The organism is Thermotoga profunda AZM34c06 (assembly GCF_000828675.1).
Taxonomy (GTDB): domain Bacteria; phylum Thermotogota; class Thermotogae; order Thermotogales; family DSM-5069; genus Pseudothermotoga_B; species Pseudothermotoga_B profunda.
This window is the reverse complement of the sequence record NZ_AP014510.1, coordinates 922,744-980,414: the sequence shown is the minus strand read 5'-3', so window position 1 is coordinate 980,414 and position 57,671 is coordinate 922,744. Positions and strand designations below refer to the sequence as shown.

The 57,671-nt window shown below is 39.0% G+C and carries 65 protein-coding genes and 2 tRNA genes (2 of these 67 only partly in view); 22 read left to right on the top strand and 45 right to left on the bottom strand.

The window, feature by feature from the left end; all coding sequences use genetic code 11:
* On the bottom strand, positions 1–685 hold the 5' portion of the coding sequence (gene buk, locus TSP02S_RS04740; protein WP_041082289.1) for a butyrate kinase. The gene continues 383 nt to the left of window position 1, outside the view; only the first 685 of its 1,068 coding nucleotides appear in the window; it begins with the start codon at positions 683–685; its stop codon lies beyond the left edge, outside the window.
* A gap of 4 nt (positions 686–689) precedes the next feature.
* Positions 690–1,925, bottom strand: a complete 1,236-nt coding sequence (locus TSP02S_RS04735; protein ID WP_041082288.1) for an aminotransferase-like domain-containing protein — start codon at positions 1,923–1,925, stop codon at positions 690–692.
* A gap of 202 nt (positions 1,926–2,127) precedes the next feature.
* Here TSP02S_RS04735 and TSP02S_RS04730 point away from each other — a divergent pair, with 202 nt between their 5' ends.
* The gene (locus TSP02S_RS04730; RefSeq protein ID WP_041082286.1) at positions 2,128–3,273 is read left to right on the top strand and encodes a pyridoxal-phosphate-dependent aminotransferase family protein; all 1,146 of its coding nucleotides are present in this window, start codon (positions 2,128–2,130) and stop codon (positions 3,271–3,273) included.
* Positions 3,270–4,181 carry a D-2-hydroxyacid dehydrogenase gene (locus TSP02S_RS04725; RefSeq protein ID WP_041082285.1) on the top strand — a complete coding sequence of 304 codons (912 nt, stop codon included), beginning with the start codon at positions 3,270–3,272 and terminating at the stop codon, positions 4,179–4,181. The genes TSP02S_RS04730 and TSP02S_RS04725 overlap by 4 nt, the downstream gene beginning before the upstream one ends.
* 21 nt (positions 4,182–4,202) lie before the next feature.
* Here the strand turns inward: TSP02S_RS04725 and TSP02S_RS04720 are convergent, their stop codons facing one another.
* The 14 genes from TSP02S_RS04720 to hrcA all read right to left on the bottom strand — a co-directional run bounded on the left by TSP02S_RS04720 (position 4,203) and on the right by hrcA (position 16,278).
* The gene (locus TSP02S_RS04720; protein WP_041082283.1) at positions 4,203–4,883 is read right to left on the bottom strand and encodes a hypothetical protein; all 681 of its coding nucleotides are present in this window, start codon (positions 4,881–4,883) and stop codon (positions 4,203–4,205) included.
* Positions 4,867–5,463, bottom strand: a complete 597-nt coding sequence (gene pdxT, locus TSP02S_RS04715) for a pyridoxal 5'-phosphate synthase glutaminase subunit PdxT (protein ID WP_144380726.1) — start codon at positions 5,461–5,463, stop codon at positions 4,867–4,869. Before pdxT ends, TSP02S_RS04720 begins: the two co-directional genes overlap by 17 nt.
* Positions 5,457–6,332 carry a pyridoxal 5'-phosphate synthase lyase subunit PdxS gene (gene pdxS, locus TSP02S_RS04710; RefSeq protein WP_041082281.1) on the bottom strand — a complete coding sequence of 292 codons (876 nt, stop codon included), beginning with the start codon at positions 6,330–6,332 and terminating at the stop codon, positions 5,457–5,459. The genes pdxT and pdxS overlap by 7 nt, the downstream gene beginning before the upstream one ends.
* Before the next feature lie 6 nt (positions 6,333–6,338).
* Positions 6,339–7,640, bottom strand: a complete 1,302-nt coding sequence (locus TSP02S_RS04705) for a nicotinate phosphoribosyltransferase (protein WP_041082279.1) — start codon at positions 7,638–7,640, stop codon at positions 6,339–6,341.
* On the bottom strand, positions 7,641–8,165 hold the full coding sequence (locus TSP02S_RS04700; protein WP_041082277.1) for a cysteine hydrolase family protein: 525 nt from the start codon (positions 8,163–8,165) through the stop codon (positions 7,641–7,643). It lies immediately after the preceding gene.
* A gap of 25 nt (positions 8,166–8,190) precedes the next feature.
* Entirely contained in the window at positions 8,191–9,165 is a 975-nt protein-coding gene (locus TSP02S_RS04695; protein ID WP_041082275.1) for a thiamine pyrophosphate-dependent enzyme, read from the bottom strand.
* Positions 9,166–9,178: 13 nt separating this feature from the next.
* A complete protein-coding gene (gene porA / locus TSP02S_RS04690; RefSeq protein WP_041082274.1) occupies positions 9,179–10,354 on the bottom strand; it encodes a pyruvate synthase subunit PorA in 1,176 nt (391 codons plus the stop codon).
* A 2-nt stretch (positions 10,355–10,356) separates the two neighbouring features.
* Positions 10,357–10,659, bottom strand: a complete 303-nt coding sequence (porD, locus tag TSP02S_RS04685) for a pyruvate synthase subunit PorD (RefSeq protein ID WP_041082273.1) — start codon at positions 10,657–10,659, stop codon at positions 10,357–10,359.
* Positions 10,652–11,224, bottom strand: a complete 573-nt coding sequence (locus tag TSP02S_RS04680; protein WP_041082270.1) for a 2-oxoacid:acceptor oxidoreductase family protein — start codon at positions 11,222–11,224, stop codon at positions 10,652–10,654. Before TSP02S_RS04680 ends, porD begins: the two co-directional genes overlap by 8 nt.
* 13 nt (positions 11,225–11,237) lie before the next feature.
* Positions 11,238–12,830: a glycoside hydrolase family 57 protein gene (locus TSP02S_RS04675; protein WP_041082268.1), complete on the bottom strand. Its 1,593-nt coding sequence runs from the start codon at positions 12,828–12,830 to the stop codon at positions 11,238–11,240.
* Entirely contained in the window at positions 12,827–13,501 is a 675-nt protein-coding gene (locus TSP02S_RS04670; protein ID WP_041082266.1) for a DUF4912 domain-containing protein, read from the bottom strand. The genes TSP02S_RS04675 and TSP02S_RS04670 overlap by 4 nt, the downstream gene beginning before the upstream one ends.
* Before the next feature lie 149 nt (positions 13,502–13,650).
* The gene (dnaJ, locus tag TSP02S_RS04665; protein ID WP_041082264.1) at positions 13,651–14,757 is read right to left on the bottom strand and encodes a molecular chaperone DnaJ; all 1,107 of its coding nucleotides are present in this window, start codon (positions 14,755–14,757) and stop codon (positions 13,651–13,653) included.
* Entirely contained in the window at positions 14,741–15,256 is a 516-nt protein-coding gene (locus TSP02S_RS04660; protein WP_041082263.1) for a nucleotide exchange factor GrpE, read from the bottom strand. Before TSP02S_RS04660 ends, dnaJ begins: the two co-directional genes overlap by 17 nt.
* Positions 15,253–16,278 carry a heat-inducible transcriptional repressor HrcA gene (gene hrcA, locus TSP02S_RS04655; RefSeq protein ID WP_041082261.1) on the bottom strand — a complete coding sequence of 342 codons (1,026 nt, stop codon included), beginning with the start codon at positions 16,276–16,278 and terminating at the stop codon, positions 15,253–15,255. Before hrcA ends, TSP02S_RS04660 begins: the two co-directional genes overlap by 4 nt.
* A gap of 106 nt (positions 16,279–16,384) precedes the next feature.
* On the opposite strand from hrcA, the gene TSP02S_RS04650 reads away from it, so the two are divergent.
* From TSP02S_RS04650 to TSP02S_RS04635, 4 genes are read left to right on the top strand one after another with little or no spacing between them, the layout of a single operon-like run.
* The gene (locus TSP02S_RS04650; protein WP_041082259.1) at positions 16,385–17,866 is read left to right on the top strand and encodes a UDP-N-acetylmuramoyl-L-alanyl-D-glutamate--2,6-diaminopimelate ligase; all 1,482 of its coding nucleotides are present in this window, start codon (positions 16,385–16,387) and stop codon (positions 17,864–17,866) included.
* Positions 17,859–19,121 (top strand): UDP-N-acetylmuramoyl-tripeptide--D-alanyl-D-alanine ligase, encoded by a 1,263-nt coding sequence (locus TSP02S_RS04645; protein WP_052465318.1) that lies wholly within the window; start codon positions 17,859–17,861, stop codon positions 19,119–19,121. The genes TSP02S_RS04650 and TSP02S_RS04645 overlap by 8 nt, the downstream gene beginning before the upstream one ends.
* Positions 19,118–20,020 carry a phospho-N-acetylmuramoyl-pentapeptide-transferase gene (gene mraY / locus TSP02S_RS04640; RefSeq protein ID WP_041082255.1) on the top strand — a complete coding sequence of 301 codons (903 nt, stop codon included), beginning with the start codon at positions 19,118–19,120 and terminating at the stop codon, positions 20,018–20,020. Before TSP02S_RS04645 ends, mraY begins: the two co-directional genes overlap by 4 nt.
* Positions 20,021–20,025: 5 nt before the next feature.
* On the top strand, positions 20,026–21,042 hold the full coding sequence (locus tag TSP02S_RS04635) for a hypothetical protein (protein WP_041082253.1): 1,017 nt from the start codon (positions 20,026–20,028) through the stop codon (positions 21,040–21,042).
* 41 nt (positions 21,043–21,083) lie between these two features.
* Here the strand turns inward: TSP02S_RS04635 and acpP are convergent, their stop codons facing one another.
* Together acpP and TSP02S_RS04625 are read right to left on the bottom strand one after the other, a co-directional pair.
* Complete coding sequence (gene acpP / locus TSP02S_RS04630; RefSeq protein WP_041082251.1) at positions 21,084–21,323, bottom strand: acyl carrier protein; 240 nt, start codon at positions 21,321–21,323, stop codon at positions 21,084–21,086.
* Between the two features lie 170 nt (positions 21,324–21,493).
* Entirely contained in the window at positions 21,494–22,291 is a 798-nt protein-coding gene (locus TSP02S_RS04625) for a DUF72 domain-containing protein (protein ID WP_232503776.1), read from the bottom strand.
* Positions 22,292–22,327: 36 nt separating this feature from the next.
* On the opposite strand from TSP02S_RS04625, the gene TSP02S_RS04620 reads away from it, so the two are divergent.
* The 9 genes from TSP02S_RS04620 to TSP02S_RS04580 all read left to right on the top strand — a co-directional run bounded on the left by TSP02S_RS04620 (position 22,328) and on the right by TSP02S_RS04580 (position 31,707).
* Positions 22,328–23,188 (top strand): deoxyribonuclease IV, encoded by an 861-nt coding sequence (locus tag TSP02S_RS04620; protein ID WP_041082247.1) that lies wholly within the window; start codon positions 22,328–22,330, stop codon positions 23,186–23,188.
* Positions 23,175–24,845, top strand: coding sequence for an Rqc2 family fibronectin-binding protein (locus TSP02S_RS04615; RefSeq protein WP_041082246.1), 1,671 nt, complete (start codon positions 23,175–23,177; stop codon positions 24,843–24,845). Before TSP02S_RS04620 ends, TSP02S_RS04615 begins: the two co-directional genes overlap by 14 nt.
* Positions 24,846–24,987: 142 nt before the next feature.
* Positions 24,988–25,755, top strand: a complete 768-nt coding sequence (locus tag TSP02S_RS04610; protein WP_041082244.1) for an ABC transporter permease — start codon at positions 24,988–24,990, stop codon at positions 25,753–25,755.
* A gap of 10 nt (positions 25,756–25,765) precedes the next feature.
* Positions 25,766–26,698: an ABC transporter ATP-binding protein gene (locus tag TSP02S_RS04605; protein WP_041082243.1), complete on the top strand. Its 933-nt coding sequence runs from the start codon at positions 25,766–25,768 to the stop codon at positions 26,696–26,698.
* 50 nt (positions 26,699–26,748) lie between these two features.
* On the top strand, positions 26,749–27,306 hold the full coding sequence (gene frr / locus TSP02S_RS04600; protein WP_041082241.1) for a ribosome recycling factor: 558 nt from the start codon (positions 26,749–26,751) through the stop codon (positions 27,304–27,306).
* A 23-nt stretch (positions 27,307–27,329) separates the two neighbouring features.
* Positions 27,330–27,980: a polyprenyl diphosphate synthase gene (uppS, locus tag TSP02S_RS04595; RefSeq protein ID WP_041084093.1), complete on the top strand. Its 651-nt coding sequence runs from the start codon at positions 27,330–27,332 to the stop codon at positions 27,978–27,980.
* On the top strand, positions 27,980–28,795 hold the full coding sequence (locus tag TSP02S_RS04590; RefSeq protein ID WP_041082239.1) for a phosphatidate cytidylyltransferase: 816 nt from the start codon (positions 27,980–27,982) through the stop codon (positions 28,793–28,795). Before uppS ends, TSP02S_RS04590 begins: the two co-directional genes overlap by 1 nt.
* A 12-nt stretch (positions 28,796–28,807) precedes the next feature.
* Positions 28,808–31,387, top strand: coding sequence for an alanine--tRNA ligase (gene alaS, locus TSP02S_RS04585; protein WP_041082237.1), 2,580 nt, complete (start codon positions 28,808–28,810; stop codon positions 31,385–31,387).
* A 77-nt stretch (positions 31,388–31,464) separates the two neighbouring features.
* Positions 31,465–31,707 (top strand): hypothetical protein, encoded by a 243-nt coding sequence (locus TSP02S_RS04580; protein ID WP_052465317.1) that lies wholly within the window; start codon positions 31,465–31,467, stop codon positions 31,705–31,707.
* A 118-nt stretch (positions 31,708–31,825) separates the two neighbouring features.
* Here the strand turns inward: TSP02S_RS04580 and TSP02S_RS04575 are convergent, their stop codons facing one another.
* The 9 genes from TSP02S_RS04575 to TSP02S_RS04535 form a co-directional block, all read right to left on the bottom strand.
* A complete protein-coding gene (locus TSP02S_RS04575) occupies positions 31,826–32,575 on the bottom strand; it encodes a YdcF family protein (RefSeq protein WP_041082235.1) in 750 nt (249 codons plus the stop codon).
* Positions 32,550–33,749, bottom strand: coding sequence for a M20 metallopeptidase family protein (locus tag TSP02S_RS04570; RefSeq protein WP_041082232.1), 1,200 nt, complete (start codon positions 33,747–33,749; stop codon positions 32,550–32,552). Before TSP02S_RS04570 ends, TSP02S_RS04575 begins: the two co-directional genes overlap by 26 nt.
* 11 nt (positions 33,750–33,760) lie before the next feature.
* A complete protein-coding gene (locus TSP02S_RS04565; protein ID WP_232503775.1) occupies positions 33,761–33,949 on the bottom strand; it encodes a ubiquitin family protein in 189 nt (62 codons plus the stop codon).
* Positions 33,946–34,530, bottom strand: coding sequence for a phosphate propanoyltransferase (locus TSP02S_RS04560; protein WP_041082229.1), 585 nt, complete (start codon positions 34,528–34,530; stop codon positions 33,946–33,948). The genes TSP02S_RS04565 and TSP02S_RS04560 overlap by 4 nt, the downstream gene beginning before the upstream one ends.
* Complete coding sequence (gene yqeH, locus TSP02S_RS04555; protein ID WP_041082227.1) at positions 34,523–35,629, bottom strand: ribosome biogenesis GTPase YqeH; 1,107 nt, start codon at positions 35,627–35,629, stop codon at positions 34,523–34,525. Before yqeH ends, TSP02S_RS04560 begins: the two co-directional genes overlap by 8 nt.
* Positions 35,626–36,123, bottom strand: coding sequence for a YqeG family HAD IIIA-type phosphatase (locus TSP02S_RS04550; RefSeq protein WP_041082225.1), 498 nt, complete (start codon positions 36,121–36,123; stop codon positions 35,626–35,628). The genes yqeH and TSP02S_RS04550 overlap by 4 nt, the downstream gene beginning before the upstream one ends.
* Positions 36,110–36,337, bottom strand: coding sequence for a DUF4911 domain-containing protein (locus TSP02S_RS04545; RefSeq protein ID WP_041082224.1), 228 nt, complete (start codon positions 36,335–36,337; stop codon positions 36,110–36,112). Before TSP02S_RS04545 ends, TSP02S_RS04550 begins: the two co-directional genes overlap by 14 nt.
* Positions 36,338–36,363: 26 nt before the next feature.
* Positions 36,364–36,978 (bottom strand): glycerol-3-phosphate acyltransferase, encoded by a 615-nt coding sequence (locus tag TSP02S_RS04540; RefSeq protein ID WP_041082222.1) that lies wholly within the window; start codon positions 36,976–36,978, stop codon positions 36,364–36,366.
* A 190-nt stretch (positions 36,979–37,168) separates the two neighbouring features.
* On the bottom strand, positions 37,169–38,038 hold the full coding sequence (locus TSP02S_RS04535; protein WP_052465316.1) for a glycosyltransferase: 870 nt from the start codon (positions 38,036–38,038) through the stop codon (positions 37,169–37,171).
* A gap of 125 nt (positions 38,039–38,163) precedes the next feature.
* Here TSP02S_RS04535 and rplI point away from each other — a divergent pair, with 125 nt between their 5' ends.
* From rplI to trxB, 7 genes are read left to right on the top strand one after another with little or no spacing between them, the layout of a single operon-like run.
* Complete coding sequence (rplI, locus tag TSP02S_RS04530; RefSeq protein WP_041082220.1) at positions 38,164–38,619, top strand: 50S ribosomal protein L9; 456 nt, start codon at positions 38,164–38,166, stop codon at positions 38,617–38,619.
* Positions 38,620–38,624: 5 nt separating this feature from the next.
* Positions 38,625–39,464, top strand: a complete 840-nt coding sequence (locus tag TSP02S_RS04525) for an MBL fold metallo-hydrolase (protein ID WP_041084091.1) — start codon at positions 38,625–38,627, stop codon at positions 39,462–39,464.
* 14 nt (positions 39,465–39,478) lie between these two features.
* Positions 39,479–39,916 carry an NfeD family protein gene (locus tag TSP02S_RS04520; protein ID WP_041082218.1) on the top strand — a complete coding sequence of 146 codons (438 nt, stop codon included), beginning with the start codon at positions 39,479–39,481 and terminating at the stop codon, positions 39,914–39,916.
* Between the two features lie 2 nt (positions 39,917–39,918).
* Positions 39,919–40,842 carry an SPFH domain-containing protein gene (locus TSP02S_RS04515; RefSeq protein ID WP_041082217.1) on the top strand — a complete coding sequence of 308 codons (924 nt, stop codon included), beginning with the start codon at positions 39,919–39,921 and terminating at the stop codon, positions 40,840–40,842.
* On the top strand, positions 40,839–41,351 hold the full coding sequence (locus TSP02S_RS04510) for a hypothetical protein (RefSeq protein WP_041082216.1): 513 nt from the start codon (positions 40,839–40,841) through the stop codon (positions 41,349–41,351). The genes TSP02S_RS04515 and TSP02S_RS04510 overlap by 4 nt, the downstream gene beginning before the upstream one ends.
* 52 nt (positions 41,352–41,403) lie before the next feature.
* A complete protein-coding gene (pdo, locus tag TSP02S_RS04505; RefSeq protein WP_041082215.1) occupies positions 41,404–42,063 on the top strand; it encodes a protein disulfide oxidoreductase in 660 nt (219 codons plus the stop codon).
* A gap of 6 nt (positions 42,064–42,069) precedes the next feature.
* Entirely contained in the window at positions 42,070–43,017 is a 948-nt protein-coding gene (gene trxB, locus TSP02S_RS04500; RefSeq protein WP_041082214.1) for a thioredoxin-disulfide reductase, read from the top strand.
* A gap of 36 nt (positions 43,018–43,053) precedes the next feature.
* On the opposite strand, the gene TSP02S_RS04495 is transcribed toward trxB, so the two are convergent.
* The 18 genes from TSP02S_RS04495 to TSP02S_RS04410 all read right to left on the bottom strand — a co-directional run.
* A complete protein-coding gene (locus tag TSP02S_RS04495; RefSeq protein WP_171816320.1) occupies positions 43,054–43,710 on the bottom strand; it encodes a class II glutamine amidotransferase in 657 nt (218 codons plus the stop codon).
* A gap of 22 nt (positions 43,711–43,732) precedes the next feature.
* Complete coding sequence (locus TSP02S_RS04490) at positions 43,733–44,029, bottom strand: heterodisulfide reductase subunit A-like protein (RefSeq protein WP_232503774.1); 297 nt, start codon at positions 44,027–44,029, stop codon at positions 43,733–43,735.
* A gap of 52 nt (positions 44,030–44,081) precedes the next feature.
* The gene (locus TSP02S_RS04485; protein ID WP_041082210.1) at positions 44,082–44,294 is read right to left on the bottom strand and encodes an ATP-binding protein; all 213 of its coding nucleotides are present in this window, start codon (positions 44,292–44,294) and stop codon (positions 44,082–44,084) included.
* A gap of 25 nt (positions 44,295–44,319) precedes the next feature.
* Positions 44,320–44,610, bottom strand: a complete 291-nt coding sequence (locus TSP02S_RS04480; RefSeq protein WP_232503773.1) for an ArsR/SmtB family transcription factor — start codon at positions 44,608–44,610, stop codon at positions 44,320–44,322.
* A 182-nt stretch (positions 44,611–44,792) separates the two neighbouring features.
* A tRNA-Pro gene (locus TSP02S_RS04475) sits at positions 44,793–44,870 on the bottom strand.
* 89 nt (positions 44,871–44,959) lie between these two features.
* Positions 44,960–45,790 (bottom strand): DegV family protein, encoded by an 831-nt coding sequence (locus tag TSP02S_RS04470; protein WP_041082207.1) that lies wholly within the window; start codon positions 45,788–45,790, stop codon positions 44,960–44,962.
* A 21-nt stretch (positions 45,791–45,811) separates the two neighbouring features.
* Entirely contained in the window at positions 45,812–46,681 is an 870-nt protein-coding gene (locus TSP02S_RS04465; RefSeq protein WP_041082206.1) for an acetamidase/formamidase family protein, read from the bottom strand.
* The gene (locus TSP02S_RS04460) at positions 46,678–47,985 is read right to left on the bottom strand and encodes a replication-associated recombination protein A (RefSeq protein ID WP_041084090.1); all 1,308 of its coding nucleotides are present in this window, start codon (positions 47,983–47,985) and stop codon (positions 46,678–46,680) included. Before TSP02S_RS04460 ends, TSP02S_RS04465 begins: the two co-directional genes overlap by 4 nt.
* 41 nt (positions 47,986–48,026) lie before the next feature.
* A complete protein-coding gene (locus tag TSP02S_RS04455) occupies positions 48,027–48,947 on the bottom strand; it encodes an NAD-dependent epimerase/dehydratase family protein (protein ID WP_041082205.1) in 921 nt (306 codons plus the stop codon).
* Between the two features lie 2 nt (positions 48,948–48,949).
* On the bottom strand, positions 48,950–49,474 hold the full coding sequence (locus TSP02S_RS04450) for a metal-dependent transcriptional regulator (RefSeq protein ID WP_041082204.1): 525 nt from the start codon (positions 49,472–49,474) through the stop codon (positions 48,950–48,952).
* A gap of 4 nt (positions 49,475–49,478) precedes the next feature.
* A complete protein-coding gene (locus tag TSP02S_RS04445) occupies positions 49,479–50,066 on the bottom strand; it encodes a uracil-DNA glycosylase (RefSeq protein WP_041082202.1) in 588 nt (195 codons plus the stop codon).
* A 291-nt stretch (positions 50,067–50,357) separates the two neighbouring features.
* Complete coding sequence (locus TSP02S_RS04440; protein ID WP_041082201.1) at positions 50,358–51,641, bottom strand: phenylacetate--CoA ligase family protein; 1,284 nt, start codon at positions 51,639–51,641, stop codon at positions 50,358–50,360.
* 54 nt (positions 51,642–51,695) lie between these two features.
* Complete coding sequence (locus tag TSP02S_RS04435; RefSeq protein WP_041082199.1) at positions 51,696–52,499, bottom strand: DHH family phosphoesterase; 804 nt, start codon at positions 52,497–52,499, stop codon at positions 51,696–51,698.
* 10 nt (positions 52,500–52,509) lie between these two features.
* A complete protein-coding gene (gene mutS / locus TSP02S_RS04430; RefSeq protein ID WP_041082197.1) occupies positions 52,510–54,945 on the bottom strand; it encodes a DNA mismatch repair protein MutS in 2,436 nt (811 codons plus the stop codon).
* A gap of 6 nt (positions 54,946–54,951) precedes the next feature.
* On the bottom strand, positions 54,952–55,551 hold the full coding sequence (gene clpP, locus TSP02S_RS04425) for an ATP-dependent Clp endopeptidase proteolytic subunit ClpP (RefSeq protein WP_041082196.1): 600 nt from the start codon (positions 55,549–55,551) through the stop codon (positions 54,952–54,954).
* Positions 55,538–56,827 (bottom strand): trigger factor, encoded by a 1,290-nt coding sequence (gene tig / locus TSP02S_RS04420; RefSeq protein ID WP_041082194.1) that lies wholly within the window; start codon positions 56,825–56,827, stop codon positions 55,538–55,540. Before tig ends, clpP begins: the two co-directional genes overlap by 14 nt.
* 120 nt (positions 56,828–56,947) lie before the next feature.
* Positions 56,948–57,021 (bottom strand) — tRNA-Gln (locus tag TSP02S_RS04415).
* Positions 57,022–57,063: 42 nt separating this feature from the next.
* Positions 57,064–57,671 carry the 3' end of a penicillin-binding protein gene (locus TSP02S_RS04410; protein ID WP_041082192.1) on the bottom strand. The gene runs 1,165 nt beyond the window's last position, so 608 of the gene's 1,773 nt are visible here — the last part of the coding sequence; its start codon lies beyond the right edge, outside the window; the stop codon is at positions 57,064–57,066.

Here is a 57,671-nt window from a genome sequence, read left to right as displayed (position 1 = left end):
TTCCTGAAAAACACATCCTTACCACATCGCCTACTGGTAATTCACCAGTTCTCTCTGGACTGAAAGGTCCTTCATCATTGGCATTGTTTACATCGATGATTCTGCCCTTTCTTATAGCTGCAATGGAAATTCCACCACCAAGATGTGCTACAACCAAGTTCAATTCTTCGTAAGTCTTGTTGAATTCAAAAGCTACTTTTCTGCAAACAGCCTTTATGTTCAGAGTGTGTAGCAGACTTTTTCTTTGTATTTCAGGTATGCCAGAAAACCTTGCTTCTGGGATCATTTCATCAACAGAAACTGGATCTGTTATGTAAACAGGTATCTCACCATCGGCAAGTTCGTATGCGATCACTGCCGCAAGGTTTGAAACATGTTTGACAGGTGACAGGTATCTCAAATAGTGGACCATTTTTTCGTTCACAAGGTAAGTACCACTTTCAATCGGTGGTAGTATGCCACCACGCGCTGCGATAGCTGAGAAATCAGATTTTTTAAAACCATGTTTTTCAAGACAGTCGATTATATTTTTTCGCCTGAATTCAAGTTGATCCATGAGATCTGGATGTTTGTCAAGGTCTTGGACCTTGTGTTCAACTTTTTCAAGAAAAACACACTTCTCATCCTCATACACTGCTATTTTTGTTGAAGTCGATCCAGGGTTTATGACCAAGATTCTGTACATAAAATCACAACTCCCCGGAAATTCTATATTTTTCAAATGCATCTCTCAGTCTTTTTATACCCTCGTATATATCCTCTACTGGGGGTAAACAAAACGACATTCTCATAGAGGAGGAAGGTTGATCGTATGGTCTGAATGCTTCACCTGGTATATAGAAAACCTTATTTTGCTCTGCGAATCTAAACATTTTCATCGTATCGTATTTCTCTGGTAATGTAAACCAAACAAAGAGTCCTCCTTCCGGATCAGTCCATTTTGCTCCCTCAAGATCGCCAAAATTTTCCTCAAGGGCTTTCACCATTGCGTTCTTTTTCTTCTCATACAATGCAATAGCGGGTTTTATTTGCTCGAGTACATCATATTTTTCAAGATATCTCGCTGCAAGTCTCATAGTTAGTGAGGGACTGCACAAATCACTACCTTGTTTTGCAAGCACCATCTTCCTGATGATAGACTTATCAGCCACGACCATACCAATTCTCAAACCCGGACAGAGAATTTTGCTGAAAGTATTCAAAAGAATTACTCTTTCAATTCCGCCAATTTTCATTATTGAAGGAACAAATTCACCTTTGAATCTCAGTACACCGTATGGATCATCTTCAACGATCAACAGATCATATTTCTCTGCAATTTCAACCAGGGTTTTTCTCTTTTCAAGGTTGGTCGTGATTCCCGATGGATTTTGAAAGTTCGAAACTACATATATGAACTTTAGATATCTTATTTGACCAGATTCTTCGAGATCCCTTATCCTCTGTTCGACCATGTTCATATCTGGTCCATCGTTTTCAAATTTCACCACTAAAAACTGCGGATCTCTCATTCTAAAAGCACTCAGCGCACCAAGATATTCTGGATCACCAACGAGTACATAATCGCCTGGATCAAGTAGAACCTTTCCAACAAGCTCCAGTGCCTGTTGGGATCCAACTGTTATGAGAATGTTCTCATTGGAAAGGCCATCTATCCCATAAACCCTTTTCAACAGAACAAGTATCTGCTTTATGAGCTCTGGGTCTCCTTCGGTTACTGAATATTGAAGGGTGTATTTGTATTCCTTTTCAATGATCTCCGAAGCAATTTGTGCGAGCTCATGTCTTGGAAATGTCTCTGGATCTGGGGTGCCCCCACCAAATGAAATGGCACCGGGTACGTTTGCATACTTGAGTAGCTCACGTATCATCGATGACTTTAGTTTGCCTGCGAGTTTTGAAAACTGATACCGAGAGTTTTCCATTGAATCACCCCATTATTTTTATATCAAAATCGTGCCAAAATGATGGCAGTACGATTTTAATTTCTAAATGCTGCTTTCTGTTTTGTGCAATACATTGCATTAAGCAAAAATTTGCATGCAATATATTGCATATCAAATTTTTTTTAGTCTCATCTTATGTCATGCTAAACTACAATCGAAATCATTCTAAGGAGGTGTTCTTATGTTAAGGAAAAACTACATTATGGCACCTGGTCCAACTCCTGTTCCAATAGACATTCTACTCGCGGGAGCCAAAGAAACGATCCATCATCGCACACCACAGTTCCTGGAGATCATCGAAAAAACTCTCGAAGAGGCAAAATACCTTTTTCAAACCTCAAACAGGGTTTATGTCTTTGTTTCATCTGGAACTGGAGCCATGGAAGCAGCTGTAACCAATCTGGTCAATCCTGGCGAGAAGGCAATAGTGGTTGTCTCTGGAAAATTTGGAGAAAGATGGAAAGAAATCTGTCAGGCATTTGGTATCGATGTAGTCGAAATAGCACTTGAATGGGGTGAGGCAGTTACACCAGAACAAATAGAAAAAGCCATGAAAGAAAATCCCGATGCTAAGGTTATCTTCACCACACACAGCGAAACTTCTACCGGTACAGTTATGGATTTAAAAGCCATAGCAGAACTCACAAGAAATACAGATCGTGTCCTTGTGACCGACGAGGTAAGCGGTTTACTTGCCGAACCATTGAAGATGGATGAATGGGGCGTTGATGTAGTTGTGAGTGGTTCGCAGAAAGGTATCATGATGCCACCGGGTTTAGGTTTCATAACCTTGAGCAAAAAGGCTTGGGCATTAGTCGAGCAGAACAAATGTCCCAAATATTACTACGATTTGAGATACTACGACAAAAACTACCCTGATAATCCATGGACACCTGCAGTTAATATGATATACATGCTCAATCAGAGTGTGAAGATGCTCAAAGAGGAGGGCATAGAGAATATTTGGAATAGACATAGGGTACTTGGAGAAGCTACAAGAGCAGCAGTAAAAGCACTTGGACTCGAGTTGTTCTCTAAAAGGCCAGGTAATGTCTGTACCGCTGTAACAGTACCTGCAGGTGTAGATGGTAAGAAAATAACAAAGATCATGCGTGACAAATATGGAGTAACCATAGCGGGTGGACAAGAACATTTGGCAAATAAGATCTTTAGAATAGCCCATCTTGGGTATGTTTCTTTGTTTGACAGTATTACTGCCATATCTGCTTTGGAGTTCACGTTACACGAACTTGGGTATCCTGTCAAATTTGGTGAAGGTGTGAAGGCTGCGATGGAAATATTCCATCGTGAGGGGGTTGCCGGATGATAAGAATTCACGTGAACGATCCATTGGATCAAGAGGCAATGAATTTGCTCAGATCTAAAAGTCAACTCGATGTAACCAGTGAACACCTTGAAAAAGACAAGTTGCTTGATTTGATGCCTCATATTGAAGTTTTGATAGTGAGAAGCGCCACAAAAGTGACCAGAGAATTGATCGAAAAGGGTACAAAACTCAAAATTATTGGCAGAGCTGGTGTTGGTCTGGATAATATCGACGTCAGTGCCGCAAAAGAAAAAGGTGTGAAGGTGTTGAATACACCCGGAGCAAGTGCAATATCTGTTGCCGAACTCACATTTGGCTTGATGCTCAGTGCGGCAAGGCATATAGCAAGAGGAACTAAGGACCTCAAAGACGGATTATGGACTAAAAAAGAACTTGAAGGACACGAGCTCTTTGGAAAAACTCTTGGTATCATAGGTCTTGGAATGATAGGTAAAGAGGTGGCAAAGAGGGCTTTGTCCTTTGGAATGACTGTAATAGCTTACGATCCCTTGGTGTCTGATTTTGAAAATGTGAGAATGGTTAACTTAGATGAGCTTTACAAATTGTCTGATTTCATAACATTGCACGTTCCATTGAATGAACAGACAAAACATATGATAGATGCCAGAGCTATTGATAAGATGAAGAATGGAGTAATAATAGTAAATGCATCTCGCGGAGGAGTAATTGATGAACAAGCTCTGTACGAAGCTCTCATTAGTGGCAAAGTTTATGCAGCTGCCCTTGATGTTTTTGAAGTCGAGCCACCTCAGGATGATCTTAGAAGGAAATTGCTTGGACTTCCTAATATTGTTGCCACACCACACATAGGAGCTTCTACATACGAAGCGCAAGAAAGAGTTGGTAAAGAGATGGTGGAAAGAATTTTTAAAGAACTTGGGATTTAAAAAGGGCGGTTGAGCCGCCCTTTATTCTACCACCACAATCTGCTGTGCCTTTATCAGAGCATTTGAAAGCGCATCTTCCAGTTTCAAAATCAATTCCGAAGAATCAGCCACTTGTGTGGTTACTTGACAAATTGCAGAAACAACTTGAGGAAAGTGCGTAGATTTGGGAAGTTTAATTCTCCTTGAACGCCTCAACAATCTACCAACAAAAATTCTTGCACCTTCTATTTGTGTGTAGGGTAAGAAAGTTATTAAGGTGTTTTTGTCATAAAGCATTACTTTGTCAGAAGCTCTTGCCTGTCTTTTTGCGCAACTATAAAGTGTTCTAACGGCAAGTTCATCTTCTTTGCCAAGTCTTACCATGGCTATAGAGAGTGGAATATCATATCTCTGAGATTTGTAGATTTCCTCATCTAAAAATGCTTCTACGCTGCAATGAGTGACTACATAGCAATACAGGAGTTTGAATTTCATGATGTAATAGTCAAGCGATTGTTTTGGCAACACAACATCGACAACTTGATTCAGATTCTCGGGCACAGACTTGCTCACAATTACAGTATCAAGCAAAGGATGTACTTTCTCACCAACAAAAAGATCTGCATCTTTTTCATCAGCTACAGCTAAGCCACAACACATACTAACTGCTTGAAGGAGATTTTGCTTAGTTTCTTCATCGGAAAGATCAATATACACCCGCATACTTCACGCCCACCATTCTCAAAAAGTATTCGTGTACCCGTAAATCAGTCCCGAGTTCCGGATGAAACGAACCTGCCAACAAATTTTCTTGTTGAACAAGAACAGGTGAACCATCGTATTTCGCGAGAATCTCAACTTTTTCACCGCATTCAACGATCTTGGGTGCTCTGATAAAAATCGCCTTGAATTTATCCCCTATCGCTTTAATGTCTAAGTCAACTTCAAAGCTCTCAACTTGCCTTCCATAGGCGTTCCTTTCAACGGTGATGTCCATCAGTCCGAAACTGTATTGATCTGGATAATTCGCTATTCGCTTTGCTAATAGTATCATCCCTGCACAAGTACCATAAACAGGCATACCTTCCATGGCTCTCTTTTTTAGTTCATCGGCTATGCCCGTTAATCTTGCAAGCCTTCCGATCGTTGTAGATTCACCACCAGGTATTATAAGCCCTTTCACCCTTTTGAGATCTTCAACGGTCTTTACTACAATTGCTTCAACTCGGAGTTTTTGCAAAGCCCATAGATGCTCCCTGAAATCTCCCTGCAGTCCCAAGACTCCAACGATCAATTTTACCATCCTCTCTCTTGCATTCGAACTTCCAATTCTTCGACTTCAAGACCTGGCATCGGCTCTCCTATGTCTTCAGAAACCTTTAACAACATCTCGGGGTCGTTCCAATAAGTAACCGCCATAACTATTGATCTTGCCATCTTTGCAGGATCTTTCGATTTAAAGATGCCAGAACCCACAAAAACACCATCGGCACCGAGCATCATCATCAAAGCGGCGTCGGCAGGTGTAGCTACACCACCAGCTGCAAAATTCACAACAGGCAGCCTACCAAGTCTCTTAACCTCTCTTACTAATTCTACAGGTGCACCTATTTCCTTTGCATAAGCGACGAGTTCATCGTCAAGCATTGTTGTGACCTTTCTTATATCGTCCATGACTTTTCTCATGTGTTTAACTGCTTCAACGACATTCCCTGTTCCGGCTTCACCTTTGGTTCTAATCATAGCAGCACCCTCAGCAATTCTTCTTAAAGCCTCACCAAGATCTCTTGCGCCACAAACAAATGGAACTTTGAACTCGTGCTTGTTGATGTGAAATCTATCATCTGCTGGAGTGAGTACCTCGGACTCGTCTATGAAATCCACTCCGAGCGCTTCAAGGATTCTTGCTTCTGCGATGTGACCAATTCTGACTTTTGCCATAACAGGTATTGAAACAGCCTGCATGATTTCCTTTATCTTGGATATACTCGCCATTCGTGCTACGCCGCCAGCCTTCCTTATATCTGCTGGGACTCTCTCAAGTGCCATTACAGCTACAGCACCGGCTTCTTCTGCGATCTTTGCTTGCTCTGCCGTTGTTACATCCATTATGACTCCACCTTTAAACATATCTGCAAATCCAGTTTTTACGGTCCATGTCCCTTTTTCCATAACTGTTCACACCTCCTCCCAATATCTCTTTGGAACAAATTCAAGTCTTGAAAGATCTTGCTTTGATCTACCAACCTTTGCACATGGTCTACCATTCACTTCAACTATATCAGCAGTTATATCGACTTTATGTCTCAACAATTTCGAACCAACTGCATAGACATCGACCGGCACTTTCAATTTCTCAAAAAGTGATATCTTATCCGCATCAAATCCACCTGAAACGACTATTTTCAAATTCTTCAAACCGACCTTATCGAATTCCTGTCTTGCACGCCAAACGAGTTCTGGACAAACACCGAGAGAAGATTCATCTCTCGGGACAACGGAAACATCTCTTAAATTACCTGATGTATCGAAACGAACACCCCATATCTTTCCCTTACCCTCACCTATTATAGGCGATGGGTCTGTCACCCCAAGAACAAATGGTTTTTTCATTATTTCCTCATAGGTCGCTTTTACAACTCTAAAAGTAGTTCCAATCACATCATTGTCCCAATCAACCAAAACTATTCTGTTCACATTTTCAGGCATATGTCTGTCAAATGCCAAAGCGGCAGCTTCAGTACTGCCATCATAAGCTGCTATCAACGCATGAGGCATTGTGCCCATCGACTCTGCACCCCAATAATCGGCATTTGCGTCGGTTGAAACTCCAAAGGCACCAGCACAAAGAGCGGCATAACCATCGGTCGTTTGGACCCAGTAATGATCAAACCTCGCACTGAAATACAAAACAGGTTTGCCATTGGCAGCTTTCACAACATTCTTCACAGCAGTTGCGGTACTCGTTGCACGCGCTATAACTCCCAAAAGAATTGTCTCAAGATATCCAAAATAAGTTGGATCGCCTTCTATAGTCATTATCGGTTCCCATTCTCTTGCTTCTTCACCATCGTATAGAGCCCTGACTCCTATTTCTTCCCACTTATCCACCCAAAGATCGTTCAATTTCATTCTCAATTCCCATTTTTTTCTTGTATAATCTAAAACGAGATCGGTTTTCATATCAACTGATGCAGCTTGTATGGCTTTGTCCAACATCAAAGTTTCCTTGAAGATCTCGGTTGCCTTTTCTTCATCTTTGTAATAACCAGTTGCAAACTTGAGTATGGCGAGTGCTTCATCTATTCCAACCACGACACAGTCTTTTCTTGGGAAGAACTGGTATAAAACATATGGATGTTTTTTGTCTTTCTTTAAAACTTTGACATATCTTGTGAAATATGTATCTGAATAGTAATTATTTCTGATTCTGTCTATTGGTACCTTAAAGACCTTCGGGTCTAATCTCTTTCCTCTCAATTAAATCACCTCGGCACCGAGGATCTCTCTCATCATTCTGATGGCAAATTTATGTAGTTCTGAATCATATGAAGCAGTTGCTTTTTCATGTACAGTTACTTTTATGCCTCTGTTTCTGAGCTCTTCAACTGTGAAAAACACACATATATGAGTAACAACACCACACACATCCACTTCAGTTATCGAAAATTTGTTGAGTATTTCATCCAAATTCGTCCCATAGAATGCACTGTATCGTGTCTTATAAATTTTGAAATATCTTTCATAGCCTTCAAGTTGCTTTTTGATGGGTTCAACTATCTCTGCTCCGGGAGTATTTTTAACACAATGTACAGGCCACATGGCAAACTCAGCATCATCGATATCGTGCCAATCCTGTGTTGTGACTATGATTTTATGATCCTCAATCGCTTTCTCTACCAAACCAACCACGGGCGCAACAACCCTTTCTGCGCCCGTGAAATAAAGAGCACCATTTTTCTGAACAAAGTCATTTTGTACATCTATAACTATCAGAGCGCGCATGTATAGACCTCCAAATCGGCGCTCATTATCTTATTGGTTTGTCTTTTGTGGCTTCTTCAAGGGCAAGCAATCTTTCCCAGCGTCTATCTACATAATGTTGAATCTCGTCAATTATCTCTTGAGCATCAGGCCTCTGCAACAACAATCTGAATCTTTCCTGTGTCTTTATGAACTCAGATACTGGTTTGAAAGTGCTCGGTTTTCTTGTGACTTTGTACACACCACGATCAACTTCGTAGAGAGGCCAATATTTTGTCTGAATTGCAAGTTTTGTGATATCTACTGTCTGATCCTCTGGCACTCTCCAATACCTCACACATGGGCTGAGAGCAGCTATGAAGGAAGGTCCATCAAAAGATAGAGCCTTTTCTATCTTGCTCATAAAGTCCATAGGTTCACCAAAAGCCACAGTTGCGGCATAGACGTATTCATGCCCAGCTATTATCTCCACTATGTTTTTCTTCAGCTGAACTTTTCCTGGTATCTTCTTTCCAACAGGGGCAGTTGTCGTATCTGCACCGGGTGGTGTTGAACCAGATCTCTGGTTTCCCGTATTCATATATCCCTCATTGTCATAGAGAATGTAGATGAATTTGTGGCCTCTTTCTACGGCACCTGACAATGACTGAAGACCTATATCATATGTACCACCATCACCACCAAATGCAAAAAAGGCATACTTCTTGTCAGCTGATATCTTTCCTGATTTTTTCAAAGCTCTGTAAGCAGTCTCAACACCACTTATCGTTGCTGCAACATTTTCAAAGGCATTGTGTATGTATGGTACACTCCAAGAAGTGAATGGATATATCGTTGAAGAAACTTCCATACATCCAGTTGCAAAACCAATAACGGGCTCATATCCAAGGGCTTTCGCAGTCATCAAGGCTAATTTCACCGTTATCGGCGCACCACAACCCGGGCACATTCTATGACCTTGTGTCAAACCTGTCTCTTTATTCGTGAAAATCTCAGCAAGCTTTTTCATTGTTAACGGCATTTGATGCACCTCCTCATTCTCTAAGACCAAGATAGAGTTCCTGGTCTACAACGAGTTCATGTTTCATTGCCTTCTCGAATGCGAACCTTACCAATTCTGGATTTATATCCCTTCCACCAAGGCCATAGACGAAAGACCCAAGAAGTGGTTTTGATGCCACTTCATACAGTGAGGACTTAATTGCCTCATAAAGAGGTGCCTCGGCTCCAAAAGAAGCTGACCTATCCAGTACAACAACGGCTTTCCTACCTGTTAGTAAACGTTGAATCTCAGCCTTTGGGAATGGTCTGAACATCCATATCTTCAAAAGACCAACTTTTTTACCTTCTTCTCTCAATTGGTCAACTACGTATTTGATAGTTCCATTTGTTGAACCGAGGGCAACCATGACGTACTGTGCATCTTCCATTTTGTATGGTTCTACAAAGTTGTATCTTCTACCAGTGATATTGTAAAATTCTTCTGCTATGCTGGGAAAGACTTTGAATACATTCTTCATTGCTTCAATTTGCTGTCTTTTATGTTCGAAATAGTAGTCATACAAATCGAGTGGGCCATATGTGACAGGATGTTCTGTGTCAAGTAATGGATACAAAGGTTTTAGTTCACCAACGAATTTTTTCGCAACCTCGTCAGGCAAGAGTTCGACGGGCTCGACACCATGAGAAATTATGAAACCATCCTGATTGACCATGACAGGAAGTCTCACCTGTTCATGTTCTGCGAGTCTAACAGCCATCAATGTTAAGTCATAGACTTCTTGTGCGTCCTCACAAAACAGTTGTATCCAACCAGAATCTCTCTCAGCCATTGTGTCACTATGGTCACAGTGAATGTTTATTGGACCACTCAAAGCTCTATTAACAACAGGCATTACCACTGGAAGTCTCATTGAAGCCGTGATATATACAATTTCGTGCATAAGAGCCAGACCATTTGCACTCGTCGCAGTCATGGCTCTTGCACCTGCAGCTGCCGCACCAACAACAGCACTCATTGCACTGTGCTCGCTCTCAACTGGAACCATCTCTGTTTTAACAACACCGTCGGCAACATATTTTGCAAAATATTCGACTATAGGAGTTTGTGGAGTGATTGGATAAGCAGCCACAACATCTGGTTCAATCTGTTTCATAGCATATGCAGCCGCTTGAGCACCTGTAATTGCTTCTTTATGAACCTTAGTCATGCTCACTCCTCCTTGTGTGCAAATTCTGTTTCGGGTCTCATTTCAATGGCACTTTTTGGACAGACATTTGCGCAGATGCCACAACCTTTACAATAGAAATAATTGATACCTTTCATCACAGAATTTTCCTGCATAATTGCTTGATCTGGGCAGTAAAACCAGCACATCATACAATCAATGCATTTTGATCTATCATAAATTGGTCTTTTAACACGCCAATCGCCTGTCCTGTACTTTCGAGCAGTACCAGGCTCTGTAATGATTCCACCAATGGGAATTTCATTCCATTTCTTGAGCTCAGCCACTGCAGCTCACCTCCTCGTATCCTCTTTTCAGTGCTCTGATATTAGCCTGAAGCATATCTGCAGACAGTTTCTTTTCAAACATTCCACGGATTTTTTGTTCGGCCGCTTGGAGTGTAATCAATCCAGTAACTTTTGCAATTGTTCCAAGCATTACGGTGTTTGGTATACCCCTTTTGATCTCTTCAAGGGCTATGTCTGTTGCCTTTATTGTGCATATTTTTCCATTGAATCCAGTCTTTTTTCTTATGTATTCAATTGGATGAGCTGTGTTAACTATCAACACACCTTTTTCATCTAAGCCTTCAACAATACCAGGTGATAAAAGTGTATCGTCTATGACCACAACGACATTGGGTCTTTCAACAGAAGAATGAACCGTTATCTTCTCATCGCTAATTCTGTTGAAAGCTCTCATTGGAGCTCCCGACCTTTCAGCACCATATTCTGGGAAAGCCTGGGCATATTTACCCATGTCCAAGATAGCTTCCGCAAAAAGTTGAGAAGCACTTTTTGCACCTTGTCCTGCTCTTGAGTGCCACCTGATTTCATAGTATTTGGCGGGCACTGTATCCCTCCTCTCAAAGTTTTTGCTGCACATACACACGATAATCAAGCCATGAAAAAATGGCATCCATTTGCTCGACTTTGGAAAGATATTCTTCATCTATATTATTGCTCAAAAACTGATTTTCAAGATCTAAAAACCTTTTCACATGCGTTTTGATTCTGTTAACAGCATACTCAACACTGGTTCTTGTAGTTAAAATGAAAGCCCAATCACTTGATTGCAAAAGTAAAAGCTCTCTGAGCATTTGATTCAGTACTCTGATTTTTAATGGGTTGGTTTCGTTTTCATGCTCCTGAACAATTTTTGTCATGCGATCATGAAGTTCATTCATGTGAAGATATATCCAGTCGTTTTGTCCGTTCAGCCAAGTTTCGTTATACCCGCCAGATCCCCACGAAGAGGAAGCTGGTGTGAGTACTTGGAATGCATCAAATTTTTCCAATATTTCTGAAGCCGTTGCTGCCTTCAGAGATTTACTCTTAGCAACCTCTCTGAAAAAGTATTCAATAAATTCAGGTCCTTCAAACCACCAGTGTCCAAAGAGCTCCGTGTCGAACGGTGCAATTATCACGGGAGGTTGCTCAAAGATATCATATAATCTCTGCATCTGTGATAGTTTCTTGTTGAGAAAATCCACGGCATGTTCTTTAGCGGCATTTAATGCTTCTTCACGGTTATATAATTTCTTTTGATTCAATGGTGTTTCTTTTGAAGTTATTTTGTGGTACTTTATCCCCGTATTAACTCTCACACCACTTGGATCAATGTAAGGCTTTATATAATCAAAATCCCTATCAAAACCTATATCTCTGTAGAATTCTCTATATCTGTAATCTCCGGGATATCCAATCGTCGCGCTCCAAACTTGTTCACTCGATTCTGGGTCTCTTGCAAAAACAAAAACTCCCGAAGGAGTCACTACAGGTCTATAGACACCGTATTTTGGTTTTTCATCAGCATACCATAGGCTATGAGAGTCGGCAAAAAAGAATTCCAATCCATATTTTTTCAAAAATTCATCAAGCCCTTGAAAATATCCACACTCGGCAAGCCATATACCCTTTGGTGTGAGTTTCAATCTCTCTTGGAATGCCTTTACACCTATATTGATCTGAGCTTCAACGGCATTTGGCTGATGCTGCATTAAAGGTAAAAATGCATGTGTAGCATTGCTTGTAATGAGTTCTAAATAACCATCCTGAGCATATTTTAAAAATCCACTGGCAATATCATAATTGAGATCTCTGTAATAATCTAAGACCTGTGTGAGTCTATCTCTGTAGAATATTGCCAAAGTTTTTTCTTCTTCATTCTGTGCATGTGAGATTTCTTTGTTACTAAGTTCTATCAATTTATTCATGTGTGAAATGAATTTTTCCGTGAGTCCATTTGTTTTTGTCATCTCAAGTAGCGGTGGTGTGAGAGAAACGGTTATCCTAAAAGGTATTCCGTCTTTTGCGAGTCTGTCAAAGGTCATCAACAAGGGGATATAACTCTCTATCAAAGCTTCAAAAAACCATCTCTCTTCGAGAAAAGTTTCATGTTCTGGATGATGAACATAGGGGAGATGAGAATGAAGAGTCAGACAAAAGTATCCAATCATTTTTTACCACCACCAGAAGTTGTACTCGTGAAACTGAAGATGTTCATTCGCTCAACAGGTTGTATCAGCACTTCTCCCATCGTGACAATTTGCTTTTTACCTTTGATAAACCATCTCTGCCTGCTCGTCATAGATGGAGAATCAGGTGGTGTTTTGCAGAGGTTTGACCTCAAAACTGGTACAAAATTATCCTGTTCTCTGTAGCCAATCTCAGCAATGTAGTCGGCATTCGAACAAGGGACATGAAAATAATAATTTCGACATACTCCAAGATCAATACCCGCCTCGAAGATTCGATGAGCATTTTTTCCATTGAATATAATGTAAGTCACATCGTACAATCTCACAACGGTGTTACCTGTTTTAGCCATTTTTTCAAATGAATGTTGTGAAAGATCCCAATAAAGGTAAACAAGATGTGGATTCACAGGAAGAAGTACAAACTTGTCGGATTGATAGGAAGTGGGAATCTGTTCGATTTTTTCTGTAAATACTTGCTTGGTTTCTTCAGATCGTTCTTCTAATTTCAAGGCATGTTCTCTGAGTATTTTGTAAACTTCGTTCTTTTTCATCCTTTTTTTGATCTTCAGTCCAAGTTTCTTGGCAAGGGCTTTAGCTTCTTGAATGGTAGGCTGGTTGTTGAGAAAATCAAAAATCTCCTGGCGCTTCATAATTGGCGCCCCCTTTTGTAAAATGTTTACATTATATTTTATCATGTTCTCATAATGTTGTAAATAGGTGAAAAAGAAAGAAAAAAAGCTTTTAATACATTATATCGAACATAAATGTCAAACGCCAGGAGATTCTGGTATTATCTCGTCTATATGTTTGTTCCTCTTATCTTCGCGAGTTCCTTGAGTAACCTTGCTTCCTCAGAAGACACACTATCTGGGATTTTGACATTAACGGTAACATAAAGATCACCACGTTTTCCAGTTCTAACCGAAGGTGCTCCTTCACCTTTCAACCGGAAGATGCTGCCAGGTTGTGTCCCAGGAGGTATTCTCAACATGGTTGAACCACCAGTGGGAAGGTCGATTTTTATTGTTGCTCCCAATATCGCCTGAATGTAGTCAATCGATACATCTACATAAATATCATCATCTTGTCTTCGGAATCTCTTATCTGGTTTGACATGCACTACGATGTAGAGATCTCCATACGGCCCACCACCGTATCCAGCATTACCTGCTCCATCTATTCTCAACCTCGTTCCATCTGAAATCCCAGCTGGTATATTCACAGTTGTTCTAATTCTTTTCTTAACCCTGCCAGTACCTCCACAGACGTGACATTTTTCTTTGACTACCTTACCAGTACCTCCACAAGTACCGCATGTTTTTGTACTGACAAAGACTCCAAAAACACTTCGTCTTTCTTCTCTTATAACACCCGTCCCATGGCATCTTGGACAAGTTTGATAACCACTGCCAGGTTCAATTCCTTGACCATCACAGTGGTCACATTTTTCATACCTGTCATATTCCACAGGGATTTGTTTTCCCACTAAAGATTCGGTGAAGTCTATCTCTACCGTTATCGAGATATCTTCGCCTGATCGTCTACGAGTTTGCTGTCTCTCTTCGGTGCCTCTTTCCCCAAAAAATATGTCGAAAACATCCCTTCCAAAAAAACTCTCGAAATCTCTAAATACATCTTCAAAGGGACTTCCAGAACTCTGCTGTGCAAATTCAGTTTCTCCGACATAGCCAAAACGATCATACATTGCCTTTTTCTGAGGATCGCTCAGCACTTCATAAGCTTCTTGTATTTCTTTGAATTTTTCCTCTGCTTCTTTTTTATTCTCTGGATGTAAATCTGGATGCCATTGCTTGATCAGTTTTTTGTAAGCTTTTTTGATATCTTCTTGTGATGCGTCCCTTGGAACACCTAATATTGCGTAATAATCTTTACTCTGTCTTGGCACTTTCTCCACCTCTTGGTTTGATTGCGACCTGTACCTTTACTGGTTTGACTATTTTGCTGTGGAATTTGTAACCGTTCTCTAATACCTTGAGTATTGAATATTCCTCATGTTCATTGGTTTCGATTTTTTCCACCGCTTCATGCTCAAATGGATCGAATTTTTCTTTTACTTCTATTTTGAAGAACCCTTCATCATTCAAGATTTTCCATAATTTCTTATAGATCAATTCTACTCCTTTGTAGAAATTCTTATATGAATGCGATTGTTCTACTTCTTTAAAGGCTCTGTCCATATCATCTAATATCGGTATGAGTTTTGTGAGAAAATATTCGTTCGCATTTTTTATGATTTGTTCTCTCTCTCTGAGTGAGTCCTTTTTGTAATTCTCAAATTGTGCTTTGAGCTCCTTCAAATACCCAAGGAGTTCTGTTTTCTCTTGCTGGAGTTTTTCAACTGTTTGTTGATTTTCCTGCGTGACCTGTTTTTCATTGTCGTTCATCTTCTTCCCTCCTCTCTGGTTGCAACTGTGAAATACTCCGTGAGTCTACTCACCATATATCTCAATGAATTGGAAACGTCTTCGTATTTGACTACCTTAGACGTTATCACCATGACTTTTCCCATTAGTTTTTCCTCTTTTTTGTAACCATCAACAAAGATAGCGAAGTTCTCCAAGCCTTGTATACCATGCTCGGAACCTATTAAAATCTTCGGAAGTTGTTCGAGTTTCAGGAGTACTTTTTTCAATAATGAATCATCCGAGAAGAAATTCGAAAGCCTTCTTATCTCATCTATATTGAAGTACTCAGCATTTATCAATGTATCTATTCCGACCTTTACAAGATTACTCGACGAATCCTCTTTTAATGCATTTACCAAATGTTCCGAGAGATCCAAAAGGTATTGATCGATATTGGTTTCAAATTTTCTATCACCTACACTTTCAATTGTGTATCCTCTCAACAGTTCATTCATCAGATTTTCCAAAGAAAGATAGTCTATCTCGTAAAAAGTTCTAAATGGTATGAATTTAACCAAGCCAAGTTCGGTTATTAACGAGACAACATTGTATGTTTTGGTTATCGGTGCAATAGATATTCTGAGTATTTTCAATTTGTCTATAGCAGGTTTTTCAAGGACAACTGCTCCTTTTGTGATTCGTGAAAGAGCTATTGCTGCGCCTGTTAGGATTTTTTCCATATCTCCAAAGGTCATGGGGTATTTTGAATGAATAGAAGCCGAATGCTGTGCATACTCTCTTATTAAACTAAGGGTTTCATCTACATAGAATCGATAACCTTTGTCTGTCGGTATTCGCCCAGCCGAAGTATGAGGCTGATGGAGATATCCAAGATACTCGAGTTTTCTCAAGTCGTTTCTCACCGTTGCACTACTGCACGAAACATCTGAAGCCTCAAGAACACGCTCCGAACTGATAGGCTTCTTTGTAAGTATATATTCCCTAACTACACAATACAAAATTTTTTTCTGCCGTTCATTTATCTTCGCTTCTCGTTTCATTTTATCACTCACCATTATCGAGTGCTAATTTTAGCATAGCACAGAGTGTAAACCTTGTCAAGATTGATAGAGGATGTTAGAATAACAATGAAAAAGAGGTGGTACGATGCTCGTTAAAGAGCTCTTAAAAGTGGTCAATGACATTTCTCTGAGTTTCTCTTTAAATGGACAGAGTGAGTTAGAGATTACTGGATTGACAAACAAATCGACGGAAGCAAGAAAAGGTCACCTTTTCATCTGTCATAAAGGTAGCAGATTTGACTCACACGACATCGTACCAGAGATAATCAAAAAGGGCATTTCTTTTCTGGTAGTTGAACGACCTGTTCAATTGGATTTTCCACATGTTCTGGTGAGTGATAGTAGACTTGCTGAAGCACTCTTAGCTGCACATTTCTATGGATATCCCTTTAATAATTTAATCACCATTGGAGTGACAGGAACAAATGGTAAAACAACATCGGTACATCTGTTCCATCATGTTTTGAACTCACTCGGAAGTCGAGGAAGTATGCTTGGTACGGTTTATTATGACATTATAGGCGAAGCTCGTTTCCACCACGATAACACAACCCCCGGTGCTATAGAAATCTTGAAGGCTATGAGAAATACTGTTGACAGGAATGGCACACATTTTGCAATGGAAGTTTCATCACATTCATTAGCCATGAAGAGGGTAGAAGGAATCAGATTTGACATAGCAGCTCTTACGAATATTACACGTGATCACCTTGATTTTCACCAAACCTTTGAGGACTATACCAAAACCAAACTCCACATTTTTGATCTTTTAAAGGATTCTGGTATAGCACTGGTAAGCGATGAATATGAACATCTTCTGAGTAAAAAGGTGAAAAAGGTCGTATATGGAATATCTCCAAAGAGTGATTACAAGATATCTGATATAGATGTTCAAAGACACGGAACGAGATTTTCGCTCCATTGTAAATACGGTACTTTTGAATGTCAAATAAATGTTCCTGGGGTACACAACGCCTACAACGCAACGCTTGTCATAGCAGGACTTGTTGAGCTTGGGTATGATGCGCAATCAGTAGTAGAAGCAGTAAAAACTTTTGAAGGTGTAGATGGAAGGTTTCAATTCATTAAAGAAGGTGCTTTACTTGGAATCGATATCGTTGTCGATTTCGCCCATAGTCCAGATGCACTCGAGAAAACGCTGGTAACTGCCAAGAAATTGGCATCTGGCAGGATAATAACGGTTTTCGGTGCCGGTGGTCAAGCAGATAAAGGTAAAAGACCGATGATGGCTGAAGTTGTCTGTAGATATTCTGATGTGAGTATAATAACAACCGATGATCCAAGAGGAGAAGATGCAGAAGAAATTCTCTCAGAGGTTGAGAAAGGTGTACCAGCGGGAATGCCATATTTGGTGATACCCGATAGGCGAGAAGCCATAGAAACAGCATTAACATTAGCCAATCGCGGTGATATGGTTGTAGTGGCCGGTAGAGGCCACGAAGAGTATCAAATATTCAGCGATGAAAAAAAGATTCCATTCAAAGATGCAGAAGAAATCAGGAAGATAATCATGAGAGAATACGAAAAGGATAAGAGACATGTATGACGAATTTTGCTTTGTTATAGATTCTCGAAAGGTCATACCTGGTTGTATTTTTGTCGCGATCAAAGGCGAAAAAACAGATGGACATCTATATGTCAAAGATGCATTATCCAAGGGCGCCAAATATGCTGTAGTGGAAAAACCAGTTGATGCACCAAAAGAGTGCTTAATAAGAGTCGATAGTACCGTTGACTTTCTCATAAATACAGCGTGGGAGAGAATTCAGAGATATGAGCCATTCGTCATAGGCATAACCGGTTCGAATGGAAAAACAACGACAAAGGAATTGATTTACCAGTCGATCGGAAAAGAACTCTGTTTTTCCAACCCTGGCAACTTCAATACTGAGATCGGCCTGCCATTGTCGATTATCAATCATTACAGAGGGGAAAGATATTTGGCCCTTGAGATGGCAATGAACAAATTTGGCGACATCGCAAGATTGTGCCAGATAGCCCAACCTGATATTTCTGTTCTGCTGAATGTTGGAACGGCTCATCGTGGTGTTGCGGGAAGTGACCAAGCAATCTTGGATGGAAAACTCCAGATAGTGGAAATGATGAAACCAAATGGTACTGCTGTTGTTATAAACGACGAGAGAATTCTTCAAAGAATCTCTACAAAATCTCTTGTAACTTTCGGTTACCAAAAAGGAGATTACCAGTTAATGAATTATTTTTACGATGACTTGTGTACAATTGCAGCTTATAAAACTATCAACGAGATTGTACAGTTTCAATTCAGATCCATTTGGAATGTAGGGCAGTTAACCAATATTGCAGCAGTTCTGGCAGTTCTTGATTTGATCAAAATCAAACCCAGCAAAGATTTGATAGAGAATTTTTCTCCCATACAAGGAAGATTCAAAGTTTTCAGACACAGAGATGTCTTTATAATCGATGATTGTTACAATGCGAGCCTTGAATCTTTCAAAGTAGCTGTGGAAACACTTAGAAAACTCGGTAAACGTTCATTTGCGGTTGTAGGTTCTATAAAAGAACAAGGAATTTATTCAGATCAAACTCATCAGGAACTTGGTAAGATACTGGAGTGTACTGATGGTGTAATTGTTTACAATTCTGAACCCGAAATCGATGCTATGGTCTGTTCAAAGGAGATTCTCAGAACAAATGATATCGAAAAAATAGTTTCTTTCTTGAGAAAAACCATCAAGCCACAAGATGCAATTTTGTTCAAAGCCTCAAGGGCAGTTCAGATGGAAAATGTGCTTGCAAAATATTTGGAGGGAGATCAATGACTTTGTATGCGGTTCTGAGTTTTGCAATTTGTCTTGTACTGTATCCTTTTTTCATTCGATTTCTCAGAGCTAAGAAAATTGGAAAATTCGTTCGCGAAGATGGACCAGATCTTCATGGTTACAAAACTGGCACACCAACAATGGGTGGTATTCTTTTTGTCTTAGTGACTGCTGCTTTCGCATTGTTATCGAATGAGATTGTGGAGGCGTTGAGTGTCGTCCTTTTTGGTTCAATTGGTCTTTTGGATGATTATGCTGGGTTGAAGTGGAGAAAATCCCTTGGAATACGTGCGTGGCAGAAATTCTCGCTTCAAGTAATTTGTTCAGCGTTGCTGTATATGCTAATAAATCCTCAACAAACGAAGGTTTCCATACCATTTTTAGGCAGTGCTATAGACTTAGGATATCTACACCCTATTTTTGCCGTACTGATCATAGTTGGTTTCAGCAATGCTGCTAACCTTACAGATGGTCTTGACGGTCTTTTAGGAAGTGTTTTTCTCACAGCTGCATTACCTTACTGGATCTTTTTGAATAGAGGATCTGGTTCGATATTGTATATGTCTCTTGCAGTTAGTGCTTTTCTTTTCTATAACATAAAACCCGCCAAGGTCTTTATGGGTGATACGGGTTCTCTCGCACTCGGGGGTTTACTCGGAACTGTGGCTGTGAAGACTTCGAGCGAAGTTTTTTTAATATGTTTTGCACCGATCTTTGTATTGGAAGCTTTGAGTGTGATGTTACAAGTGAGTAGCTTTAAATTGTTCAAGAAGAGAATTTTCAAGATGTCACCTATTCATCATCACTTTGAATTACTCGGCTGGAAAGAAGAAAGGATTGTTCAGATGTTTTCTTTGATCAATCTTGTACTCTCACTATTCACCTTGCTGGGGGCATAATCGGTGTGAGGAGATTTGTTATACATTCATCAATTATCTTATTTTTGTTCATTTCTTTTACCGCTCAAGCTTATGAAACAAGAAGCATTTACATAGGTTCAGGATACTCGAGGATCTTTTTCAACGATGGAATAATCTGCCTTGTGAGATCTAAACCCGCTTCTGTGCTTGTACTGACTTCAGATGGAAAATTCGTTAGCGACATAAGTATTGGTTTATCTTATCCAGTGAATGCCATACATAGATCAGGCATGATCTTTGTTTCAGATTATTATAAATCTTCAGTACTCGTTTATACGATCTTTGGTAGGCTCCTCAAAAAAATAACTGTCGGATCATACCCGACAATTATTAAATCCCACAAAGACAAAATCTATGTAGTGTGCTCTGGTGACAGCTCTGTCTACAAAATAGATGCTGTTTCTTTGGAGATACAAGCAAAGTATACCTTTCATTCTGCTTCGTTGTATTTTGAAATCTTCGATAATAAACTCGTTTTTCTTTACTACTTTGACACCGAAAGAACCTACGAAGTGGTTACAGAAGATCGAGAAAACACAAATTTCAAGATCGGTAATTTGAGAAATCCCGTTCGTTATTTTGAGAAAGATGGTTACACATATATTCTTGGATATACCGATGGTATTGTTGTGTGCTTGAAAGATGACAAAGAGATGTGGCGTGTGAATCTGTCAGATTTTGCAAGAGACATGGTTTTGACTGATGATTACATTGTGGTCACAAGTCTACTCGATTCCGTAGCAACATTTGTTTCCTACGATGGTAGAGTTGTTAGAAAAATACCCTTACCCAACGTTACTCACAAAGTCTGCAAAATCGATGACAGATTGATCTTTCTAAATCACTTACCTGGTCAGGTGTACATTTATGATTCCAAGAATGGTAACGTTCAGACAGTTGAGATAGGTGACTACGCCATAGACATGGTACAGATATCACAATACGAAATAGCCATTCTTTGTTCCGATTCCGGTGAGCTTTACATACTGAGTTTGATGTGAGAAATCTTCAAAATCAACCTCGGGGGCACGACGTCCCGAGGTTATGACCTTGAAAGTATGTAATCGACAACATCTTTTACCGTTGAAATCTTTTCAAGATCAGAATCAGCGATTTTCACACCAAATTCTTCCTCTACCGCCATAACCAAGTCAACAAGATCAAGAGAATCCGCATTCAGATCATCTACGAGTTTACTCGTTTCAGTAATTTTCTTTTCATCCACTCCAAGTTTTTCAGATACTATTTTGGTTACTTTACTCAGAACTGTCTTTCTATCCATGCTTTTACCTCCCCTTTCAAATAACTCGAATGAAATTATACAAGGCAAAGTTAGTTACGTCAAATTCATCTTTTTCTTTCTTTGTATTTATAGGATAAAGAAATTCATGTGGAAAAAAATTGGATTTCCAAGGCTTTTTGTACATATCATTACTATTTTTATTTGCAAAATTATCTACCCAAAAAAGTATTCTCAAGGATGGAATGCAGAGTTAAGGCATTTTGTACAGCCTTACCACGATAACAATTATTGAAAAAGACAAACAAATCCTCTGATTCTTTCGCTATATCGACTATGTCTTTGGCAAATTCTCTGAGCTGTTCGAATGAATACTCGTAGTTATACCTCTCAGCTCCAGAGACAAACCATTTTTCATTTCTACCGTGATATCTGAAATATGAAATACTCGATGTTCTTATCACCCTGTACGGGAAGAGATCTTTTATTCGTGGTTCATCTGTGATGACAAAAGATAACTCATGAGTGCGTAGAAAATCATAGACCTGATCATTGTCCCACGAACAATGTCTAAATTCTATAGCGATGGGTAGATCAATTTTACCTCTCAACTCTTGAATATATTGCATATTTTCTTTGGTATATCGAAAGGCATAAGGAAACTGTGCAAGTAATACCTTGAGTCTTCCTTCGCAAATCATTGGTTCTAAGGCGGAAAGTGTTTTTTCGATGTCTTGTTCGGGCAATGAAAGAGTCTTCCAGCCTTGATGAGTTACGGAGTTGGGTAATTTCACAGAAAAAACAAATGTTTGAGGAGTTTTTCTGAGCATAGATACTATTGTTTTGTAATTGGGAATTGTATAGTACGTGAAATTGAGTTCAACTGCATTGAAATTCCAAACAGTTGCATAATATTTCAATAAATGTGTTTTGGACAATCCTTCTGGATAAACTGTACCAATCCAGTCAGAAAAATAATACCCACTTGTTCCTATATATAACAAATTCATTCCCCTTGATATGTTATCATCTTTTTGGTGATAGTGATGATAAGAATAGGTGCACATATGCCAACTTCATATGGTTTTGATAAAGTACCACAGCTGACAGTAGATTCAGGTGGAAATACCTTTCAAATCTTTCCTCACAGCCCAAGGATGTGGAAAGCTTCATTGCCTTCGAAAAAAGCCGCAGATGAATTTCAAGTTCAAATGAAAAAATATGAAATTCCATTTGAAGCTGCTTTTTGTCATTGTGGGTATCTGATCAACCCTGCAAGTCCCAAGGATGACATCTGGCAAAAATCGGTTGAACTTCTCATTATCGAAGGGAAAATATGTCAATCACTTGGTATACCTTATTTGAATATCCATCCTGGCAGTCATACCGGTGCAGGTGAAAAGGAAGGAATCGACAGAATTGTGAAAGCAATCGATGAATTTCTCAAGACAGTTCCTGATATCGTGCTTCTTCTTGAGAATGTTTCACCAAAAGGAGGCAATATAGGTTATAAAATGGAACAACTTGCCAAAATCATAGAGTTAGTCGCCCAGCCAGAACGAATTGGTGTTACCTATGATACATGTCATGGCTTCGATGCTGGTTATGACATTACTAACAAGGAGAGTGTTGAAAAATTATTTGACGAGATGGAAAGTTTCCTTGGACTTTGGCGAGTTAAAATGATTCATTTGAATGACTCAAAGGCTCCCCTTGGTAAACCCCTTGATAGGCATGAAAATATTGGCAAGGGTTTTATTGGAGATAGGGGCTTTCGCAACTTCTTGAGTTTTCCACAGATACAAAACATTCCGTGGATCTTGGAGACACCAAATGAAGAGGATCTCTACACCAAAGAGATAGCACACGTGAAATCTTTGATTGGACTGATAAATGTTGATAGATAGTTTTTTCCTCAGAAGTATTGTTCAAGAACTTCAAGTTTTGAAAGAAAGTAACTTGAGACAGATATACCAATTTGGCAAATCGACGATATATCTGTATTTTCAAAATCATGTCGTGAGAATATGTCTTGATCCCACTTTTGCTCATATCTGTATAGCTGAAAAAGAAGATTTCTCAGATCACCACCCTTCTAATTTCGTCATGTTAATGCGTGCAAGATTGAGAAATGCCAAACTCAAGAAAGTTGAACAGGTTGGATTTGACAGGATCATATTTTTTGAATTTGACAAGATCGATGAAACAGGTGATAGACATCTGTACAGATTGTATATTGAGTTTTTTGGCACACACTGCAATATGATTTTGGTCGAAAACAATACGATAGTCGATGCCTTTAAATATTCTTCAACCTCCTTGCGCACAATTGAAAAAGGTCATCACTATGAGTTCCCAGCGCAAAAACTCAATCCCTTTGAAATTTCTTATGACTTTTTCAATTTGAAGGATGAAAAACAAACTGTATCCCAATTCATATCAAAAACGATTTCAGGGTTTTCAAAGCTGATGATTGACGAGTTATTCACAAGAGCAAAATTGGTTGATAAAATGATCTGTGATCTTGATTCTTCTGAGAAAAATTCATTGAAACACGCCTTTTTTTCAATCTTCAACGATTACCAAAAGGGTCGTATTTATGTTTATGACAAAAAAGATCGTTTTGTGTTGAGTACAGTACCTCTTAAATACCTTTCACATAATGTTGAAGTGTTTGAATCACCATCTAAAGCCGTTGACCATGCATATGCCATTTTGCACAGACGTCAAGTCTTAAAACAGACGCAAACAGAGCTCATCAAGGTTGTCAAAGAATATATGAAAAAGGAGATCAAAATGCTCGATGCGATAGAAGATGAATTGAAAGAATGTGAAAAATCCGATACATTTTTGCAGTATGGTGAATTGCTCAAATACGCATCAAATCAAAATCAGAGTGGTGATCTGGTAAACGTTTTTGATTACAGTACGGGGAAGACTCTCTCTATACCTTTGGTGAAGGGCAAGGATATAAGGCAGAGCTCCCAATATTATTTTGACCTTTATAAAAAATTGAAAGAAAAAGGTCGAGTTTTGCGAACGAGAGTTGAAAAGTCAAAGCAGTTTTTGAACTATCTTGAGCAGCTTTTACACACAATAGAATCTGCAGATGATCTTGAAATACTACAAGAGATCAAACAAGAAATGGCTCAGCAAGGAATGATAAAAAAAGAAAAACAGCAAATTCAAAGAGAAAGTGATTTCAGAAAGATAGAGTATCAAGATTTCTTGATATTGATCGGGAAAAACAACAAGCAAAATGAAAAGCTTTTGAAACAGGCAAATGATAAAGATTTGTGGCTGCACGTACACGAAATCCCAGGGGCACATGTCGTTATAAGAACTGCAAATAGAGTTGTCCCTGAAGATGTTTTAAAATACGCCGCGGCTTTAGCGGCATATCATTCTAAAGCCCGTTTTTCGTCCAAAGTACCTGTTGATTACACTTTGGTTAAGAACGTACACAAACCCAAAGGCTCCCCACCAGGTTTTGTGGTTTATACGAATTATGAAACGATCTTTGTAGATCCACAGATCGTCGAATCACATCCAGAATATCGTTGAGAAATCTATCCAGCATACCATCTGTTGAATTTTCCCGATTCGCCAGATCATCTCATCACCAATTTCAATTTTTATAATCAATACTTGACAATTAATAAAATATACCCTAAAATATTTTCAAAAAGAGATAGGAGGTGTCAATATGTTTAATGCTTTTCTTGCAAATTTTAAAAAGTCATGGATAGAATTTAAAAGGTATTACTTCAACACCATATCGGGGCTTGTCACTGTTTTGATCTTTTTCTATTTGATCTTCTTTGGAGTGAAGGCCATTGGTGGTTCTACTGTGGACTTTGGTAACACTCTTGAAGGAATCATCGTTGGATATTTCATGTGGCTGATGTTCATCTTTTCTTTTCAGGGTGTAGCATGGGGTATCATTGATGAAGCTCAAAGAGGTACCTTAGAGCAAGTTTTCGTCTCTCCAATCGCTTTTGAATATCAAATGCTCTTTAGAATGATAAGCGATTTTGTTTTCAATGTTTTGTTTGCCGTGCCATTGATGTATCTCGTCGCTTACACAACAGGCAAAAGGTTGAATTTTGATCTGCCAACTCTTTTGTATCTCCTTGTTATAGGGACTGTATCTGCCTTGGGCATTGGAATGATGCTTGGTGGTATAGCACTTGTTTTTAAAAGAATTTCTTCTTTCATCCAGATAGTCACCTTTGGCTCTCTTGCGTTCACCATGTTTGATCTTTCCAAACTCTGGTATAGATTTCTTCCCATGTCTCAAGCAGCTTATTTGATGAGAAAGCTTGCAGTAGAAGGTATCAAATTCTATCAATTTGGATTCTTTGATCATTTGATCCTGTGGTTGGTGGCATTTATATATTTGCTGTTGGGTATAGTCGTTTTCCGTGGTTTTGAGAGACGAGCTATGATAACTGGCACACTGGGTCAGTATTGAGGTGATGTGAATGATAAAGGTGAAAAATCTGATCAAAACTTATCCGAGGCATGGTTCAAAGGAAAGACTCAGAGCTGTAGATAGTGTATCCTTTGAACTTAAACAAGGAGAGATTCTGGCTCTTCTTGGTCCAAATGGTGCTGGAAAAACAACCACTATAAAATCGATCTGCGGTTTGATAATACCAGATTCAGGTGAGATTGAGATCAAGGGTATAAGTGTTCTTAAGAATCGTAACAAGGCTCTTGAGCACATCAGTGTTGTACTTGAAGGGAACAGAAATCTCTATTGGAGAATGACACCTGTTGAAAATATGGCATATTTTTGTGGTATCAGGGGGAAAAATTTGAGAAAAAGTGAAGCAATAGAGATACTTGAAAGACTTGGAATTTCTGAAAAGAAAAACGAAATCGTACATAAGTTATCAAGAGGCATGCAACAAAAAGCAGCGATAGCAGTATGCCTTGCTGCTGGTACAGATATTCTCCTTTTAGATGAGCCAACACTCGGCTTGGACGTGAATTCAGCCGTTGAGTTTCGTACGATCTTAAAAGATCTACAAAAAGAAGGTAAGACCATTCTTCTCTCAACACACGACATGAATCTGGTCGAAGCTGTAGCCGATAGAGTTGCAATAATGAACAATGGGAAGATCGTTGTATGCGAAGAAAAGAGAAAATTGATTGATCTTTTCACAGCGCGCGGATACAAGATAAGGCTCCTATCAAATGGAACGACTGAAGAAAAACTCATAAAACTTGGCTTATCTGGTTGGAATAAAGATGGCAATATTATTGAGATTCATCTGAACTTGTCTTCAGCAAAGGAACTATACAAAGTTATGGAAGATTTTAGGCTGAATCAGGTTGAAATAGAGAGTATAGAAAAAGAACTGGTTAACTTTGAAAAGATCTTCATATCCTATACCAACGGCTCCCATTAGGCATGATATAATCAACAGCGTACAATAAAACTCATTGGGGAGGGAGCCAAATGAAGCATCCTCTTGTGAAAAATGCAGAAGACAGGATGAACAAAGCTATTGAAAAAATAGGTGAAGAACTCAGGAGAATGAGAACTGGTAGACCTTCACCGGCGATTCTTGAAGAGATAAAGGTTGATTACTATGGTGCTCCAACACCGATTAACCAACTCGCCACGGTAAGTATCTCTGAAGACAGGGCTTTAATAATAAAACCATGGGACAAATCAGTTCTTCCTGCCATAGAAAAAGCCATTTTCACCTCTGATATCGGCCTAACTCCACAAAACGACGGTAATATCATAAGGCTCATCTTTCCAACTCCAACTACTGAGCAAAAGCAAAAATGGGTAAAAAAGGCAAAAGAAGTCGTTGAACAAGGTAAAGTTGCAATAAGAAATATCAGAAGAGATGTTCTTAAAGACCTTAAGGACATGCAAAAAGATGGAAAAATCTCTGAAGACGATGAAAAGAGACTTGAAAAAGAGATCCAGGATTTAACAGATAAAAAGATTGAAGAAATGGAGAAACTCTTTGAAAAGAAGGAAAAGGAGATAATGGAAGTTTGAGTATAGCACATCTTGCAATCATAATGGATGGTAATGGAAGATGGGCTCAGAGAAATGGCTTGCCCAGAATTGAAGGGCATAGACGAGGTGCACAGAAAGCAGAGGAGATAGTTGAATGGTGCGCTGAGTTGGGTATAAAATATGTAACTCTTTATACCTTTTCCACCGAGAATTGGAAAAGACCTGAGGAAGAGGTCAAGTTTCTTTTTTCACTCCTGGTGCAAATGCTGCACGAGAAATTCAACAGAATGATGGAGCAGGGAGTGAGAATAAGGTTTTGTGGACTTGTTAATCAATTGCCATTGGAAATAGCCAATGTTTGCAGGGATTTTGAACAGAAAACAAAGGACAATCAGAAAATTCAAGCGATATTGGCCTTGAACTACGGTGGTCGTCGAGAGATAATCGATGCCATTAATAAAGTAATCCAAAACAATATAAACCAGATCGATGAAAACACATTTCGTAATTATCTTTATCTTCCCGATGTTCCAGACCCAGATCTTGTCATAAGAACTTCTGGGGAATTGAGGATTAGCAACTTTTTACTGTGGCAGATTGCCTACAGCGAATTGTATTTTACAGAAGTCCTCTGGCCAGATTTTTCAAAAGAAGATCTTTTGAAAGCCATTGAAAACTTCGAAAATCGCCATAGAAGATTTGGGGGATTGTGATGTCAGAGACCAAAACAAGAGTAATAACTGCGTCTATAGTTGCTCCTTTTGTTGTTTTGTGTTTCATAAACTACAAGAGTCTCATTGGCTTAGTTGCTGCGGTGGTGCTACTTGCATCGTATGAACTTTTGAACATGACGATAAAAAACTATGAACAGAAGATTTTCCTCTATTTTGGTGTTGCACTAAGTGTCGGATTCACAACAATCTATGGAATAATGAAAGCTACGAATGGGATACTTTTACTGAGCCTTGCATTTATTCTCAATGGAATTGTTTTTGTCATGACACTTAAAGATATTTCAACTGTTTTTAATACTGTACTTGCTTCTACTTTATCACTTTTGTATATCGCCGGTTGTCTTTCCTTTTTCTTTCCAATTTACCTCGAATATGGAGCTGCTAATGCCTTGTTGAATCTCACGGCAGTATGGTTATACGATACTGGTGCTTATTTTGTTGGTATTAGATATGGTAAAACAAAGATTGCTAAACATATAAGCCCCTCGAAGAGTCTTGAAGGTATAGTTGGAGGATTTGTTATAAGCTTGGCTTTCTGTTTTGCCTACAAAATGGTTTTTGACTGGATTTTCAAAGCAAATGTAATGTCTTTTAGGTCTCTTGTCATCTTTTCCTTAAGCATAGCAATCTTTGACACATTCGGTGATTTGTTTGAATCTGCCTTGAAAAGGCATTTCAGTCTCAAAGATTCTGGAAATGTTCTCCCAGGACATGGTGGTATGTTAGATAGGATCGATGGTCTTTTGTTCGTAACTCCGATGACTTATTTTCTCTTTTCGATAGGCATCCTTTAAGGAGGTTGAAAGATGACTGGTGATGAACTTAGGCAAGAATTTTTGAGATTTTTTGAATCCAAAGGTCACAAGGTATTACCAAGTGCTTCTTTGATACCAAATGATCCCCAGCTTTTGTTCACAGTTGCTGGTATGGTGCCTTTTAAGCCTATCTTCTGGGGCAAGGTTGAACCTGTCTACACAAGAATTGCAACTTGCCAAAAATGTTTGAGAACAAATGATATAGACAACGTAGGAAGAACACCAAGACATCAAACTTTTTTCGAGATGCTTGGTAATTTTTCCTTTGGAGACTACTTCAAAAAAGAAGCGATCACTTGGGCATGGGAGTTTGTCACCAAGATCTTGAAACTTCCCGAAGAGAAATTATGGGTAACGATATACAAAGACGATGAGGAAGCTTTCAAGATATGGAGAGATCTGGTAGGAATTCCTGAGAAAAAGATAGTTCGTATGGGTAAAGATACGAATTTCTGGGGACCTGCGGGTCCAACAGGTCCATGTGGACCATGTTCAGAGATTCATTACGACACTGGTGTTATGGATGATTGCCCAAAGAACGAAGAATGCACACCAGCCAACTCAGATAAACGCTTTTTGGAAATATGGAATCTGGTCTTCACGGAATTCAATCAAGATGAAAATGGAAATCTCAATCCGCTTCCGAAAAAGAACATAGATACTGGTGCTGGTCTGGAAAGAATCGCTTCCGTAATTCAAAAAGTTGGCGGAAACTTCGAAACAGATTTGTTCATGCCAATAATAAATCGTATAGGAGAAGTATTGAATGTGAAGTATAAAGAAAGCAACTCAAAAGATATTTCTATAAGAGTTATTGCCGATCATTCAAGAGCCGTTAGCTTTTTGATAGCCGATGGTGTTTTCCCATCGAATGAAGAGCGTGGCTATGTACTGAGAAGGATCCTGAGAAGAGCCGTTCGGCACGGGGTGTTACTTGGTGCAAAAAAGCCATTTCTCCACTTTATCAATGATGCAGTTATAGAGAAAATGGGAAAAACTTACCCAGAACTCGTTGAAAGAAGAAAATTAATCCTTGAAGTTACTCAGACTGAAGAAGAAAGGTTTTTCAAGACAATAGTTCAAGGCAACGAAATGCTCAATGATATCATCGCCAAATCCCACAAGATAATCAGTGGAGAAGATGTTTTCAAACTGTATGATACATATGGTTTCCCACCAGATATAGTCGTTGATGTTGCCAGAGAACGTGGTCTTGAAGTAGATCTAAATGAATTTGAAAGGCTCATGGAATTACAAAGAGAAAAGGCAAGAAGCGCAAGGATTGAAGTTGAGTTTGCTAAATCATCAGAAGATTACAACAGGCTTGCAAAGACGATCAAAACAGCTTTTGTAGGTTATGAAACTCTAAATTGTGAAGCGACTGTCATTTATACAAAAAAGCAAGACTCGAGATTAGAAGTTGTTTTTGATAAAACCTGTTTTTACGCCGAAAGAGGTGGCCAGGTAGCCGATACGGGTAAGATTTCTTGGGATAATGGCTCAGCTATTGTAGAACATGTTTACGTCCCAATCGAGGGAATCATTGCTCATGTGGTTAGACTTGAATATGGAGAACTGCATCAAGGCATGAGGGTGAGACTTCAAGTAGATAAAGAGAAAAGAGATGCCACAGCGAGAAATCACACCGCAACGCATCTTTTACATGCTGCTTTGAGAAAAGCACTTGGAAATCATGTAAAACAATCGGGTTCACTCGTTGCACCAGACAGACTCAGGTTTGATTTCACACATTATCAGGCATTAACAAAAGATGAAATTGAACAGATAGAGAATCTTGTCAACAGCACTATTTTTGAAGCATTACCTGTTGTTACGCAGGAAAAATCCTATAAAGAAGCTGTGGCAGAAGGTGCAATAGCATTGTTTGGAGAAAAATACGGCGATGTGGTCAGAGTCGTCAAGATATCCAATTTCAGCGAGGAATTGTGCGGTGGAACTCATGTCAAAAACACCGGAAATATAGGTTTGTTCAAAATAATCTCTGAATCTGCGATCTCTGCTGGTACAAGACGTATAGAAGCAACAACGGGTTTCAATGCATTGAATTATCTGAGAACAAAAGAACAACTAATAGAAAATATCTGCGAAAAACTTGGTACATCACAAGACGAAGTTTCGTTGAGAATTGAAAATCTACTCGAAAAGAATCATATTATGCAAAGAGAATTGGAACAGCTCAGATCAAAATCATTGACCTTACAACTCAAACAGGCTCCCGTGAAACAGATCAAAGATATAAAATTCTTGTACCACATATTTGATGATGTTGAATCAAATGAATTGCGAAATCTTTCAGATATAGCCATTTCTGGTGAAAATTCTTTAGTAGCACTTCTATTCTCTGTGAGCAGAGATAAAGTCAATTTGATAGTGCGTGTCACTCAGGATCTCACAAAAAAGATCAAAGCGGGAGATATAGCAAAATACGCTGCCCAGATTTTGGAAGGTGGCGGCGGAGGAAGACCAGATTTTGCACAAGCTGGTGGCAAAAATCCCACAAAGATAAACGAAGTCATAGAATACACAAAAAGATTACTTGAACAAAAGTAAAGGAGGCAAAAGCCTCCTTTTTTACTCGGGGTTATCTCAACTTCACTTATCCAGCTACTATAACAGATGCGAAAGTGTTGGCAGCACCGGAACATGATGTAAGATTTCTTCCTAATATCTTGAACGATCCACCAGATTTTGTGGATAAAGTTTACACACTCACTTTGCAATGTGAAACCGATGATGGAATGATCACTTCTGTTACTTTACCAATGATAACTGTTACAGGCAAAACTCAAGGATATTTTTACACTATCTTTGTGAAAGAAACCGACACAGGTACTGCAACTTGGATGTATCCAGAAATGCCTCTTCCATAAGATGGAGTTAGCCGTTTTGAGCCAGATACTAAAACTTGGATATATCCAGAACCAATAATCTGATCCAACAAGTATATGACAAAGCCCCCTTTAAGGGGGCTTTGTTTTTCGATAGTATTTACTTTAGAAAGTCTGTGATTCTATACCAGACCAAACCGAGGTATTCGTGAATAGCCGCAAGATTTGCATCAAGAGCGTCTTTGTTTGGTATCAAGTCAATCCATTCAATTTTCGAGTGATCATATAGAAAAGCCGTGGGACAAGGTATCACCGATACTCCATTTTTTTCAAAACAGTAGACAGCACGTTTCATATGAACAGCTGAAGTTACAAGAACAGCTTTTTTAAATGCTTTTTGCTTCATAAGTGCAATAGTATAAAAGGCATTTTCTTTAGTTGTTCTTGCCAATGGTTCTACAAAGATATTGCCTTCCTCAAAACCAAGAGAAATTGCCTGTTGTTTCATGATTTCAGCTTCAGGTAATTGATCAACTCCAGGAAGTTTACCACCAGTTACAATCAAAGGCAAATGTTTTTTGTTAGCGATCTCCAAACCTCTCAACAATCGGGCAACAGTGTGAATTGATAACTGATAGCCATCGGGCGTCTTCACAACCCCACCACCAAGCACGACAACCACTTCGGCATCCTGAAGATCGCTATAAGAGTAAGATTTTTCAAGTGGATATAACAACAGAAAAATTCCAATTATACTACTGAGAAAGTAAAATACGATTGCCAAGAAAAACATCGATAAGGCTTTTTTTGGAGCTTTCTTGCACCACAAAATACTCATTAAAATGAACAGTGTCACGAAAAATCCAGGTGGCAACAAAAATGCTTCAATTATCTTTTGAAAGACTACCATCTTGCTCCCTCAAAAGTTTGAGAACTATTTCAACATGCATCTGAGTTCCTATCAGTAGGGAATTTTCATCTATATCGAAATAAGGCGAATGATGCGGTTTATCTATACCTTTTTCTGTATTTGCAGATCCAACCAGGTAGAAAACACCAGGTACTTTTTGTAAAAAGAACGACATATCTTCACCGCCCATAGTTGGCGGTACGAAAATTACGTTTTTTTCTCCAACTACATCTTTGGCTACTTCAAAAACAAACTGACTCAAGGCTTCATCGTTGTGTAAAACAGCCGTTCCTTCTTTGTGTTCAATTTCAAAATCCACATCATTTGCAATAGCCAATCCGTGGGTAATTCTTTGTATTTCCTGCTTGATAGTTTGCCTTACTGTTTCATCAAGAGACCTCGTGGTACCTTCTATAGTGGCATACTCTGGTATGATATTAAAAGCACTACCAGATTGAATTTTTCCAACGCTCAAAACGGCGTTTTGTAGTGGATCTATCTTGCGACTCACAATTGTCTGCAGAGCTAAGATCAGTTGAGCTGCTGCGACAACGGGGTCTTTGCACTGGTGGGGTAGAGCGCCATGTCCCCCTTTACCTTTCAAAACTATTCTGAATTCATCGGCTGCCGCCATCATAGCACCTGGTCTCAAACCAACTTTGCCACATTCAAGTGAATTCCACAAGTGAATCCCAAAAGCGTAATCAACACGAGGATCTTCAAGAACACCTTCTTCAATCATTGGCAATGCTCCACCTGGAGGAAATTTTTCCTCTGATGGTTGAAAGACGAATTTCACATTACCACAAAGCTCACTCTGATGGTCCTTTAAAACCTTAGCCGCCAAAAGTAGCATGGCGGTATGACCATCATGCCCACAGGCATGCATAACTCCATCTGCTTTCGATCTGTACGGTACGTCATTGAGCTCCTGCAGATTCAGAGCATCCATATCGGCACGAAGCATAATAGTCTTACCTGCTTTTGATCCCCTTAAAATTCCCACAACTCCCGTTTTCGCCATTCTTTTAACTTCTAACCCAAGGTTTTCAAGGTATTCTTGTACCTTCTGTGCAGTTCTGTGTAATTCAAAACCAACCTCTGGGTACATGTGAAAATCTCTTCTCAGTTCTACCAATTCTTTTTTGTGTGAAAGTACCTCATGGCTTATCACGATATCACCCGCTATCCAGCAGAAGTCACTTTGCGTATCACAACTTGTGAACCTTTCCTAATAACCCTGTCTTCTGTGTATATCTGTCCATCGACTATAACCACATGTTCTTCAGAATTTAAGTTAAGTTTTTTCAAAACTTCTCTCACTGATATGGATTTTTCAAATTCATATACCTTTTCTTGGTAAATCACCTTCACGAAATTATCCACACAAGATCACCATTATTCAACAAAGCTGCATTTGCTTCATCTGTATCGACATGGAATTCCAAAGCAAATTTTTCACTAACCCTTATCAGAACATCGTCGAATACAAGTCTACGTCCTTCTTTTTCACAGACAACCTTTACAATATCTTTATCTTTAACACCATAATGCCGAGCATCTTTTGGGAGCATGTGGATATGCCTTTTTGCCAAGATAACTCCTTTGTCTTTCACAACTGTACCCTTGGGACCAACAATGACTATACCTGGTGTACCTTCTATATCTCCAGAATCTCTCACAGGTGGATTCACACCGAGTTTGAAGGCATCCGTTTTTGAAATCTCAATCTGAGTCTGATTCCTAACTGGTCCAAGGACTCTTACTTGCTCAATTGCACCTTTTGGACCTACGATGATTACCTTCTCATCTGCTGCATATTGTCCAGGTTGTCCAAGATCTTTGATGGGCTTGAGTTCATAACCTCTTCCAAAAAGGACATCCAAATCCTCTCGGGAGAGATGTACATGTCTGTTACTCACTCCAACAACAATACCTGGTTCTTTTTTATTCATCACTCATACCTCCTCTGTATGGATTAACAAGCGCTATCCTCTTTTTCACTGTGATCTTTTCTGGTATTTTCACTTTGATCCTGAGTGGACCTCTTCTGATGCTCAACCATCCAAGCCCCGCGATCGCGAGTTCTTCGCCAACATCAAGATCAAATTCTTCTTCTCGCCAGTTTAAAGATTGAAAAGACGGTTGTTTTGGAGTACAAGGTGGGACTAAAAGTTTGCCGTATTGTCTTTCCCAAAGTTCATCAGCCTTCTTAGAATCAGTCAAGTGGAACTTGACACCCTGTCCTGCAAAAACTTGAAAGATCGGTAGAAATTCTGTTGCAAATTGAATGTCAAAACGGCACATCCCACCTATAAAGAATGTTTTGTTGTTCTCGGGTTTAAAGGTCATCCTGCTAAGGTGTTTCTGTGCAACGATTCTCTTTTGACATTCCGCCGGTAAAAGATCGATTATGCGATGCTCTGTAACTAAACCTGGTGTATCAAATATTGTTGTGCCTTGCATTCTGGCTTTGATTAAACCAAGGGTGGTACCAGGGAATGGAGTGATACTCAGATCGGCTCCAGTTAAAGCTCGAACAAGCGAAGATTTGCCAACATTTGTCACACCAACGAAAAGAACTTTTCGAAAATTACCCAACTGGCTCGCGAGTTTTCTTATGCCATATGTTCTAAGAGTGCTTGTAAGAAAAATTTCTTCTATCCTTTCGATTTCAAGTCTCTTAAGGACCCAATCTTTTATTTCTTGAATAGACACCGCTCTTGGTAAAAGGTCTATCTTGTTTACTACAATTATCTTTTCTTTATTTCTCAAAATATCAATCAAAAAAGGATCATAACTTCCCTCGAAGTCTGTTATATCAAGGACCCAGATTATCCTTTCAAAATCATCGACAATTCTGGATAATTCATGTAAAAAATCTTTGGAGATTCTAACAGGCTCTAATTTTCCGTAATGTCTTGCTCTAAAACACCTCTGACAAAGCACCTGTTTTCCTTCCGATATCCTTTTTGTAAAAACATCCAGTGGTATATAACCAGGTTTCTTTTCACTTTCATGCTGAATCTGTGCGCCACAACCTTCACATTTCATAACCTTCCACCTTTTCCTGCAAGACGTAAAACGATTTTCTCAAAAAATCTAAGAACCTTGGTACCGATGAACTCCCTATTACTCAAAGGTTTTACTTTAATGGTGTACATTCCAAGTAAATTACCAGCAAGAACATCTGTAAAGATTTGATCTCCAATCATGACAACCCTTCTGGGATCTATGCCGTCTGAATCGAGTATTCTCTTTATTTTCCAAGTAAATGGCTTTCTTGCTCGCCAAATTATCCTCACTCCGTTGAATGGGATCTGTCTTGGCCTACCGTTAGAAACTATCAAAACTTTACCGTTAGCCCCCAATATCTTGGCTAAGATCGGCTCGAACCTCTTCTCGACGGTACAACTTTTCCACAGACCAAGCGTGTTGTCAAAATCGAATACGAAATAATCTACACCATTTTTGAGAAATCTTTCCACATCGAGATTGGTCAAATCTTCAAGAAATTCTCTTGGCAGGATTTTTTTAAATATGCCCATCGTTCTCTTTACATTCCACTATTTCAAATTCAATGTGTTCTTTCACTGAATTTAGAAAGTTCAACAAATCTTCCAGCAGATCTGCAGGAACTAATATCCTCAAAAGCCCGTTCTCATACTTTCTCATATTCACCATATTGTCTTCAACCTCAAGAATATAACCGAGCTTGTGAACATCCTCACTGTTGATTCTCAAATATAGATCGTATTCCATCTAATTCCTCCCAATTCTTAGTATATTCACAAAAATTTACATCTTGTGATATTTCTCTGAAAAAAATTCCTCCAGTTTGTCCAATGCTTATAACTTATGATAGCAAGATTTCCAATATAAAAAATCAATAAATCGTAACGTGCTGAGAAACTCATGTACATAACAAATGGGATCAACGCTAAAAAACCAATTAATACCCTAATTGCATCGTCTTCGACAGTCGTTTTTCTCTTGAAAATGCTGAACAGCGTAAAAACGCCACCTAAGATAATAGGTCCTTGCCAAGTTGTCAATACAGACCAAGCACCAAAGGTTGTTGCAACTGCTTTACCTCCCTTGAATTTAAGCATAGGTGAGAAAGCATGACCGGCTATACCAGCTAAAGCAGCGATGCAGATGGTATATTTGTTATTGATCAACTTCAAGTTTAAAAACAAAAACAAAGGGAAAGTACCCTTGAAATAATCGAGTAAAAGAGCAATAATACCCCACTTTATACCCTTGGCTCTCCACAAATTTGTCGAGCCGGGGTTACCATCTCGGATCTTGGAAAGGTCAACACCAAGAGATCTGGCAAGAATATATGAAAACATGATCGATCCTGATATAAATTGCAATATGATCACAATAAGATCAAACACCTATCTTTCTCCCCTTCCAAACTACTCTTTTGAAAAAAATAACTTTGATCAATGAAATAAAAAAGATCAAAAGAAAAAAACAGTAATGAAGAGGATAAAACAGGGCATCCAGAATATTGTAATCACCCGTTTTGCGAGATACAAGATAAATTTGAAGTACAAAGAGCATATAATAAAAGATCTTAGAAAGTTAGAGAATACCAAACGCCGCTGAATAAAGTCCTATCATCCAAAGAAAAATCAAAAAGAAATTCACACCAACAGAGGCAGCTCCTAAGGACATGTTCTTGGTAAATCCTTCAAACATCTGTCCAATCCCGATTGGATACATTCTGAATTTTATGAGTTCTCCTCCAAGATAATTCTCTAAACAATATCCATTGTCGGCAAAGATATTGCCAAGTTTGACATCTTCGAGGACTTGACTCTTGGTTGCAGAATGACCTCCAAGTCTTGCGTAGTCCTGCCTACCTACCACAATCACAGGCCCATAGGATCCCTTCGGTTTACCGCTAAAGATAGAAAAAGATCCCGTAGAGCCTACGACAACCATGTTGAATGGCAAAGTTAAGTGTTCGTACAATTTCTCAAATCTCTGATAGGGCCAAACAGAGACGAATCCTTTGTTTTTGCTGTATATTGCAACAAGTGATTCAATGGCTTCTGGCGAAGGTTCAACATCGGCATCCATAAAGATCAGTATTTCTCCATCTGCCTTCAAAAAACCATTCCAACAAGCCCAAGACTTCCCTACCCAACCTTTGGGAGGTTCTTCACTCAGATCAATCAATTCTACTCCTTTAAAAGAGAGTACGACATCCCTTGTCTTGTCTGTTGAATTATCATTGACTACGATAATCTGAAAATTTTTATAGGTTTGTTCTTTTAATAATCTGATTATCTTGGCGATATTGGTTTCTTCATTCCTCGCTGGTATAATCACAGAGACACTTGGGAAAATCAATGGTTCTTGCCGTTTCAAAAACTTTGGTTTTGCAAAAATCATCCAGCCAATAATCCAAGAGACAATCAACAATAATTGTTCAAAAAGAAATAACATAAAAAACAATACCTCCAAAAATTCAAATTGCATATAAATTAATTATATAGAACATTGCATTTTCCTGTTAGATCAGTTTCCTAAATAATGTTAGGATATAATGAAAATGAAAGGAGGAGCATGAAATGAAAGTTGTCTTACTCAAGGATATACCGGGTATAGGTAAGAGTGGCGAATTCAAAGAAGTAAAGGATGGATATGCGAGAAATTACCTCATACCCCGTGGATTGGCAAAACCTGCAACAGAAGGTGAAGTGAAAAGAATCCAAAATGAAAAAAACCTAAAAGTTCATAAAGAAGACCTTACCAGGAAAAAGAGTGAGGAAATGCTCAAAATTCTACAGCGCCAAATCCACAAAGTACATGTCAAAGTTGGGGGCGGTGGAAAACTCTTTGGAGCTTTGACATCTGTTAACCTGGCAGAAGTTCTCTCAAGAGAAACAAATCTCGAGATAGATAAAAAGTGGATTCATCTTGAAAAACCTCTAAAAGAAGTAGGACTTTATGATATTCAAATGCACCTGCCTGGAGGTGTCAAAGGTGTGATAAAACTGGAAGTTGTAGGCGAAGAGAAAGGGTGAGTGAGCTGATACTTCAGATATACTCTAAAGCCTTGTATTCGACTTGGATTTATTATGCGCCTGAAAGAATTCTCTTCGACGCAGGCGAAGGTGTCTCTTTAACAATGTCAAACAGGATTTATGCGATCAGGCATGTTTTTCTAACGCATGGTCATATCGACCACATATCTGGTCTTTGGACTGTAGTAAACACACGAAACAACTCCATGGGTGATAGAGAAAAACCTTTAACAGTTTATTATCCAAAAGAAAATACGGCAATCGAGGAATGGTTAGAATTCATAAAAAAGGCAAACGATGATTTAAGATTTGAGTTGATCGCACAACCTGTTTCAGCTCAAGAAAAAATCTTTCTAAGGCAAGCAGGTGGATTTGCAAGGTACATAGTACCATTCAAAGTTAAACATACAGTTCAGGATTTCAGTTTCGGGTATAATGTAATTGAAACACGACGAAGGCTTAAACAAGAGTACAGAGATCTCCCGGAAGAAGAAATTAGTAGATTATCAAAAAGACTCGGACCAGATCAAATAACAGAAATATACGAGAAAAAAATACTGACAGTTTCTGGTGACACTTTTGGTATAGATCCAATGGATGCCAAGGACACTGAAATACTTTTGCACGAATGTACATTTCTCAAAACCAGCGATAGAAGAATGAATGCACATGCTTCACTCGAAGAAGTCATCGAAATAGCCTGCCAAGCCAATGTTCAAAGACTGATCCTATACCATATTTCTTCCAGATACAGTGGGAAAGTTGACAGATACCTGAGAAATATAAAAGAAAATATAAACTTCCAGATAAGCTATGTCGATCCTGAAACCGTGTTCACACTCTGAAAGGGGTGATACACATGGAACCTTTTGTAGTGTGGTTGATCTTTGGCGTGATCTTCGTGATAGGAGAAATACTCACCCCGACATTTTTCTTGTTCTGGTTCGGAATAGGTGCATTCGTAGCGTCTGCGGTTAGTATCGCTTTTGGTACGTTGGTCCAAGTCATAACTTTCATCGTGATCTCTGGTCTTTTGGTCATTTTAACCAGACCATTAACTAAAAAATTAACCAAGGAACAACCACGTAAGATACACATAGATGAGATAATAGGAAAAATCGGTTCAGTGATTGAAACAATCGATAACGAACAAGGTAAAGGTCTTGTCAAGATCAATGGCGATATATGGCGAGCTTACTCCAATGACGATTCTGTTATCCAAGAAGGGGAAAGGGTCAAAATTCTAAAAGTGGAAGGAGCACATGTCATCGTCGAAAGACTAAAAGGAGGTGAATGAAAATGATAATTGCACTCGGTGTAGTTGCCGTTTTGATATTGATAATAGCTGCAACTGGTATCAAGGTGGTAAGACCATATCAAAGGGGATTGATTGAAAGACTTGGTAAATTTCACAGAGAGGCTGGACCGGGTTTACATTTCATAGTTCCATTTTTTGACAGAATGACGAGGGTTGATCTGAGAGAAATGGTGATAGATGTACCTCCTCAAGAGGTTATAACCAAAGATAACGTTGTAGTCACAGTTGATGCCGTAATATACTATGAGGTCACCGATGCGTACAAAGTAGTGTACAATGTCAATAACTTTCAATTTGCAACACTCAAACTTGCGCAAACTAACTTGAGAAATGTAATAGGAGAACTCGAACTGGATCAAACTCTCACCTCAAGAGAGAAGATAAACACGAGATTGAGAACGGTTTTGGATGATGCCACGGATAAATGGGGGGTAAGGATAACCAGAGTTGAAATCAAGAAAATAGATCCGCCCAAAGACATAACTGATGCCATGAGTAAACAGATGAAAGCCGAGAGGACCAAAAGGGCAGCGATTCTTGAAGCAGAAGGTATAAAACAAGCAGAAATTCTCAAAGCTGAAGGCGAGAGAAATGCAGCCATTTTAAGAGCCGAAGGTGAGGCTGAGGCAATTAAGAAGGTCGCTGAAGCCAATAGATTTAAACTCATAGCAGAAGCTCAAGGTCAAGCTGAAGCAATCATAAATGTTTTCAAAGCCATACATGAAGGTGCACCTACAAGTGATTTAATTGCAATCAAATACCTTGATGCACTTAAAGAGATTGCCAACGGCAAGGCAACTAAGATATTCTTACCGATGGAAGCCTCGGCTATCCTTTCGAGTTTAGCAGGTATAGCAGAGGTTTTGAAAAAAGAACCACAAGGAGAGGAGAAAAAACAGGCGTGAGTGATTTTCTGAGAGATTTTTTACTTGGTTTAGTCTACTCGACAATTGGCATATCTTCTGCTTTGCCCGTCGTCTGGGCTAATTTTTCTGGAACGGCAAACATGACACTCACACCATTTTCAACTATCAACGTAATTACTACATTGGGTGTCCTCATTACTTATACATCAGCCTTTGGACAATATGGTGTGAGGAATTTTTTCATATGTTCGTTGATCGCTTTTCTCTTCCATGTAGGTCGATTATCTGCTTATCTTGAAAATGAAGATAAGAGATTTCGCGTACTCTTTCTTTCTATGGGTTTTACAAAGAGAGAATATGTAACCACCTATCTGCTAAAACGATGTACAAAGCGAAATGTCGCTTCTATTTTGATTTGCTGGGGTTTGTTCGTTCTGACTTTCGTCTTCAACAGGATTTCAGTTGGTCATGAATTGAGTAAACTATCCCTCGGTGTTTTACTCGTCATATTAGGTTTTACTTCATCTTTACTGGATAGAAAAGAATAAATTCCGACTTGTTTGGTAGAATTTATGTAGAACCAATTGAGGAGGTATGAAAATGGCATTGATAAGTGAAAAAGACGCAAAGTATCTTCAAAAAGTCTTCTCGGAGCAATTGAAAGATCCAGTGAAAATTCTGATCTTTGTTGATGACAAAACTGAATGTGAGTACTGCGATCTTACTCAGCAAGTGCTCGAAGAATTGTCTTCAATTGATAGCAAAATGGAGATGTATGTCTATCATGTGAAAAAAGATCGTGAAATTGCAGAGCGATACAGAGTAGATATGACACCAGCTATAATCCTTCTTGATAAAGAAGGTAACGATACAAGAGTGAGATTTTACGGAATACCATCTGGTCATGAATTCTCCAGTTTGATACAGGATATCATATCGATTTCAACGGGTAAACCATCGTTCTTCAATGCAGAGCAAATTGAAAAGATTCGTTCTATAAACCAACCCCTTCGAATAAAGGTTTTTGTGACACCAACTTGTCCTTATTGTCCAAAGGCTGTATTGATGGCACATAGTGCGGCGATGGTTAATTCAAACATAGTTGCCGAGATGATAGAAGCAAATGAATTTCCAGAGTTGAGTATGAACTATGGAGTCTCCTCCGTTCCTCATACCTTTATCAACGACAAATACGATTTTGTTGGTGCATATCCAGAAAATGCATTCATACAAGAACTTTTCAAAGCAACTGGGAGATGACCAAACGTGATCTTTGATACAGGTCATAGGAGTGAGATAAGAGATTATTACGATGTGATCACTGTTGGCGGTGGTCCTGCCGCACTTGGTGCAGCTGTTTATGCCACTCGTGCTGGTTTGAGCGTACTCGTTGTAGAGAAGACACTTGAAGGCGGTCAATTGAATCTCACTACTTATATAGACAACTATCTTGGTTTTCCCTCGATCGAAGGTCAAGAACTCGCTGGGAGAATGAAAGAACATGCCCAGTCACTTGGCACACATTTTTTGAATGAACAGGTGAAACATATCATAATAAACGGTGACGAAAGAATCATTGAGACAGAAGATGGGAGAATGATAAAATCACACGTTTTGATGATAGCAACAGGTGCCGATCCGAAAAAATTGAATGTGCCTGGTGAGAAAGAATTGACTGCAAAGGGTATCTCATATTGTGCAACTTGTGATGGTTATTTCTTCAAAGACAAAGATGTAGCGGTTGTTGGTGGTGGAGACACAGCTATAAACGATGCACTCTATCTTGCCAAAATAGCAAGGTCTGTAACTGTAATTCACAGACGTGACAAATTGAGAGCTGTTAAGATACTGCAAGACAGAGCCTTTTCCAATCAAAAGATCAAATTCGCGTTCAACAAAGTCGTTGAAAGTTTTTCAGGAACAAAGAAATTGGAGGAAGTTATTCTTAGAGACACCAAAACAGGTGAATTGAGCAACATAAAAGTTGACGGTGTTTTCATAGCTATCGGTCTGGTACCAAATTCAGATTTTGTCAAGGGTGTTGTCAACACTGACGAATCTGGTTATATCATCACAGATGAATTCATGCAAACTAATATTCCAAGGGTGTATGCCATAGGAGATGTTAGAAAAAAGAGTGTCAGACAGATAATAACTGCGGTTTCAGATGGCGCAATAGCAGCTACGCACGCAGCAGAGAATTATTTCACATAAAAAGGGGCTAAAGCCCCTTTTTGTTTTCACCGATCATTAAATCGATCTCAGTTGCTCTATTTTTCCATCCTTCACAACGAGAAGTGTTTTATTATCTATCGGTTTGAATCTTTGATCCATCGGTTCTGAGCTCACCACAAAGCCATTTGTATCTCGATACCATAGAGTGTAGTAATCTTTATTTCCACTGTATCCGCAATAAACAACCAGTTCATCGTTATTGATCATCAAAAAATTCATACCTGTGTGCCTGTAATTTTGAGCTATTTCCCCGATTTTGTTAGTTAGATCTTCGTAATTTGAGAAATCTTTGATTTTCAAGAAATATGAGTAAGTATCGCTATCTATTGAAGAGTACTCAATGTCATATATAGTTCCGTTGTGACAAAATGCCTTGCCTCTGTTATCTATAAATGGATGGAGTTGCAAAAAGGTTATCGGCAAGTGCTCTGATGCCTTTCTTGCGTGAAAGATCCCTATTTTTGCAGGAAACGAAGTCATTTCTTCTTCATACGCCGGCCTTGGTGAGCGATAATAGATCACTGCGTTGTCTTTGATAGCATAAACTCCCCACCCGTGGTTGTGGGGAGCACTCTTACCATTTTGAGCCATTGATTGTAAATGTTTGAAAAATACACCTACATCTTGTTCAGTTTCAAAAGAAAAACCAATCATCCTGCACACAGCTATCACCAAAGATATGATACAACAAAACTCAGCTATTTTTGATCATATTCTTAATTGCTTCAATTGCCTGTTCTGTAGTCATATTTCTTATATCTACACCAACGTGTTTCGATCTGTCAAAATTACTCGTTTCAAAAGCATCCCTGTACATCTTTTTTTGCATCGCTGGATCACAACCCGCTACATACAGCTTTTCTATTTGATCGTCTTTTGTCAATGTTTTCAAGTAAGTATCTCCATCATCTGCGCACAGTTGTGGATGAAGTGCGACAAAATCAACCAAATTTTCTCTTCTTATAGCATTGAGCACTTCAAAAACATTCATTTGATGAAAAGACGGGCATGTACCTTAACAAACACACAGTAACAATCCCTTTTTACCCATGGACTTTCACCTCCGTCGAGTAAGTTATCGCGCCGTAGTCACAAAGTTTTTGACAACCTCTGCAAAACTCCACACATTCAAGAGGATTTGTGACAACAGGTTTACCATCCTTGATTGTGTAAACTCCATGAGGACAGAAATTTGCACAACTCAGACATCCAGCACATTTGTCGTAATCAATAACTGGATACCAGTTCTTTGCCATTCTATATCTCCTCCTTCTGTGAATATCATTTTTCAACGATCTTTTCAGCCAAATTTATGAGTTCCAGAATCCTGTTGTCCTTTAGGATTATTCTTTTTTTCTGCCCTTCTCTTCGCAACTCAATAATTCCAGCATTTTGTAAAATGGCTATATGCCTTGAAATAGTTGTTTTATCGATATAATTTGCCGCTTCAAGATCACACATGCAAAGATCTTGTTTTGCTATCTGTTTTATGATTTCAATCCTCCATTTGCATGCCAGGGCTTTAAAAATCTCTTCGACTTGCACAACTTTCCTCCTTTCACTGTTGTACAATTATACAACTATTTCCATGACAACACTTTGAAAATATCTTTAAATTAATCAGCAAGACGAATGCAAGAATACCCCTGCCTATTTTGTATACAGGAACATAATTTGTATCATTTTATGATTATGTATGATGAAAAATTGGTAGATGTGGTTAAAGAAGGGATTTTTTATATTTATATAAAAAATGGTCGGGGCGACTGGACTTGAACCAGCGACCTCCTGCTCCCAAGGCAGGCGCGCTAAGCCGTCTGCGCTACGCCCCGACACAAACCAATGAATATATTATCACAAAGAAGATATTTATCAAGATACCAAATGTTCAAAGACTTTGAAAATTGTTTGACAAAACAACTCAAGCTTTACCAACGAGAATTCCAAAAACCTCTGGCCCAGCATGTGCAGCGACCGCTGGACCTACACGAGCTAATCCATCACATCTATTGAATTTAGAAATCACATCCTGCAGAAGATCTTTCATACTGTCAAGACCATATCCCCCGTAAAGAACATAATTTTTCTCTGAGCCAATGAAATCTTTAATCAACGAAACCATGGTACTGACCAAATCTTTGTCATTTCTTGCAGTTGCCACTTTGTAGAGTTCTCCTTTTTCATCCAACGAGAGAATTGGTTTTATATTCAAAATTTTGCCAATAAAAGCACTCAATTTGCCTATTCTTCCGCCTTTCTTGAGGTATTCCAAGGTATTGAGCACAAAAAACATTGTCGAATTTCTGCTGTACTCATCAATAGCTTCTTGACAAATTTTTCTGTTGTTGAGTAGGTCATTGATCAATTTATCTAAGACATAAAAGATCTTACCACTAACTCCTCTTGAGTCGTAGACGTCAACTTTTTTGTTCAGATTGAAATTTTCAACCACCATTCTAATCATGTTGAAAGTTCCACTGAGTTTTTGAGAAAGTGTCAACACGATTACTTTACCGTATTTCTTGCAAAGTTCTGATAGTAACTCCGCCGTCTCTTTCACGTTCGGCAGGGCAGTCTTAACTCTCTTTCCGTCAATCATGTATTGATATATCTGTCTTTCATCTATGTCATATCTGTCTCTATATTCCCTTTCGTCCACATAGAGTCTCAAAGGAAGTATATGAACTGGCAGTTGCCATTTATATTCACTGGGATAGTCCATGCTGCTGTCAACAACTATTGCAACACTCATTGTATTGACTCCTCCAATCGATTAATGAAAAATTGTCTTTGGTATAAAAGCCCTGACTGTTTTATTTGGATCAACTAACTGACTCACTTGAATGTCTACCACAAGGCTTGCCAACATATAAACTTTGTCAAATGATATCTCAAGTCTTTCAGAAAGAAAATTCACAGCCTGCTTTGTGGCTTCTCTAAAAGCCTCATTTATGTCCGGCAAAGAAACCAATATGAAGTAACCTTTGGATGTTTCGACAATAGGCCAATCGATTTTCCTATCAACAACTTCTATTTTCACTGTCACTTTCGAGCCGACCTCACACGCAGAAACACATACCTCCCCATCAGACATCAGTGCATGAACATCGCCTAAAGCAAAGAGAGCACCATCTTGAAAGATTGGTAGGTAAATAATATTTCCCGATTTAACCTGCTTCGTGTCCATATTTCCCCCATGCCTATGAGCTGTGCCAGTTGGAAATTCACCTTCTTCTGGGGCCACACCAATTACACCAATCATCGGGTCTATCGGAAGTCTAAGGTTATCGAAACAGACCATATTGTTCTTAATTTCAACGATCTTAGCTTTGAAACCTTTAACAACATCGGGTAGTACACCAAAGCCCTCTTCGGCAACTATAACACCTTTATCGAAGATCTCTATATCCAAAATTTTAACCTTGAGAACTTTTCCAGAATATGCTTCTTTGATAAATACAGGTCCTGTTGCAGGGTTGACTTTTGAAAAATCAAGGTATGCTGTATCATTTTCGTCTTTGATTTGACCTCCCAGGGCGTCAACGGTTTCAAAGACTACTATTTCACCTGGTTCAATGGTTTCTACAGGTTTCATCAAAGATGAAAAAGCGTAAATACAATTCGATGATCTTATCTTCTTCATTTTCTTTCCTCCTGTGAATATTTTTCTTTCCCCCAGAGCTCTTCGAGTCTTTTTTTGATATTCGATTCTTTTCCAATGTCTTTGGGTAAATAGATCTTGACCTTTTTTAATTCATCTGGCATATAACTTCTTCTCACAAAACCACCGACTTCGTGAGGATAAATGTATCCTTCACCGTAGCCTGCGTTTTTCATCAATTTTGTAACAGGGTTTCTCAAAAAGAGTGGAACTTGAAGGTTAATAGATTGCTTTGCAACGTTTTTCGCCGTTTCAACTGCCAAGTAAACTGAATTACTCTTTGGTGCTGCCGCAAGATAGATCACAGCCTGGGCAAGATTCAATACGCATTCGGGTAATCCTACATATTCAACGGCTTGGGCTGCAGCCACCGCAACGAGTAGTGCCATGGGTTCAGCTAAACCTATATCTTCACTGGCAAGGATTATCATTCTCCTTGCAATGAACATGGGATCTTCTCCAGAATCGATCATTCTTGCCATATAATACAATGCCGCGTCTGGGTCGCTACCTCTCAAGCTTTTTATGAATGCAGAAGCAAAATCATAGTGTTCTTCAGATCTGTATCCTTGGGGTTTATAACTTGTACTGGTTTGTAAGATCTTTAGATCGAGTATCTTCTTGTCCATAGTCTTTGCAGTTTCAATTGCCATTTCAAGGGTATTGAGCGCAAAACGCGCATCACCTTGAGAAAGCTGAGCAATCGATTCAAGAACTTCTTCGTTAACTGATATTCCATAATTCGCGATCTTTTGGTCTACTATCAAGGCTCTTTTCATTATTCTCACTAAATCTTCGTTTGAAAGAGGTTTGAGAAAGATCACTCTGCATCTTGACAATAATGGAGGAATGATTTCAAAAGAAGGATTTTCTGTTGTTGCACCTATCAACGTTATCGTCCCATCTTCTACCTTGGAGAGCAAAAGATCTTGCTGTGCTTTGTTGAGACGATGAATTTCATCTATAAAAACCACCGTTTGTTTACCGTATTTTTTCATCTCCTGAGCTCGGTTCATAGCTTGCTTGATCTCAGCAGCGCCATGAAGCGCTCCACTGAATGAATAATATTCGGCATTCACATATTTTCTTATGAGTTCCGCAATAGAACTTTTTCCACAACCAGGTGGACCATACAAGATGCAAGAAAATATACTCCCTTTTTCAAGGGCTCTACGCAATATCCCATCTTTTCCCATCACATGTTGCTGACCAATTAAATCTTCAAAATTCTTTGGTCTGACCCTTTCTGCAAGAGGTTTGTATTCATCTACTTGTGGGTCGAACATCATTTAAGACCCCCAAGATGGGTAGGCGATTCACCTACCCATCATGCTTTAAAGAACTCAACAGTTTCTGCTAATCCCTCAGCAAGTGTTGTCGTTACAGACCAGCCCAATTCCGACCTTGCCTTTGATGAATCTAAGATACTTTTTCGTATATCGCCTTTCCTCGGTGGTGCATAGGTTGGTTGTCTTTGATAATTTGTTATCTGCGCGAGCATCTTGAAAAGTTCATTCACAGAAGTCCCAATACTCGTTCCTATGTTGTATATGCCACTCACGTTTTGATTCAAAGCAAGCAAATTGGCACGTACAACATCTTTAACATATACATAATCTCTCACATATTCACCGTCTCCAAAGATAAAAACTTCTTCATTCTTAAGCATTCTCGAAGAAAATATCGCGATGACACCGGCTTCACCGTTTGGATCCTGTCTTGGGCCATATACATTACCATATCTCAAAGAGACATAGTTTAAATTTTTTTCATTTTTGTAGAACTCAAGGTACATCTCGACAGATCTCTTGGCAATTCCGTAAGGAGAGATAGGATGAGGCACAGTCGCTTCGCTTGTTGGCACTGGTACACCTTCTCCATAAATCGCCCCACCTGTTGAGGAAAAGATGAATTTCTTTACACCGTATTTCACACTCTTCTCCAAAAGAATTAAACTTCCCAGGATGTTCACTTTAGCATCTTTTGCTGGTTCTTTCACAGAAACACTGACACTTGCTTGAGCCGCAAGATGGAACACAAAATCAAATTTGTGCAACATGAAAATACGTTCCATCATCTCTTCATCTTCAACACTCTGCTGGTAAAACAGAACATTTCGATTCAAGTTTTCTACTTTTCCAGTAGAAAGATTGTCAACTACAACGACTTTATAACCTTCCTGAGTCAGTGCATCCACCAAGTGTGATCCTATGAATCCAGCTCCACCAGTGACAAGAATATTAGGCACAATTAGTCACCTTCTTCTTCCTCTATCTCTGCTGCCTTTATATCTTCAAGGACTTCCTGTGGGAGTTGCTCCACGTTAACCAATTTTCTACTTTCTTCGATGAATTTTCTGAGATCTTTTGCCTTGGTTTCATCAAAATCGAGAATCAATCTGTAGAATTCTTTCACTCTTTCACGCGCTCGAGCTGTGAGATAGTGTGACAAATGCTTGGAGATCTTATCAGAAACATCGACAGGCACTCCTAACACATAATAAAAGAAGTTACAAATTCTCTGCTGCAGTACACGCATGATCTGTGCCTTACGTTTCCCTTTGTTTGTCAAAACTATGAGCCCATATTTTTCGTATTCGACATAACCAAGATCTGCCAAGCGTCTAACGGCGTTCGTAACACTTGGAAGACTTACACCTACTTTTCGAGCAATCGTACTGATTCTGGCGGCTGGTTGTTTTTGCTGAATTTCATAAATGATAGTTAAGTAATCCTCAAGTGCTGGTGTTAAAATTTTCTTTCTACCCCTTGCCATAGTCTTACCTCCCTTTGTACTGATCGAAGTATGCCCTTACTTTCTTTATATCCTGCCAAGTGAGATCCTTGGGTGAACCTTTTTCCTTTGAAGGATTTCTCAGCAGGAAACTTGGATGAAACATCGGAAAGAGTTTCTTTCCCCCTTTCCAATCTATTTCTTTACCTCTACATTCTGTGATTGAAAGATTCTGATTCAGAAAAAAAGACAAGGCAGTACTACCGAGTGGTACTATGATTCTTGGATCTACAATCATTATCTGTGCAAGGAGAAAATGACCACAGGCTTTTTGTTCATCGGGCTTGGGTGCTCTGTTATTCGGTGGTCTACACTTCACTATATTACATATATAGACATCTTCACGACTAATACTGACTGATTCAAGAATTTTTGTCAGAAGCTGTCCTGCTTTTCCAACAAAGGGTCTTCCTGTCTTGTCCTCTTCTTCACCTGGTCCTTCACCAACAAACATTATTGGAGCATACAAACTACCTTCACCAACAACCACATTTGTTCGACCTGTATGAAGAGTACATGCTGTACATTTAGCTACTCGTTCAGAGATGATTTCTATGAGTTGTTCTCGAGTCATTTCATATTCCTCCTAAAGGTATATGTGAAACAGTGTTTAACCTGAATAGATTTTTTCTATTTTTATTTTATCACCAATACTATATTTTAGTCCTGTCAATCATGATTAAAGTTCAACTAATATAACCAGGAAACATAGCCATGATTAACAGACCATAGCTTGCAAAAATCAAAGGAATTTACTCGATCTCTGAAATGGTCACTCTCCATTTCTTGTGGAAGTCGACATGAGATAGGTATTCAAACTCGATTTTGACATTCTTACCCAGAAGATTTGGCAGTATTTCCTTTATCACTTTTTCATTTTTTCATTTTCACGATCCTCTTGACCTATGAGTCTGACAATGAAATATTCCAGATCTTTTTGAACCAGTTGGACATATTTGATACCTCTCAACCTGTCTTTTAGATTATCAACCCAAAAATTGGCAAAAGAAACCGGTGGGATCTTCTTGCCATTTGAGCATCTTATTATATCCCCACACCTTCCCATTACTTTCTTAATTAGGGGAAACCTTCTGCCACATGAGCATGCAGAATGATCCAATATCACCAGATCCTCAGTATCATATCGAAAGAAGACAAATGCACTATTAAACAAAGATGTCGTGATCACCTTGTATATACTTTCATTCTCCTCTGTCTCTCCAATCTTGACGAATTCAGTATAACCAAACTCTTGATTGAGATGAAGGCCACTGTGTTTGTCACATTCTGTTGCAATTATAGTGTGTTCACCATTACCGTATGTATCAAAAACTTTTGAGCCAAATGCCAATTCGATCTTCTCTCTTTGTTTTGGCAACAAAACCTCTGAAGAAGTTTGTATTGCCTTTGGTTGGTGAACAGAGATTTTTCGCTCGATTATATAGTCTGAAAGTATTTCCAAACAAGAAGGAAAACCGCGAATAGCTGTTGGTTTCATTCTATTCAAAATATCCACATATCTGTTCAAAGTATTTCCATCCATGTTTGATGTGTCAAAATAGACTTCGTTGTTTATCCTTTCACAAAAATAATTTAGTCTTTTTGCTTTCTTTGTTACAACACCTCCACGAAAGACAAAGATCAAATCCTTCGGTTTCACGCCAGCCCAATACCATTGCCTCTGAATACATGCAAGTGCAGCTAAATAAGTATTTTCTGATACATAAAAACTCATTGGCAATCGCGTAGTTCCACCAGTCTTAAGCAAAATTCTGTATCCATCATAGTTTTTGGGGATTAGATCTTCAAAATTCCTATTAATCTCCTCACGCGTGAGAACAATCCGTGGTAATACAGATAAATCTGTGAAATCTTGGAATTTTTTCGGATTAAAACCATATTTTGTAAAAAGCTCGTTGTAATAAGGTACATTCTCATAAGCATACAATAATAAATCTCTCAACCTCTCAAATTGAAGTAACAGGAGATTCTTTTCGTCCCACCATTGTGTCTTCATCAATTCTCTATAAATATAAATATTTGCATAACGTAACCCTCTATTATAAGGAAAAGGTACCGCGTAAAAAAAGAGAGAAGTGGCTGGTTTTCTCACAAATTCAGGTAAATGATCGTAAATATACCTGATCAAGAATTATCCCCCCTTGTTATTTAAAAGATTCAATTTTCTCTTTGATTCATAATCTCACAACGTCTTCAGTAAATCGATAATCAGATCTACGTCATAAAAGTCAAATAATTTGCCGGCTTCACGGTTTGAGAAGTTTCTCAATAACTGTTGATATATCTTCTGAACAAGGTTTTTTCTGCAATAAATCCAAATTCCCCATGGAAGCCTTCCAATTATTATCGAAAGACCCAAAGGGAACATGAGTAAATCAACTATACAAAGGAATTCATCGTCACTCTCACATTTCACCAAGCCTATCTTGAATCTCTGCTCAATGATTTGTATCTTTGAAAGTATATCGACGAATCTCTTAGTATCTTCTATTTTGCCAAATAATATGACATCAAATACTTCTTCAAGAATATGATTGCCTAAAAATTTTGCCAAATACTCTATTTCCTCAGATCGGGCTGTTTTCAAAAAACCCGTATCGGTAACAAGTGCGACGGCAAAGGCAAACAGGATCTTTTCGTCCAACTGCATTTCTTTGCTCAAATCATAGAGATTCATCACATTTGCCGTTCTCTGTCGAACATGTGCAAAATCTGCTTTACTCAAGAATTCTGAACAATAACTGGCATGATGATCAAAAACTCTGTAGTTGTAAACATCAAAAGGCACTTTTTGTGGCTCGCACGTATCGTATACATAGAAACAATGAACTTGTTCTGGGAAAAAATTTTGGACATTCAGCTTCTTCATCAAATTCAAAACAGTCGAATCAGGGTTGTCGACATAGATCCCCCCACCTATCGTTCGATAGCCCCAATAGGCACTTGCAAAACTATCGGCATCCGCATTGGTATGCGTTAGGTGCAATATCGGTATATCACCACAACGCCGATTGATCCGGATGCACCTTCTTTCTCTTCAATCTCTTGAGTTTCTCGGAACTAACAACTCTTAGTTTGTCTTCAAGTTCGCTCTTAGTTACAATGACATCAAGCACTTCTCTTGCTCTTTGAACGATATCCTTTGGAAGTCCGGCTATTGCAGCAACTTCAATACCATAGCTTTTGTCAGCCACTCCATCGATCACTTTGTGCAAAAAGACTACACCAGATTTTTCTTCAACTACTTGTACAGTTTTGTTCTCAACGCCTTCATACAATCTGGCCAGTTCTGTCAGTTCTGTGAAGTGTGTAGCAAAGATACATTTACATCCTATCTGGTTATGTATATATTCAGAAACCGCCCACGCAATACTTATACCATCGAAAGTGCTCGTACCCCTGCCAACTTCATCAAGTACAACCAAACTGTCCTTCGTAGCCTGATGAATTATCTTTGCAACCTCGTTCATTTCGACCAAAAAGGTACTCTTGCCAGATTCTATGTCATCACGCACACCCATTTTTGCGAAAATTCTATCAAAAACCGGCAAAATAGCCTCATCGGCTGGAACAAAACTACCAATCTGAGCCATCAAAGCGATCAGAGCTACTTGGCGTATGAAGGTTGATTTGCCACTCATATTTGGTCCAGTTAATATCACGAAACTCTTCGATCGATCCATGAATAAATCATTTGGAACGAAGTTGTCAACGAGTTTTTCCACTACAGGATGTCTCGAATTCTTCAAATACAAAATCCCATCTGGCTGAAATTTTGGTTTAGTATATCCATAACGCGTAGCAGCATAAGCCAGCGAAGAAAGAACATCGATAGACGCAAGAAAATCGGCCAAATTCATGATTGACTCTATTTTCTCCAATATCTCAGAGCAGAGCTTCCCGTAAAGTTCCTTCTCACGCTTTTCAAGTTTTTCCTTGGCTGTCAGTATCTTTTCTTCAAAATTCTTCAATTCTTCTGTTATAAACCTCTCTGCATTTACAAGAGTTTGTTTCCTGACATAGTCTTTTGGAACTTTCGAAAGATGTGATTTTGTCACTTCTATAAAATAACCAAATACGGTATTATAACCTACTTTCAAATTTGGTATATTCGTTCTCAATTTCTCTTTTCTTTCAAAGTCTTTTAGTAACTCCTCTGAATGATAAACAAGTTCTCTGAGCTCATCGAGTTCTTTATCATAGCCAGCTCTTATTACTTTGCCTTCTCCAATGATCATAGATGGGTCTTCCTCGATAGCTTGATTGAGTTTCTCACATAGGTCTTCAAGGCAATCTATTTGAGCAATATGTGAAAAACATTCGTTGCTCAAGAGAACTTCTCTTATATATGGACAAACCGACAAAGTGCAACGCAAAGCAACAAGATCTTTTGGAGATGCCTTACCATAACGAATTCTTCCGGCAATTCGCTGAATATCTTTGACGGCACTCAGGTACTCCCTAATCTCACTCAACAACAATTGATCATTGACCAGGGCTTCAACCATGTCAAGCCTTTCTACAATCTTTTTCAAATCTCTCAAAGGTTGCAAAATCCAAGTTTTCAAAAGCCTTGCACCCATTGGACTTTTTGTAAAATTGAGCACGTCAAAGAGGTTCTTACCTTTTACCCCTGGTAACAACCCAAGATGTTCTATAGTTGAAGGATCCAGAAAAATATAAGATTGATCCCTGAGAATTTTAGGAGGCTTGAGGAACACATTGTTCACCATCAATGTAAATCGAAGGTATCTAACTAAAGCACCAAAGGTTTGCAGATTCTCACCAAGCTCAAAATGGTCAATAGTTGAGACACCAAAAGCTTCTGCGATATCCTTTTCAACATTAGTGCCACTCAAGTGCCAATCCGAAAGAGTTTCTATCATGATGTTATTGAATCTTTGCTTCAAATCATCTCTCAGCGACAAATCACAAAGTATCTGAGAAACCTTTATCGATTCAAGAAAATCCAATGTTGCTTGAAAATCATCAAATGAAGTTGCGAAACTCTCACCAGTTGAAACGTCTACACCGGCAATCGTATATCGAGAATATTTACATAGGGCAACAAGGTAATTGTTCGATTCCTGTTCGAGTAATTCATCTTCCAGAACTGTACCAGGTGTGACGATTCTGGTAACTTCTCTTTTGACAAGCCCTTTTGCAACAGCAGGGTCTTCGAGTTGGTCGCATATCGCTACTTTGTATCCAGCTTGCACAAGCTTCTTGAGATAAACGTTCACAGCATGATAAGGGACGCCCGCCATTGGTGCACCTTGTCTGTGTGTCAATACGAGATCGAGTATCTTGGATACAAGTTGGGCATCTTCAAAAAACGCCTCGTAAAAATCACCGAGGCGAAAGAGCAAAATTGCATCTTTATACCTTGATTTTATTTGCATGTACTGTTGCATCATTGGTGTGAGTTTCAAATAGTCTCACCTTCTCTTTGGTTCGATCACCCTATCTATTAATCCATAGTTCAAAGCTTCATAAGCATCCATGAAAAAGTCCCTGTCCGTATCCTTTTCTATTCGTTCGAATGGCTGACCAGTCTTTTCACTGAGTATATTATTTATCAAATTCTTTATTCGAAGAAGTTCTTTCGTTATTATCTCAACATCTTTGACCGGTCCTTCAGCGCCACCGAGTGGTTGATGGAGCATTATTCTCGCGTTCGGCAATGCAAATCGTTTTCCCTTAGTGCCGCTTGTGAGCAATACAGCAGCCATCGAAGCAGCTTGTCCCACACAAATCGTCGTTACATCGCATTTCACATATTGCATCGTATCGTATATCGCAAGGCCAGCTGTCACCGATCCTCCAGGACTGTTTATGTAAAGTTGAATATCCTTATCTGGATCCTCTGCCTCGAGAAATAATAATTGTGCTACCACAAGATTTGCCGTGTGGTCGTCTATTGGGTATCCAAGAAAAACTATTCGATCTTTCAAAAGTCTTGAATAGATATCATAAGCTCGTTCATATCTACCAGTGGTTTCTATAACAGTCGGAATTAATTGATCATTTATCTTCATGTTCCTTTTCCTCCTTTTGTAATTCCTCTGGTTTGATGTCTATTACCTTGGCTTTTTCAAGAATTATGTCTGCTACCTTTCTTTTCAACAATTCCCATCGAACATCGTTGGAGATATCTTGACGTGATTTCAGAATTGATTTAGCTCTATCAACCGAAATTCCCCACGCAACTGCCAGATCTTGTGCCTGCGCTTCTACTTCTTCGTCTGTCACTTTCAGATCATTTTCACGCGCAACCTTTTCTATCGATAGAGTTCTCTTGAGATCAGTTAAGTAATAGTTTTTCAGAGCCTCCTTGAGCTTTTCGGGATCATTTTCATGATCTTTGAGCAATTTTTCATATTCTTGTTTGTCTTGTTTAATCTTTTCGAATGCACGTTCTACAAGTTCAGCTATCGTACGTTCCGATATCAACAGTTCTGACTCATTTGCCAAAATATCAATCACTTGATTTTGGAGAAATTCCTTCATGTCTCTTTCATAAAGTTCAGATCCTTCTTTTTCAAGTGCTTCTTTGAGTTGTTGAAGTGTTTCATATTCTGTACCAACGGCCTTTGCAAGTTCATCAGAAATATCGAGCAATTTTCTCTTGTTAACCTGCTCAATTTCAATTTTGTAATGATAAACCTTGTTTTTTCCGAAATCTCTATCGAATTCAACCACATCGCCTGCTTTCTTACCAACGACCTCTGTCACAATAGGTCTGTCATCTTCTTTGTAAAGTACATATTCGTTGATTTTTTCGTTCATTACTACCTTATCATCTGTTGTTATGGTCATCTTTACCCTTACCATATCTCCAAAATCGGCCGGACCTTCTTTGGGTTCTAATACGGCATGAAATTCTTGTAATTCCTTAAGCCTTCTTTCAACATAACCATTGAGAGTCGATGGTTTATCGAGTCTCTTTAGCTCGAATTCTTCAAATGGTTTTATCACTATTTCTGGTTTTTTGTGAATCTGCAGAACCAACTTCGCGCCATCCTTGCTAATCTCAAAATCTTCTAAAATTGGTGATAAAAGCAATTCTTCACTAATATCGATTTCTTCTGAAATTTTCTGCCAAAGTATTTCGAGCATCTCAGATTTTATCGTTTCAGGATAGCGCATTCTCAAAAGGTGCTTAGGTGCTCTCCCTTTTCTGAAGCCAGGGATATCTACTCTGTCTGCGATCTGTTTAATAGCATTCTCTTCCGCTTGTGCAACCTCGTCCTTCGTAAAAGTGTATTCACAGACAACTAAATTTTTTTCCTGTGTCTTGATATTCTTTTGCATCGTATGACCTCCTTGAATGTTTTCCGTTACATTATACTACATCTTCATTAAGTTCAGTACCCGTACAACATCTCCACGTTGTATCACAACACAAAAAAAGCAGGCTTTCGCCTGCAGATCTGGCTGGGAGGGGAGGACTCGAACCTCCACCGGCGGATCCAGAGTCCGCTGTCCTACCATTAGACGACCTCCCAACGCCAGTTAATTATATCATCGAGAGGGATTAACGGTCAAGATCATTGCAAAATCAACAAGATCTTACTCAAATCGGTCGTGCCCGGTTCCGGATATTGCTGAACAACAACACCTGAACCTTTTACCTGTATATCCTTTACTCCAATATCATTCAGAATGATCAGCGCATCTCTCAAACTCATACCTCTCAAATCTGGGATAATTCCTTTGGGATAACTGATGGGACTTTCTTTGGACAACGTATTCAACTTTTTCACAATTGATGCAAAAACAGGTGCTGCAACCTCTCCGGCAAGATATTTATCTGCTGAAGGTTCGTCGATGTACACAAGCATGGTATATTTTGGATCTTCATACGGAAAAAAACCAACAAAGATCGAGAAATATTTTCCTTCGCCAGACGCTATCTTCTGTGCCGTACCTGTTTTACCCGCAACATTTATTCCTGGAACTTGTGCCCTGATCCCGGTACCTTCCTCTACCACTCGACGTAATATTTGCGAAATCTCGTAAGCTGTTCTTTCGCTTATAACGCTTTTCTTCTTCACTTCACTGGATTCGATTATGCTCGGATAAACATATTCTCCTTTGTTCGCGATAGTGTTGAAGGCCGCTAAAAATTGTAGAGCGGGAGTTCCTATACCATGCC

Excerpts from the sequence above, each read along its gene's own strand:
- TSP02S_RS04735 (WP_041082288.1), bottom strand. The coding sequence starts at position 1,925 with ATGGAAAACTCTCGGTATCAGTTTTCAAAACTCGCAGGCAAACTAAAG.
- TSP02S_RS04730 (WP_041082286.1), top strand. The coding sequence starts at position 2,128 with ATGTTAAGGAAAAACTACATTATGGCACCTGGTCCAACTCCTGTTCCA.
- TSP02S_RS04725 (WP_041082285.1), top strand. The coding sequence starts at position 3,270 with ATGATAAGAATTCACGTGAACGATCCATTGGATCAAGAGGCAATGAAT.
- TSP02S_RS04720 (WP_041082283.1), bottom strand. The coding sequence starts at position 4,883 with ATGCGGGTGTATATTGATCTTTCCGATGAAGAAACTAAGCAAAATCTC.
- pdxT (WP_144380726.1), bottom strand. The coding sequence starts at position 5,463 with ATGGTAAAATTGATCGTTGGAGTCTTGGGACTGCAGGGAGATTTCAGG.
- pdxS (WP_041082281.1), bottom strand. The coding sequence starts at position 6,332 with ATGGAAAAAGGGACATGGACCGTAAAAACTGGATTTGCAGATATGTTT.
- TSP02S_RS04700 (WP_041082277.1), bottom strand. The coding sequence starts at position 8,165 with ATGCGCGCTCTGATAGTTATAGATGTACAAAATGACTTTGTTCAGAAA.
- TSP02S_RS04695 (WP_041082275.1), bottom strand. The coding sequence starts at position 9,165 with ATGCCGTTAACAATGAAAAAGCTTGCTGAGATTTTCACGAATAAAGAG.
- porA (WP_041082274.1), bottom strand. The coding sequence starts at position 10,354 with ATGACTAAGGTTCATAAAGAAGCAATTACAGGTGCTCAAGCGGCTGCA.
- TSP02S_RS04675 (WP_041082268.1), bottom strand. The coding sequence starts at position 12,830 with ATGATTGGATACTTTTGTCTGACTCTTCATTCTCATCTCCCCTATGTT.
- TSP02S_RS04670 (WP_041082266.1), bottom strand. The coding sequence starts at position 13,501 with ATGAAGCGCCAGGAGATTTTTGATTTTCTCAACAACCAGCCTACCATT.
- TSP02S_RS04660 (WP_041082263.1), bottom strand. The coding sequence starts at position 15,256 with ATGAACGACAATGAAAAACAGGTCACGCAGGAAAATCAACAAACAGTT.
- hrcA (WP_041082261.1), bottom strand. The coding sequence starts at position 16,278 with ATGAAACGAGAAGCGAAGATAAATGAACGGCAGAAAAAAATTTTGTAT.
- TSP02S_RS04650 (WP_041082259.1), top strand. The coding sequence starts at position 16,385 with ATGCTCGTTAAAGAGCTCTTAAAAGTGGTCAATGACATTTCTCTGAGT.
- TSP02S_RS04645 (WP_052465318.1), top strand. The coding sequence starts at position 17,859 with ATGTATGACGAATTTTGCTTTGTTATAGATTCTCGAAAGGTCATACCT.
- mraY (WP_041082255.1), top strand. The coding sequence starts at position 19,118 with ATGACTTTGTATGCGGTTCTGAGTTTTGCAATTTGTCTTGTACTGTAT.
- acpP (WP_041082251.1), bottom strand. The coding sequence starts at position 21,323 with ATGGATAGAAAGACAGTTCTGAGTAAAGTAACCAAAATAGTATCTGAA.
- TSP02S_RS04625 (WP_232503776.1), bottom strand. The coding sequence starts at position 22,291 with ATGAATTTGTTATATATAGGAACAAGTGGGTATTATTTTTCTGACTGG.
- TSP02S_RS04620 (WP_041082247.1), top strand. The coding sequence starts at position 22,328 with ATGATAAGAATAGGTGCACATATGCCAACTTCATATGGTTTTGATAAA.
- TSP02S_RS04615 (WP_041082246.1), top strand. The coding sequence starts at position 23,175 with ATGTTGATAGATAGTTTTTTCCTCAGAAGTATTGTTCAAGAACTTCAA.
- TSP02S_RS04610 (WP_041082244.1), top strand. The coding sequence starts at position 24,988 with ATGTTTAATGCTTTTCTTGCAAATTTTAAAAAGTCATGGATAGAATTT.
- TSP02S_RS04605 (WP_041082243.1), top strand. The coding sequence starts at position 25,766 with ATGATAAAGGTGAAAAATCTGATCAAAACTTATCCGAGGCATGGTTCA.
- frr (WP_041082241.1), top strand. The coding sequence starts at position 26,749 with ATGAAGCATCCTCTTGTGAAAAATGCAGAAGACAGGATGAACAAAGCT.
- uppS (WP_041084093.1), top strand. The coding sequence starts at position 27,330 with ATGGATGGTAATGGAAGATGGGCTCAGAGAAATGGCTTGCCCAGAATT.
- TSP02S_RS04590 (WP_041082239.1), top strand. The coding sequence starts at position 27,980 with ATGTCAGAGACCAAAACAAGAGTAATAACTGCGTCTATAGTTGCTCCT.
- alaS (WP_041082237.1), top strand. The coding sequence starts at position 28,808 with ATGACTGGTGATGAACTTAGGCAAGAATTTTTGAGATTTTTTGAATCC.
- TSP02S_RS04575 (WP_041082235.1), bottom strand. The coding sequence starts at position 32,575 with ATGGTAGTCTTTCAAAAGATAATTGAAGCATTTTTGTTGCCACCTGGA.
- TSP02S_RS04560 (WP_041082229.1), bottom strand. The coding sequence starts at position 34,530 with ATGAATAAAAAAGAACCAGGTATTGTTGTTGGAGTGAGTAACAGACAT.
- yqeH (WP_041082227.1), bottom strand. The coding sequence starts at position 35,629 with ATGAAATGTGAAGGTTGTGGCGCACAGATTCAGCATGAAAGTGAAAAG.
- TSP02S_RS04550 (WP_041082225.1), bottom strand. The coding sequence starts at position 36,123 with ATGGGCATATTTAAAAAAATCCTGCCAAGAGAATTTCTTGAAGATTTG.
- TSP02S_RS04545 (WP_041082224.1), bottom strand. The coding sequence starts at position 36,337 with ATGGAATACGATCTATATTTGAGAATCAACAGTGAGGATGTTCACAAG.
- TSP02S_RS04535 (WP_052465316.1), bottom strand. The coding sequence starts at position 38,038 with ATGTTATTTCTTTTTGAACAATTATTGTTGATTGTCTCTTGGATTATT.
- rplI (WP_041082220.1), top strand. The coding sequence starts at position 38,164 with ATGAAAGTTGTCTTACTCAAGGATATACCGGGTATAGGTAAGAGTGGC.
- TSP02S_RS04520 (WP_041082218.1), top strand. The coding sequence starts at position 39,479 with ATGGAACCTTTTGTAGTGTGGTTGATCTTTGGCGTGATCTTCGTGATA.
- TSP02S_RS04515 (WP_041082217.1), top strand. The coding sequence starts at position 39,919 with ATGATAATTGCACTCGGTGTAGTTGCCGTTTTGATATTGATAATAGCT.
- pdo (WP_041082215.1), top strand. The coding sequence starts at position 41,404 with ATGGCATTGATAAGTGAAAAAGACGCAAAGTATCTTCAAAAAGTCTTC.
- TSP02S_RS04490 (WP_232503774.1), bottom strand. The coding sequence starts at position 44,029 with ATGAATGTTTTTGAAGTGCTCAATGCTATAAGAAGAGAAAATTTGGTT.
- TSP02S_RS04485 (WP_041082210.1), bottom strand. The coding sequence starts at position 44,294 with ATGGCAAAGAACTGGTATCCAGTTATTGATTACGACAAATGTGCTGGA.
- TSP02S_RS04470 (WP_041082207.1), bottom strand. The coding sequence starts at position 45,790 with ATGAGTGTTGCAATAGTTGTTGACAGCAGCATGGACTATCCCAGTGAA.
- TSP02S_RS04465 (WP_041082206.1), bottom strand. The coding sequence starts at position 46,681 with ATGAAGAAGATAAGATCATCGAATTGTATTTACGCTTTTTCATCTTTG.
- TSP02S_RS04460 (WP_041084090.1), bottom strand. The coding sequence starts at position 47,985 with ATGTTCGACCCACAAGTAGATGAATACAAACCTCTTGCAGAAAGGGTC.
- TSP02S_RS04450 (WP_041082204.1), bottom strand. The coding sequence starts at position 49,474 with ATGGCAAGGGGTAGAAAGAAAATTTTAACACCAGCACTTGAGGATTAC.
- TSP02S_RS04445 (WP_041082202.1), bottom strand. The coding sequence starts at position 50,066 with ATGACTCGAGAACAACTCATAGAAATCATCTCTGAACGAGTAGCTAAA.
- clpP (WP_041082196.1), bottom strand. The coding sequence starts at position 55,551 with ATGAAGATAAATGATCAATTAATTCCGACTGTTATAGAAACCACTGGT.
- tig (WP_041082194.1), bottom strand. The coding sequence starts at position 56,827 with ATGCAAAAGAATATCAAGACACAGGAAAAAAATTTAGTTGTCTGTGAA.